Annotated in this window: 55 protein-coding genes and 1 tRNA gene (2 of these 56 running past the window's edge); 27 read left to right on the forward strand and 29 right to left on the reverse strand. The window is 61.8% G+C overall.

Annotation, left to right across the window (positions count from 1 at the left end; genetic code table 11):
• Together GRS80_RS06575 and GRS80_RS06580 are read left to right on the forward strand one after the other, a co-directional pair.
• Positions 1-314 carry the 3' portion of a hypothetical protein gene (locus GRS80_RS06575; RefSeq protein ID WP_160046852.1) on the forward strand. The gene continues 1,972 nt to the left of window position 1, outside the view, so the window shows 314 of its 2,286 coding nt (coding positions 1,973-2,286); the start codon falls outside the window, past its left edge; it ends in the stop codon at positions 312-314.
• Between the two features lie 61 nt (positions 315-375).
• Positions 376-972, forward strand: coding sequence for a helix-turn-helix domain-containing protein (locus tag GRS80_RS06580; protein WP_160046853.1), 597 nt, complete (start codon positions 376-378; stop codon positions 970-972).
• A gap of 150 nt (positions 973-1,122) precedes the next feature.
• Here GRS80_RS06580 and GRS80_RS06585 read toward each other — a convergent pair whose 3' ends face one another.
• Positions 1,123-2,232, reverse strand: coding sequence for a M24 family metallopeptidase (locus GRS80_RS06585; RefSeq protein WP_160046854.1), 1,110 nt, complete (start codon positions 2,230-2,232; stop codon positions 1,123-1,125).
• A gap of 156 nt (positions 2,233-2,388) precedes the next feature.
• Between GRS80_RS06585 and GRS80_RS06590 the strand changes: the two genes are divergently transcribed.
• From GRS80_RS06590 to GRS80_RS06600, 3 genes are all read left to right on the forward strand, one after another.
• A complete protein-coding gene (locus GRS80_RS06590) occupies positions 2,389-3,273 on the forward strand; it encodes a cytochrome oxidase assembly protein (protein WP_343161478.1) in 885 nt (294 codons plus the stop codon).
• A 54-nt stretch (positions 3,274-3,327) separates the two neighbouring features.
• Positions 3,328-3,720, forward strand: coding sequence for a ribbon-helix-helix protein, CopG family (locus GRS80_RS06595; RefSeq protein ID WP_160046855.1), 393 nt, complete (start codon positions 3,328-3,330; stop codon positions 3,718-3,720).
• Positions 3,721-3,995: 275 nt separating this feature from the next.
• Complete coding sequence (locus tag GRS80_RS06600; RefSeq protein ID WP_343161479.1) at positions 3,996-4,628, forward strand: uracil-DNA glycosylase family protein; 633 nt, start codon at positions 3,996-3,998, stop codon at positions 4,626-4,628.
• A gap of 95 nt (positions 4,629-4,723) precedes the next feature.
• Here the strand turns inward: GRS80_RS06600 and GRS80_RS06605 are convergent, their stop codons facing one another.
• Together GRS80_RS06605 and dinB are read right to left on the reverse strand one after the other, a co-directional pair.
• Complete coding sequence (locus tag GRS80_RS06605) at positions 4,724-6,193, reverse strand: DnaJ domain-containing protein (protein WP_160046857.1); 1,470 nt, start codon at positions 6,191-6,193, stop codon at positions 4,724-4,726.
• 110 nt (positions 6,194-6,303) lie between these two features.
• Complete coding sequence (gene dinB, locus GRS80_RS06610; protein WP_160046858.1) at positions 6,304-7,587, reverse strand: DNA polymerase IV; 1,284 nt, start codon at positions 7,585-7,587, stop codon at positions 6,304-6,306.
• Positions 7,588-7,839: 252 nt separating this feature from the next.
• Here dinB and GRS80_RS06615 point away from each other — a divergent pair, with 252 nt between their 5' ends.
• Positions 7,840-9,231 carry a hypothetical protein gene (locus tag GRS80_RS06615; protein ID WP_160046859.1) on the forward strand — a complete coding sequence of 464 codons (1,392 nt, stop codon included), beginning with the start codon at positions 7,840-7,842 and terminating at the stop codon, positions 9,229-9,231.
• Between the two features lie 222 nt (positions 9,232-9,453).
• Positions 9,454-9,660, forward strand: coding sequence for a cold shock domain-containing protein (locus tag GRS80_RS06620; RefSeq protein WP_011323528.1), 207 nt, complete (start codon positions 9,454-9,456; stop codon positions 9,658-9,660).
• Between the two features lie 99 nt (positions 9,661-9,759).
• Here GRS80_RS06620 and GRS80_RS06625 read toward each other — a convergent pair whose 3' ends face one another.
• From GRS80_RS06625 to GRS80_RS06645, 5 genes are all read right to left on the reverse strand, one after another.
• Positions 9,760-10,089 carry a transcription factor S gene (locus GRS80_RS06625; RefSeq protein ID WP_160046860.1) on the reverse strand — a complete coding sequence of 110 codons (330 nt, stop codon included), beginning with the start codon at positions 10,087-10,089 and terminating at the stop codon, positions 9,760-9,762.
• 49 nt (positions 10,090-10,138) lie between these two features.
• Positions 10,139-10,585 (reverse strand): hypothetical protein, encoded by a 447-nt coding sequence (locus tag GRS80_RS06630; protein ID WP_160046861.1) that lies wholly within the window; start codon positions 10,583-10,585, stop codon positions 10,139-10,141.
• The gene (locus tag GRS80_RS06635) at positions 10,582-11,256 is read right to left on the reverse strand and encodes a hypothetical protein (RefSeq protein ID WP_160046862.1); all 675 of its coding nucleotides are present in this window, start codon (positions 11,254-11,256) and stop codon (positions 10,582-10,584) included. The genes GRS80_RS06630 and GRS80_RS06635 overlap by 4 nt, the downstream gene beginning before the upstream one ends.
• Positions 11,257-11,330: 74 nt before the next feature.
• On the reverse strand, positions 11,331-12,167 hold the full coding sequence (locus tag GRS80_RS06640; protein ID WP_160046863.1) for an HTR-like protein: 837 nt from the start codon (positions 12,165-12,167) through the stop codon (positions 11,331-11,333).
• Positions 12,168-12,747: 580 nt separating this feature from the next.
• A complete protein-coding gene (locus GRS80_RS06645; protein WP_149080468.1) occupies positions 12,748-13,209 on the reverse strand; it encodes a chemotaxis protein CheW in 462 nt (153 codons plus the stop codon).
• 124 nt (positions 13,210-13,333) lie between these two features.
• Between GRS80_RS06645 and GRS80_RS06650 the strand changes: the two genes are divergently transcribed.
• The 9 genes from GRS80_RS06650 to GRS80_RS06690 all read left to right on the forward strand — a co-directional run bounded on the left by GRS80_RS06650 (position 13,334) and on the right by GRS80_RS06690 (position 23,842).
• Complete coding sequence (locus GRS80_RS06650) at positions 13,334-14,065, forward strand: chemotaxis protein CheW (protein ID WP_160046864.1); 732 nt, start codon at positions 13,334-13,336, stop codon at positions 14,063-14,065.
• Positions 14,066-14,270: 205 nt separating this feature from the next.
• Entirely contained in the window at positions 14,271-14,633 is a 363-nt protein-coding gene (gene cheY, locus GRS80_RS06655) for a chemotaxis protein CheY (RefSeq protein ID WP_124196601.1), read from the forward strand.
• Complete coding sequence (cheB, locus tag GRS80_RS06660; protein WP_160046865.1) at positions 14,630-15,808, forward strand: chemotaxis-specific protein-glutamate methyltransferase CheB; 1,179 nt, start codon at positions 14,630-14,632, stop codon at positions 15,806-15,808. Before cheY ends, cheB begins: the two co-directional genes overlap by 4 nt.
• The gene (locus GRS80_RS06665) at positions 15,801-19,253 is read left to right on the forward strand and encodes a chemotaxis protein CheA (RefSeq protein WP_160046866.1); all 3,453 of its coding nucleotides are present in this window, start codon (positions 15,801-15,803) and stop codon (positions 19,251-19,253) included. The genes cheB and GRS80_RS06665 overlap by 8 nt, the downstream gene beginning before the upstream one ends.
• A 28-nt stretch (positions 19,254-19,281) precedes the next feature.
• Entirely contained in the window at positions 19,282-19,887 is a 606-nt protein-coding gene (locus tag GRS80_RS06670) for a chemotaxis protein CheC (protein WP_149080464.1), read from the forward strand.
• Positions 19,884-21,143, forward strand: coding sequence for a chemotaxis protein CheC (locus GRS80_RS06675; RefSeq protein WP_160046867.1), 1,260 nt, complete (start codon positions 19,884-19,886; stop codon positions 21,141-21,143). Before GRS80_RS06670 ends, GRS80_RS06675 begins: the two co-directional genes overlap by 4 nt.
• Positions 21,140-21,658, forward strand: a complete 519-nt coding sequence (locus tag GRS80_RS06680) for a chemotaxis protein CheD (RefSeq protein WP_160046868.1) — start codon at positions 21,140-21,142, stop codon at positions 21,656-21,658. Before GRS80_RS06675 ends, GRS80_RS06680 begins: the two co-directional genes overlap by 4 nt.
• The gene (locus tag GRS80_RS06685) at positions 21,655-22,506 is read left to right on the forward strand and encodes a protein-glutamate O-methyltransferase CheR (RefSeq protein WP_343161480.1); all 852 of its coding nucleotides are present in this window, start codon (positions 21,655-21,657) and stop codon (positions 22,504-22,506) included. The genes GRS80_RS06680 and GRS80_RS06685 overlap by 4 nt, the downstream gene beginning before the upstream one ends.
• A 70-nt stretch (positions 22,507-22,576) precedes the next feature.
• Positions 22,577-23,842 carry a hypothetical protein gene (locus GRS80_RS06690; RefSeq protein ID WP_160046869.1) on the forward strand — a complete coding sequence of 422 codons (1,266 nt, stop codon included), beginning with the start codon at positions 22,577-22,579 and terminating at the stop codon, positions 23,840-23,842.
• On the opposite strand, the gene GRS80_RS06695 is transcribed toward GRS80_RS06690, so the two are convergent.
• The 9 genes from GRS80_RS06695 to GRS80_RS06735 form a co-directional block, all read right to left on the reverse strand.
• Positions 23,818-24,639 (reverse strand): hypothetical protein, encoded by an 822-nt coding sequence (locus tag GRS80_RS06695; protein WP_160046870.1) that lies wholly within the window; start codon positions 24,637-24,639, stop codon positions 23,818-23,820. The genes GRS80_RS06690 and GRS80_RS06695 overlap by 25 nt on opposite strands.
• Positions 24,636-25,109: a hypothetical protein gene (locus tag GRS80_RS06700; protein ID WP_160046871.1), complete on the reverse strand. Its 474-nt coding sequence runs from the start codon at positions 25,107-25,109 to the stop codon at positions 24,636-24,638. Before GRS80_RS06700 ends, GRS80_RS06695 begins: the two co-directional genes overlap by 4 nt.
• The gene (locus GRS80_RS06705) at positions 25,106-25,795 is read right to left on the reverse strand and encodes a hypothetical protein (protein WP_160046872.1); all 690 of its coding nucleotides are present in this window, start codon (positions 25,793-25,795) and stop codon (positions 25,106-25,108) included. The genes GRS80_RS06700 and GRS80_RS06705 overlap by 4 nt, the downstream gene beginning before the upstream one ends.
• Before the next feature lie 203 nt (positions 25,796-25,998).
• Positions 25,999-26,640: a hypothetical protein gene (locus GRS80_RS06710; RefSeq protein WP_160046873.1), complete on the reverse strand. Its 642-nt coding sequence runs from the start codon at positions 26,638-26,640 to the stop codon at positions 25,999-26,001.
• Position 26,641: 1 nt separating this feature from the next.
• Positions 26,642-27,178: a hypothetical protein gene (locus GRS80_RS06715; RefSeq protein WP_200840338.1), complete on the reverse strand. Its 537-nt coding sequence runs from the start codon at positions 27,176-27,178 to the stop codon at positions 26,642-26,644.
• 1 nt (position 27,179) lies between these two features.
• Entirely contained in the window at positions 27,180-29,252 is a 2,073-nt protein-coding gene (locus tag GRS80_RS06720) for a type II secretion system F family protein (RefSeq protein ID WP_160046874.1), read from the reverse strand.
• The gene (locus tag GRS80_RS06725) at positions 29,249-32,608 is read right to left on the reverse strand and encodes an ATPase, T2SS/T4P/T4SS family (protein ID WP_160046875.1); all 3,360 of its coding nucleotides are present in this window, start codon (positions 32,606-32,608) and stop codon (positions 29,249-29,251) included. Before GRS80_RS06725 ends, GRS80_RS06720 begins: the two co-directional genes overlap by 4 nt.
• 557 nt (positions 32,609-33,165) lie before the next feature.
• Positions 33,166-33,238 (reverse strand) — tRNA-Arg (locus GRS80_RS06730).
• Between the two features lie 15 nt (positions 33,239-33,253).
• Positions 33,254-33,556, reverse strand: coding sequence for a twin-arginine translocase TatA/TatE family subunit (locus tag GRS80_RS06735; protein WP_160046876.1), 303 nt, complete (start codon positions 33,554-33,556; stop codon positions 33,254-33,256).
• Between the two features lie 242 nt (positions 33,557-33,798).
• Between GRS80_RS06735 and GRS80_RS06740 the strand changes: the two genes are divergently transcribed.
• Complete coding sequence (locus GRS80_RS06740; RefSeq protein WP_149080452.1) at positions 33,799-34,278, forward strand: redoxin domain-containing protein; 480 nt, start codon at positions 33,799-33,801, stop codon at positions 34,276-34,278.
• A 126-nt stretch (positions 34,279-34,404) separates the two neighbouring features.
• The gene (locus GRS80_RS06745) at positions 34,405-35,220 is read left to right on the forward strand and encodes an HD domain-containing protein (protein WP_160046877.1); all 816 of its coding nucleotides are present in this window, start codon (positions 34,405-34,407) and stop codon (positions 35,218-35,220) included.
• Here GRS80_RS06745 and GRS80_RS06750 read toward each other — a convergent pair.
• Positions 35,217-35,444, reverse strand: coding sequence for a MarR family transcriptional regulator (locus GRS80_RS06750; protein WP_149080450.1), 228 nt, complete (start codon positions 35,442-35,444; stop codon positions 35,217-35,219). The genes GRS80_RS06745 and GRS80_RS06750 overlap by 4 nt on opposite strands.
• A gap of 198 nt (positions 35,445-35,642) precedes the next feature.
• Here GRS80_RS06750 and GRS80_RS06755 point away from each other — a divergent pair, with 198 nt between their 5' ends.
• Positions 35,643-35,837, forward strand: a complete 195-nt coding sequence (locus GRS80_RS06755; RefSeq protein ID WP_160046878.1) for a DUF1427 family protein — start codon at positions 35,643-35,645, stop codon at positions 35,835-35,837.
• A gap of 131 nt (positions 35,838-35,968) precedes the next feature.
• On the opposite strand, the gene GRS80_RS06760 is transcribed toward GRS80_RS06755, so the two are convergent.
• The 5 genes from GRS80_RS06760 to GRS80_RS06780 all read right to left on the reverse strand — a co-directional run bounded on the left by GRS80_RS06760 (position 35,969) and on the right by GRS80_RS06780 (position 40,956).
• A complete protein-coding gene (locus GRS80_RS06760; protein WP_160046879.1) occupies positions 35,969-37,804 on the reverse strand; it encodes an FAD-binding protein in 1,836 nt (611 codons plus the stop codon).
• Position 37,805: 1 nt separating this feature from the next.
• Complete coding sequence (locus tag GRS80_RS06765) at positions 37,806-38,696, reverse strand: succinate dehydrogenase/fumarate reductase iron-sulfur subunit (RefSeq protein ID WP_160046880.1); 891 nt, start codon at positions 38,694-38,696, stop codon at positions 37,806-37,808.
• A 1-nt stretch (position 38,697) separates the two neighbouring features.
• Positions 38,698-39,063 (reverse strand): succinate dehydrogenase, encoded by a 366-nt coding sequence (locus GRS80_RS06770; RefSeq protein ID WP_149080446.1) that lies wholly within the window; start codon positions 39,061-39,063, stop codon positions 38,698-38,700.
• Positions 39,064-39,528: a succinate dehydrogenase, cytochrome b556 subunit gene (gene sdhC / locus GRS80_RS06775; RefSeq protein ID WP_149080445.1), complete on the reverse strand. Its 465-nt coding sequence runs from the start codon at positions 39,526-39,528 to the stop codon at positions 39,064-39,066. It lies immediately after the preceding gene.
• A 351-nt stretch (positions 39,529-39,879) separates the two neighbouring features.
• The gene (locus GRS80_RS06780) at positions 39,880-40,956 is read right to left on the reverse strand and encodes a succinylglutamate desuccinylase/aspartoacylase family protein (protein ID WP_160046881.1); all 1,077 of its coding nucleotides are present in this window, start codon (positions 40,954-40,956) and stop codon (positions 39,880-39,882) included.
• A 240-nt stretch (positions 40,957-41,196) separates the two neighbouring features.
• On the opposite strand from GRS80_RS06780, the gene GRS80_RS06785 reads away from it, so the two are divergent.
• From GRS80_RS06785 to GRS80_RS06800, 4 genes are all read left to right on the forward strand, one after another.
• Positions 41,197-41,946 carry a GNAT family N-acetyltransferase gene (locus GRS80_RS06785; protein WP_160046882.1) on the forward strand — a complete coding sequence of 250 codons (750 nt, stop codon included), beginning with the start codon at positions 41,197-41,199 and terminating at the stop codon, positions 41,944-41,946.
• 450 nt (positions 41,947-42,396) lie between these two features.
• A complete protein-coding gene (locus GRS80_RS06790; protein ID WP_160046883.1) occupies positions 42,397-43,866 on the forward strand; it encodes a flippase in 1,470 nt (489 codons plus the stop codon).
• Between the two features lie 84 nt (positions 43,867-43,950).
• Positions 43,951-45,294, forward strand: coding sequence for a RimK family alpha-L-glutamate ligase (locus GRS80_RS06795; RefSeq protein ID WP_160046884.1), 1,344 nt, complete (start codon positions 43,951-43,953; stop codon positions 45,292-45,294).
• A gap of 94 nt (positions 45,295-45,388) precedes the next feature.
• A complete protein-coding gene (locus tag GRS80_RS06800) occupies positions 45,389-45,622 on the forward strand; it encodes a PRC-barrel domain-containing protein (protein ID WP_160046885.1) in 234 nt (77 codons plus the stop codon).
• A 230-nt stretch (positions 45,623-45,852) separates the two neighbouring features.
• On the opposite strand, the gene GRS80_RS06805 is transcribed toward GRS80_RS06800, so the two are convergent.
• The 3 genes from GRS80_RS06805 to proC are packed head-to-tail and all read right to left on the reverse strand — an operon-like array spanning position 45,853 to position 48,776.
• Positions 45,853-47,181, reverse strand: a complete 1,329-nt coding sequence (locus tag GRS80_RS06805) for a glutamate-5-semialdehyde dehydrogenase (RefSeq protein WP_160046886.1) — start codon at positions 47,179-47,181, stop codon at positions 45,853-45,855.
• A complete protein-coding gene (proB, locus tag GRS80_RS06810) occupies positions 47,174-48,007 on the reverse strand; it encodes a glutamate 5-kinase (protein ID WP_160046887.1) in 834 nt (277 codons plus the stop codon). The genes GRS80_RS06805 and proB overlap by 8 nt, the downstream gene beginning before the upstream one ends.
• Positions 48,000-48,776 (reverse strand): pyrroline-5-carboxylate reductase, encoded by a 777-nt coding sequence (proC, locus tag GRS80_RS06815; RefSeq protein WP_160046888.1) that lies wholly within the window; start codon positions 48,774-48,776, stop codon positions 48,000-48,002. The genes proB and proC overlap by 8 nt, the downstream gene beginning before the upstream one ends.
• A gap of 183 nt (positions 48,777-48,959) precedes the next feature.
• Here proC and katG point away from each other — a divergent pair, with 183 nt between their 5' ends.
• Both katG and GRS80_RS06825 read left to right on the forward strand, forming a co-directional pair.
• The gene (gene katG / locus GRS80_RS06820; RefSeq protein WP_160046889.1) at positions 48,960-51,143 is read left to right on the forward strand and encodes a catalase/peroxidase HPI; all 2,184 of its coding nucleotides are present in this window, start codon (positions 48,960-48,962) and stop codon (positions 51,141-51,143) included.
• Between the two features lie 73 nt (positions 51,144-51,216).
• Positions 51,217-51,825 (forward strand): DNA-3-methyladenine glycosylase 2 family protein, encoded by a 609-nt coding sequence (locus GRS80_RS06825; protein WP_160046890.1) that lies wholly within the window; start codon positions 51,217-51,219, stop codon positions 51,823-51,825.
• A gap of 112 nt (positions 51,826-51,937) precedes the next feature.
• Here GRS80_RS06825 and GRS80_RS06830 read toward each other — a convergent pair whose 3' ends face one another.
• Positions 51,938-52,417 (reverse strand): hypothetical protein, encoded by a 480-nt coding sequence (locus GRS80_RS06830; RefSeq protein ID WP_160046891.1) that lies wholly within the window; start codon positions 52,415-52,417, stop codon positions 51,938-51,940.
• Between the two features lie 224 nt (positions 52,418-52,641).
• On the opposite strand from GRS80_RS06830, the gene GRS80_RS06835 reads away from it, so the two are divergent.
• Complete coding sequence (locus GRS80_RS06835; RefSeq protein WP_160046892.1) at positions 52,642-53,175, forward strand: metal-dependent hydrolase; 534 nt, start codon at positions 52,642-52,644, stop codon at positions 53,173-53,175.
• 37 nt (positions 53,176-53,212) lie between these two features.
• Here the strand turns inward: GRS80_RS06835 and GRS80_RS06840 are convergent, their stop codons facing one another.
• Together GRS80_RS06840 and GRS80_RS06845 are read right to left on the reverse strand one after the other, a co-directional pair.
• Complete coding sequence (locus GRS80_RS06840) at positions 53,213-55,762, reverse strand: heavy metal translocating P-type ATPase (protein WP_160046893.1); 2,550 nt, start codon at positions 55,760-55,762, stop codon at positions 53,213-53,215.
• A gap of 80 nt (positions 55,763-55,842) precedes the next feature.
• Positions 55,843-56,601, reverse strand: coding sequence for a helix-turn-helix domain-containing protein (locus GRS80_RS06845; protein ID WP_160046894.1), 759 nt, complete (start codon positions 56,599-56,601; stop codon positions 55,843-55,845).
• A gap of 91 nt (positions 56,602-56,692) precedes the next feature.
• Here GRS80_RS06845 and GRS80_RS06850 point away from each other — a divergent pair, with 91 nt between their 5' ends.
• Positions 56,693-56,897: the 5' end (the start) of an MOSC domain-containing protein gene (locus GRS80_RS06850; RefSeq protein ID WP_160046895.1), read on the forward strand. Its footprint extends 266 nt past the window's final position; 205 of the gene's 471 nt are visible here — the first part of the coding sequence; the start codon lies at positions 56,693-56,695; its stop codon lies beyond the right edge, outside the window.

The following is a 56,897-nucleotide window of genomic DNA, read 5'->3' on the forward strand; positions in this document are numbered from 1 at the left end:
CCGAGGCAAACGGTGCAGACATCACGATTTCGGCGGGAAGTGATATCGACATCACCGATGGGGAAATTACGACTGAGGGCAACGGTGCAGACATCACGATTTCGGCGGAGGGCGACGTCGAGGCCACAGAGGCGGTGATTACGACTGGTGGAAACGGTGCAGACATCACGATTTCGGCGGCAGGTGATATCGACATCACCGAGGGGGAAATTACGACCGAGGCCAACGGTGCAGACATCACGATTTCGGCGGAGGGCGAGGTCCACGACGATGGCGCAGAACTCGACGCTGGCGGCTCGCTGGACGTGGACTGAGCCACTGGTGGCCGCTACAAAGCTTTAACCCCGCTCGAGACTTTGTCCCCTACGAGAGGTCATGGATCCGGACGATACCGACGACCACCGGGAGCGTGGAGACGACGGGGAGTACCGGGCACACGACGTAGAGGACATCTTCGAGGGCGACGAGCGAACCACGGCCGACGAGGTCGACCAGCGAATCGTCGATCTGCTCTCGTGGATTCTCGATACGGAGACACGAGCCAAGATCTACATTCACCTGCTGGCGAACCCCGGCAGCACCTCCGAGGAGGTCGCGAAGGGGACCGGTCTCTACCCGAGTACGGTTCGGGAGGCGCTCGCGGAACTCCACGAAGAAGACCGCGTCACGCGTGAGAAACGCGCCAGCGAAGGCGCAGGAAACAACCCCTACGAGTACACCGCGATCCAGCCGAGCGAACTCGTCGGCGGCGTCGCCGATCAGGTCCAACAGGAGCTCAACACGATCTTCACGCTCGATCGCGTCCTCGAGCGTCGGAGCGAACCCGACCCGGCGTTCGACGACGACGTCGAGCCGGTGACGATCACGGTCGACGACGTCTCTCCCCTCGAGGACGAGTCGTCCGACGCCGATACCGACGAACCGACGGACGACGAAGACGACACGAACGCCGACGGCGACGACCCCGTCTGAGAAGAGCCTCGGGCCACCGGGTCTGGGTTACGCGTCTCCAGTCTCGAGGAGACACCAGCCTCGAGACGATCGTTCCCGGTCGATCGCTACGGCTACCGTCCGGATATCGTTTTGACACCGACCAACTTTCGACGGAGACAGTCGACCCGATCAGTCCTCGTCTTCGAGCACCAGCGGTTTCGGCCGCTCGAGCGTCAGATCCCGATCGATAGCTGTGACGCTCGCCGTCGGCCAGTCATCCGATCGAGTCAACACCTCGAGTTCGCCGTCGACGACGAGGACGGTGTCCTCGCTTTTCGCGCCCTGTACCGTCGGGTTCCAGGCGTACGCCATCGGTTCGACGACTGGCTCGTCGCTGTCCGGGGTCGCGATCCATTCCCGCCCGGCGAAGCCGGCCGCGCCGCCCTGGTGGTGATGTTCCCACTCGCCGTCGTAGCCCACGTCGGCGTAGGCGTCCTGGATCGCCCCGAATACGTCAGCCGCAGCGCCACCGGCCTCCGCGACGTCACGGGTCGCCGCCAGCGCCGTCGTCTCGACGCGGGTGGCGGCCTTGTGGCGCTCCTCGAGCCACTCGGGTGGGTCGAACGCGACGGTCCGAGTACAACTCGCGTGGAGTCCCTCGCGCTGTGCCGTCACCGAGACGAGCGCGTAGTCGCCGAGTTCGTCCGCCGTTGGCGTGTAGTGGCGATACTGCTGTGCGCGCTCGGTGCCGCCGACGAGGACGACCGGTGCCTCGATATCGCGCGCCGAGAGCGAAACCAGCAGGGCCGAGGCGACCTCGTGTTCGGTGTCGGTGGAGCGAAGCTGTCCACAGACCGACTCGACTGCGACGGCGGTATCCTGCCCGAGTTCGCGATAGCGCTCGCGGTCGCGGTCGGTCAGCGGCTGGCGAATCGACGCCAGATCGACGTCCTCGAGGCCGGGAACGTCGATATCCGCCGCCACTCGTTCGTCGGCTCCGACGCGGGCTCCGATCGCTTCGGCGAGCGACGAGGTGTGCCACGGGAATTGCTCGAGCGTGACGTCGACCGACTCGAGGTCGGGGAGTTCTTCGGCGGCGATCCGATCGGCCTCGATGTTGTCGGTCAGGACCGTCACGGTCTCGCCGTCGTAACCAGCGGCGGCGACGCCGGCGTCACCTTCGCGGTCGACGACGTTGTTCCCGCCGGTGAACCAGGCGAACGAGTTCGGGCGCGCGAACCAGATCGCGTCGAGATCGTGGCGCTCGAGGAACGCCTCGAGGCGCTCGCGTTTGTCCATGCCGGGTGGTCGGGAGGCCGACTCTTGATACTGTCGGACACCAGTCAATGGCGGGCGGTTGCCGGACGAACGCGAGTTCGACGAGACGATTCCAGCGAACTGAGAACGACTCGAGACACCTAAATACGGCAGGTCCTAACCTCGGATCGAACGATCGTGTCGTCAGAACGTCCATCCGGCGGTTCGCGGTTCCGTCAGCTAATCGCTCGAGTCGGCTTCCCGCACCTGCTCGCGACGACGCTCGTGCTGGTCGCCGCGACGATCCTGCTCGGCGTCGCGGCGAAGGCGACCGGTTCTGGGCTGGCCTGCGAGGCCAACTGGCCCCAGTGTGACGCCGGCCCGTTCAACCTGTTTCCGGCGAACCTGCCGAGTTTCTACGAGTGGTTCCACCGGTTCGTCGCGATGTTCGCCGGCTTCGCGATCATCGGCTCCGCGCTGGCGGCCTGGCGGAGTCCGAGTATCGATACGCGCGTCGCCGCGCTCGTCGTCCTCGGCATGGTCCTGACGCCGATTCAGGTCGTCCTCGGGCGCGAGACGGTCCTCCAGTACGAGATGACGATCCTCTCGTTGCACTTCTGGACGGCGGTGCTCATCTTCGCGCTGTTCGTCGTCGCGACCGTTCTCGTCTGGGAGTCGTCGCTGACGAGACGTCACGTGCGAGGGGCGCTGGCGCTCGGTGCCGTGTCGTTGCCGCTTCACGTCGCGTTGAGTCCGATCGTCGTCACCGACATCACCGAGTACTCGCCGTCCGTCCAGATGGCCCAGTACGGCGTGACGCTCGCGTTGCTCGCCGCAGCAATCGTCGCGGTCATGATCGGTCGGCGACGGCTCTCGAATCGACGGCTACTCGGACTGTTGGCCGGCGTGGTGATGCTCACGTTCGTCGTCGTCTTCCTCGGTCGACGTGCCGTGATGACGCTCAACCCCGTACTCGACGACCTCTATCTCGTGTTCGCCGCGATCCTCATGGTCGCGTTTCTCGCCGGTATCTGGCTCGTCCCGTCCGCCTCGAGTCGGGAGGCGAACGCACTCTCGCGGTAACGACGTCCGCTTTCGATCGCCGAATCTTTCTCCACGTCGCCCGAAGGGGAGCGTATGCGAACGAGCCTGAACGTCCCCGAGGAGATGCTCGCGGAGTTCGACCGAACCTGGCAGGCGGAAGGACTGGACTCTCGCTCGCGGGCGCTGCGTGAGGCGATCCAGGAGTACGTCGAGTCCCATCACCGACTCGAGCGCACACGCGGACAGGTCGCGGCGACGGTCGTCTTCGACTACGTCCACGACGAGATTATCGAAGACCTCCACGAGATCCAACACGAGTTTCAAGCCGAGATCGACACCACCTGTCACGTCCACCACGGCGAGTGGTGTCTCGAGACCGTCTTCTGTCACGGCTCGGCCGACCAGATCCGATCGCTCGTCTACCGATTGAAGGACTTCGACGCCGTCGGGCGCGTCTCCGTAACGCTGTTACGAACCGATCCGTAGCCGATCTCTCACTCGCTGTGAATCTCGAGGGGTATATTACCGAGCGAATCGGCCATGTACCGCTGTACTCCAGATCCACTACAAACGCAGGCGAGGAACTGCGGTCGAATCGGACGGTCACGACCGACGAATACCATCGCGACAGTTGCCATTCTGGCTGCAGAGTGTCCGCTGGGATCGGTCACCGATCCGGAACTCGACGCGCCACTTTCGGTCTCTTCGCCAGTCCGACCACAACCGCGACCGTTATGACCGATGGGATCGTTCCCGGAGCCGTGAAGAACGTCACCGACAGGACGAGCAACCCGTTCGGCCTTCGTCCACCGTTCGATCGTACCGGTCCAGACGAACGCACGGCTGCGTTCGGCTACGGTGACGCCAACGCCGACTTTCACGTCATCGGTGATCATCCCGGCGTTCACGGCGGCAAACGAACCGGCGTCCCCTTTACAGAGACGGAGTCGGGGCTCGCGATCCAGGACGTCTTCCGCGAGACTGGTTTCGTCGACGGCTCAGAACGGGAGCCCGACCTCGAGAACCTGTACTGGAACTACGTTCACATGTGCTGTCTCCCGAACGGCCACGAACCGACCCAGGCGGAGTACGACGAACTGGAGCGGTTCTTCGACGCCGAACTCCGCGCGATCAACGCCCACATTCTCCTTCCGGTCGGCGAGCGGGCCACCGATCACGTTCTCCGCGAGTATACGACCCAGCGGGGCCGACTCGAACTCGATATGGCCGACCTGCACGCCCGAGAGATCCGCGGGCGTGGATTCATGGTCGTCCCCATCAACGACCCCTCCGCGTGGGGGGACGGGGATCGGGAGGCGCTTGTCGACCGTCTCGAGGCGATTCTCGATAGCGATTACCGCCAGACGAAAGGCGTCGCGACGTTGGTCGGGTAGCGTCCAGAGCCACGACTCGACGGGATCCTGTCACGAGTGGCCGGTACAGTCCCAGAGACGGGACAGTCGGGCCAGAACCGGAAATGAAGGTCGTCTCAGCGGTCGAAGTGCTTTCTGACGGTCGCCCGGAGCGGCAATCCGAGCGCGCCAACGACGGGCAAAACGACGAACGCGACCAGTTCGATCGGAAGCGTCGCGTAACCAGCCGCCGAGACGACGAAGCCGGCCGCTGGGGCGAGAACCGGGAGGACGTACAGATACGACGGCGTCCACCCCGGCCCGCGTCTCGTGTGATAGACGACGACGCCGAACAGGAACGGCATGAGAAGCGCACCTGCAAGCAGGGGTCCGCCGATCAGCCCCGTCGAAACGGCGAGCGCAGCGGAGACGAGTATCGTCTCGTCCATCGATATCGGTGCCCAGAGACGCTCCCGACGGATCGGACGCGTCAGAACGACTGCTGCGATGGCGGCCACGACCACGCCGGCGAGCACGAGATGCCACTGGGGAGACGCGAGCATCGGTGTGACGGGCTCGACCGTCGTGACGAACGAAAGCGGCGTCTCGAGCCCGTACCGACCGCTCGAGAGGACCGTCCACAGGCCGCCGGCACTCGCGCCAACGGCGGCGAGTTCGTCGCGGAGGCTCCCGACGGCCGATTCGTTCGCCAGAGCGTACTGTCCGACCCCGATCGCGTAGACGAGCACCGAGAGCCAGATCAGCGGGAGCGCGAAGTTCTGGCGGCGCCACCAGCGAACGACGGGGTTCCTGCCGGCCGCAGGCGAGGCATCGACGCTCGCACCGGCAGTGTCCCGGCTCGAGTGAGACGCCGCTCCTCGACTGGTCGCGTCCCCGCCCGGCCGGTGGCCCTTCGCCGTCCCTCCGTCCGTCGAACTGACGCTGCGTCCCGACGACGCCGTCCCACCGGTTTCTGCCGTCTTCGCCCCGCCAGCCCTGGCTGTACGTGTTCCGGTGTCGGTCGACGCGGTTCCGTCCGTGTTGGTTGTCCCCGACTCTCCGGGCCTGGTGGAACTCGTTCTACCTGTGTTGGTCGTACCCGTCCGTTCAGATCCGTCCGTCTGCGTCGTCGTACCGTCGTCGGCTCGGGACCCGCCGACCGATTCGGTCCCCCGCGAGTCGAACCGCGACCGGCTCGTTCGACTCGAGTCGGACGGTTCGTCGGCCTCCGTTTCTCGGTCGCCACCTCTTCTCTCGCTTCTGTTCTCTCCGCTCCCGTTGGACGTCCCTCGGTCATCGTCGGCCGCCTTGGGTTCGTCGTCGGTCGACGAGTCGGAATCCGCATCCGCCCAGACGTCGGGTGAGGGAATCCCGCTCGTTCGTTTCGCGACGTACGTCTCGTGTCCCAATCGGTCGTAGGCTCGCCGTTCGACCGGATCACCGAGAACGTCGTTTGCCTTCTTGACCGCGGTGAACTGCGACCGGGCCCGGTCGTCGTCGTTGACGTCCGGGTGATAGATCCTGACCTTCTCGCGATAGGCCTCTTTGATCTCCTCGGCGGAGGCGTCGGGAGGGATCTCGAGAAGGTCGTAAAAATCTGCTGTCATGACGGATCGGGAACCTTGGTCTGCTCCTGAATTATAAGCGGAGGGTTATAATTTCGATGTTCTGTCGGACGACGTCCACGAGGGAGTCGTCGTCGATCTCGTCAAACGAGTTACGAGAAGTCGTTCAACGACGTTTGTCCGTCGGTCGTGGCCGGCCGCGTCGGTTCTCCGTCATCGGGTTCAGCCGCCCCTGACCTCGGTTCGTCCGCCGTCGCCTCCGTCGACGCTGCCTCCCAGCCATCCAGACTCGCCTGATCGGTCGCGGCGAACTCTAAGTTGGAGACCCTGACACCGAGCTTTCGAACGGGGGCTGAGTCGAACTCCGCGAACAGCTGCCGGGCGATGCGATCGACGAGATCTGGATCGTCGACCGGTCCGGGGAGAGAGCGCTCGCGCGTATTGACGTCGTACGGCGGGAGAACCGCTTTGACGCCGACGGTCCGGTAGAGTGCACCCTCGCGGCGTGCGCGATCGACGACGGCCGAAGCGAGCGTTTCGATCTGTTCGTACTTGGGGTCTGGCTCCGCCACCGGGTCGGCGAACGCTGATTCTCGCGAGAAGCTCTTGGGCTCGCCTCTCGGCTCGACCCGGCGGTCGTCTTCGCCCCGGGCGCGGTCGTACAGTTCACGGCCGCGCTCGCCGAAGCGATCGATCAGCGGTTCGGGATCCGTCACTGCGACGTCGCCCGCCGTCTCGAGGCCCATCTCACGGAGTTCTCGCGCCGTTACCGGGCCGACGCCGTGGAGCAGGTCGACCTCGAGGGGAGCGAGGAACTCCCGAACCTCGCCGGGTCGGACGACGGTGAGCCCGTCGGGTTTATCGAAATCGCTGGCGATCTTGGCCGCGCTCATCGCCGGTGCGACGCCGACGCTCACGGTGACGCCGACCTCCCGCCGAATTCGGTCCGTGATGTGACGAGCGAAACCGTCCGCGACCTCCCAGGCCGTTCGCTCGGTCACATCCAAGTACGCCTCGTCGATGCTCACCTCGCGAACGACGTCGGCGCAGTCGTGGAGGATCTCCCGAACGTCCGCAGCAACCGACTCGTAGTAATCCATGTCCACCGGGCGATAGTAGCCAGTCTCCGACCGCTCGAGATCCGTACCGTCCGCCCCGTTCTCGAGCGGTTTCCGCCGGGGGAGTCGCTCGAGCGCCGTCGAGATCGCCTGTGCGCTCTCGACGCCGAACTCGCGGGCTTCGTAACTCGCGGTGGCGACCGCGCCGACCGTGTCGCCGGGTTCGTACCCCATGCCGACGACGACCGGTTCCCCGCGGAGGGCAGGTTCGCGCAGTCGCTCACAGGAGGCGTAAAAACAGTCGGCGTCGACGTGACAGACGATCCGGTCGTCGCTCTCGGATCGCTCGATCCCGGGCAACTGCGCCTCGTTTGCCATCCTCTGCAGTTGCTTGGACCGACGCGCTGTTGAACGTTCCGTCCGACTACGGCCACCGGCGGTCGACAGCCGCCTTCGACGGTATGCGTTTTTTACATCGTCCGAGCGGTTCGGTCTCGTGGACGGCTGACACGAGTCTCGACGGGACCACAGCCATCAGCGACAGCAGTGATACGTCGACACGGCAACCAGTTCGACGAGCCGTACGCCGGACGAACAACATTTATTACTGATTCGTTACTTCGAGAAGTTATGGGTGAGTTACTGGAGACGGACGGGCTACGCCGACGAGCGTTCTTGCTCGGGTCGAGTGGTGCCGTCGCTGGACTGGCTGGGTGTCTCAGCGACCGACTCGATCAGGGGAACGGTGGCGGGAACGGCGGCGGAAACGGCGGCGGAAACGGCGACGACGACGAAGCGGAAGACGACGCGGTGGAGACCGACGATACCGAACCGCCCGAACCCGACTTCGTCGTGGGCTCGAGTGCAGAGGCGGACTACGAGACGTTACAGGGCGCGTACGATTCTCTCGACTCCGGCGATGTCATCGGCATCGAGTCGGGAAAGTACACGGTCCAGCCGGACGTCGAGTACGCGGACATCGAGGGCGAGTTCCTGACCAAGACGTACACCTACGTCGGAGAGTCCGACGAGGACACCGTGATCGAAATCGTGATGCCCGAGGCCAGATCGTTCACCGTCCGGGGGACGCTTCACTTCCTGCTGGGCGATGGCCCGCCGGGGTTCTGGAACGCGACCCTCGAGATCCCCGACGAGATCGAGTACTCCCGTCTCGTCGCGTACGACGAGTACGACGAGGATGTCGAGGACGAGTACGAGGACGAAACGCGGGAGGCCTACGAGGAGTCAGAGATGGACGTGAACTACTGCACCGTCAACGGATCGCTCGGCGGCCCGACGAGCGCCCACGAGAGCGTCTTCAACGACGAACTGGTCCACGAACTGTCGGCGAGTGACTGTCGGTTCTACGACGTCGTTCGTGGGCCGTCTATCAACGCTCAGGACTGCCGGTTCTACAACGATCTTCGGAGCAACTCCGGCTGGGTCGTCGACAGTACGATCGAGGGGACAGTGGGCCTGAACAACGTGCTTTTGCGTGACTGTGAAGTGAGCCAGGGAATCAACGTCACCGGAAGCGGCGACGTCGAAAGCTGCGTCGTCGACTCGAAGCCCGACTCGAACCTGGCGATCGACATCAGAAGCGAGTACTCGGCGACCGTCACCGAGTGTGAGATCAACGGTTCGGTTCGGTCGAACGAGGACGGTGCCTTCATCGACCGGTTCGAACTGAACCGGTTCGAGTCGTCCTCGAGCTACATCATCGACGGCGCGCCCGCGACCGAGATCTTTCTGAACGTCTTCGAGGGAGGTGACGTTCGAATCACGACCGATACCGGCGATCTGAACTCGTTCCCCGCCGAAGAACTCACGTTGTACGATCCGGAGCGACAGTTAGGCAACTACTACGCGGAGTGGGGGGGCGTCGACGAGGCCGACGAAGGCGTTCTCGAGACGCGGACGCTTCCGGGCGAAGACGGAGCGATGGACCGGTTCCCGCTCGCGAACGACGACATCGAAGCCTACGCCGTGGATGCAGCCGAAGAGGAAGAAGACGACGACTGATCCGGTTTGGGATGACTGGTACGGACTGCTGTAACGATGGACCGGTCGGTCGCAGAACGTATTCCTCGTAGCTACCTGCGAATAGCCGCGTTTCCGGAACCGAACATACCGGCGAAATCCGACTCAGCTGTACCCGCAGCCATCCGTCCGATTTAAATCAGGTGTCGCGGTACCGCGACTCACGAAAGTGTTATCCGCGTTCTGGGCCTACGTCTATTCGCAATGGCAAACGGAAAGGTTGATTTCTTCAACGACACTGGCGGTTACGGTTTCATTTCGACTGACGACGGCGATCTCGACGACGACGAAGACGTGTTCTTCCACATGGAGGACGTCGGCGGGGAGGACCTGACGGAAGGGACTGAAGTCGAGTTCGACATTGAGTCCTCACCGAAGGGGCCTCGCGCCGCGAACGTCGTCCGACTGTAATACCGAGAGACACTCGTCGCTTACAGCGACAAACAACATCCTCGATTTTTCGGACGCTCACACCCTGCAGCCAAAGCTATCGCAATTTCAGAAATTTGCTCAGTTGTACTCACGCCACCGGTAGCCACACTCGGTGCACTTGAAAAAGCGCGTCGGCGGTTCGTCTGCCGACGCCGTTTGCTTGATCGTGTACCACGCTTCTTCGGTCCCACACTCGTCACAGACGACGTCAGTCGCTTTCGGCTTCCCCTCGAAGTTGGCTCCCTCGTCCGATTCGATCACGTCGTCGAGGATCTGTGACTCGGTCGTTACGAACTCGTCCTCGCGGTCGCGGTCTCGCTCGCTCGAGGCGTCACAGTCGTCGTTCGTACACACCATGCGCTCTCCGTGGGCTTTCATCATCGAGCCACAGTCGTCACAGAACTGCATACACGTGCATCTACGTCGTCGGAAACAAAAACGCTCCCGTCGGGAACGATCACCGATCCGAGCCGCTGCTCCGTCGCTCGAGGTCGTCGTTTTCGCGGACGACCGGGCAGTCGACGACCCGAAACGTCTCCAGGGTCGGCATTCCGAGGATATCCGTTCCGTCCCGACCACAGCCGACCTCCGGCGGCGGCGAGAAGTGATCGCACTTATGACAGTAAACGTGCTTGTCGACGGTCCGAACGTCTCGGCTATGGTCGGACGTATCGGCCGATCGATCCTCCTCGAGGCGTCGCCAGAGACGCTCACCGTCGATCTCCGTGACGTCTTCGCGTGTGAATAGGTCGTCGAACTCGGCGTCTGTGTCGGCGGCGTACTCGAGATGAGTGTCGGTATCAGCATCGAACTCGGCGTCTGCGTCGAACTCGCCGTCGTGCTCGCTCGAGTCCTCCGAAACGGTCGCAGCGAGATCGGAGAGCGGCTCGTCGCGGTCCGTCATCGTCGTTCGTCCGTCGTCGAGTCCTCCTGATCAGTCGGTTCTGGACGGCTGGGGTCCTCCCCGTCAGTCGGTTCTGGGGGAGCCGACTCGTCAGGGTCGCCGATGACGAGTCTGTCGGAGCCGAAGAGGGACGAGTCCCCGACGACGTCGGCGATCGGGCTCTCGCAGTGTGGACACTCGGGGACGTTCAACAGGGCGAGATCGACGCTCGAGTCACAGTTTTCACAGGTCGCGGCTCGAATCCCCTGTCGGTTCGCTCGGCGTTGGAGACGGTCGACCGCGTTCCGACCGCGTTCTCCGTCGGGTCGATCGCGTATCGCTGCGACCGTTTTCGCGAGAATCATCGATCGATCCTCGAGAACCTCGATCCGATCCAGTAACTGTTCTACGATCTCCTCGTAGTTGTCGAATCCTGTCTCGAGACGACGCTCGAGTTCGTCGAGGTCGTCCTGAAAGTCGGCGACATCCTCGCGCGGGGCGTACGATTCGTGTCCGTGATCGGCCGGCGCTTTGTCGTCGGTCTCGCGTTTGACCTGGACGACACGCGATCGGACGTCCTCGAGGAGATCCGTAAACTCCTCGCGTTGGGCCTCGATCCGATCCTCGAGGTCGTCGGTGTCGGCCGGTGCTGTGACCGAGACGCCGCCGCTTTCGTGGTTCTCGCCGGCCATGCGTTCCAATTACGGCTGATCGCCTGATAAGGATTGTTGCCGACTCGATCCGCGATGGGCCCGCTCTCGACCGGTTACCGAATCTTTCGAACGTTGCTGATATCGAAGCCGGCGTCGTGAATCTCGGTTTCGAACCGGGCGACGTTCTCGTCTTCGAGTCGCGAGAGTACGCTCCGGAACTGTTCGACGACGAGTGTCCGTGCGCGCTCGGACCCTCCGCTTTCCCACTCGAAACGGAGCGTTCCGTCGGCGGCCTCCTTCAGCCGGCCGAGCTGTGTCGGTGTGAGCGTGTCGGCGTTGACAAGCAACAGTACCACGCCGTTCCACTGGTGGGACGCTCGAGCGAGCCCTTTCAACGCGACCACGAGTTCCTCCCAGCTGAGCTGGTCGTCGACGGAGACGACGAGATCGGTGATCGAGTCGACGACGACGAGGTTTTCCGACGCGTGAGCGGTCAGGTAATCGGCGAACGCCTCGAAGACGTTGCTGTTACCGGTGTACTCCCCGAGGTCAGTGAGGTCGGCAGGCTGATCTGTGTACCACTCGGTCGGAACCGGCGTCAACTGAAAGTACTCTCGCGCCAGGTCGACGAACTCGACGTCGGTCATTCCTCCCTCGACGATCTCGTCGTCGATTACGACCGACATCTCGTCGACGACTGCCTCTCGTCCGTCGGTAAACGAGACGTAGTGGACTTCCTCCGGAACCGTCGTTCCCGGTTCGAGGTCCCCGTAGTGGAGGTCGAACAGCTCGGAGTCGGTCGCCGCGAGCCCGTTCATCACCGCGCTGGTGTAACAAAACTCCCGGGCACCCCCACCGGAGTCCCCGGCGAGCAAGACGACGCTTCCGGTCGGTGCACCGCCGCCGATCATGCGGTCGAGCCGAGAGATGCCAAGGGGGAGCCGTTCCATACCACTCTGTTCGGAGCGAACCGCTTACCTGTTCTGGCGGATCAGCTCCAGCGGGGCATCATCCGGTACCGACCTGCGGAGCCCGATACGCTCAGCTCCCCCCGGCCAGAACCACCCACATCACCCGATTCCGAGCCGCGTTCGTCGTTACAGTGGCCTCGAGCGACGGAAACCGGCTGCCGGGAACGACAGCCGTATCCCCGAATCGAGCGCCCACCTCGAGTTACACTACGCTCGAACAGTCACCGCGAGTCGCAATAGTCCTCTTTGATTGTCGGCGTCCAGAGATTTCTCGTCTGGGGATCGACACACGGTGTCGCCAGATACGCGGCGACACGTTCGACTGGCCACGACACCCCCTGCGAAGAATGGGCTCTACGGCGAGTGTTCGGGCTCATACGGCTTGTTCCGATACGAGTCACTGTCCCGATGGACCTGCGTACCCGCGACCCATGCGGCGGATACGTCGGAACGGACCCACAGCAGACCACACGATTGGCGGTCGATCGGAGAACGGTCGGCGATCGACCGGGACAGACTCATCGCAGTCGGTATCACTCACCGGTCGGCGTTTGGAACGCTACGGATGGATCTCGCGCTCGTCGAGCCAGACGAGTTCCCGGCCGTCGAACTCGAAACTCCCCTTGACGAACCGCGCACTCCTGCGAGCCGGCTCGAGGTCGATCGTCGACACAGTTCTGGTTACGTCGACGTCGTCGACCAGCCAACCGTACCGAGCGTCGGATTCGTCCATCTCCGAGAGGACGATCAGTTCGGACTCGTCGGCGCGATTCGGCGTCTGGTTCGTCGGCCCGAAGATACGCTGGAGGTCGACGACGCGGACCTGGTCGCCGTCGACCGTAATCGAGCCTGCATTCCACGGATCTTCTGCGGTGTCTACCGTGCTCGTGTCACCGACGCCGAGAACGGATATGACGGCGTCGACTCGAACGCAATACTGCCGATCGGCGAGTGAGAAGGCGAGGACCGCAACCTGGTCCGATTCGCTGTCGTTTCCACCGCTGTTTGAGAACGATGCCATCGTCATCTAACGCGATCCGACAGTGTAAATAAGTGTTTTGATCAGAGCGGGTCGAACACGCCATCGAGACGTTCAGCCGAGAGTCAACGTTTTATCGCTGGGATTAGATACACGAACAAGAACGATGGCCCCGGACCTACCCGAGAAGCTCCTCGGAATCGATATCGGTGCCGCGGAGAACCGAACGCAACGCGAATCGCCGGATCGGGCCGAAGAAGAGCAGGAACTCCTCCGGTTCGTGCTGTTTGGAATCGGCGAGCATAGACTGGCGGTGCCAGTCGATGACGTTAGAACGATTACCGACGTTCCGAACGATTTGACCCGTGTACCCCGGACGCCACGTGCCATCGAGGGAATGATGGATCTTCGTGGAGAAATAACGGCAGTGATCGACATCACGGACCACTTTCCCGTCACTGAGGAGCGTCCGGGTCGAGAACAGCTACTCGTCTTCGATACGTCCGGCGACGAACAGTCGGCGGCAGCAAGAATCGACGACGTTCTCAGCGTCGACGCTATCCCCGAACGGGCCGTCCTGTCCCCGGACGATGTCGAGCAACGGGGTTACTCGAGCGAGCCGCTCGAGCACCCACTGGTGGATGCACTCCTCGAACGCGAACACCGATCGACGCGACGAAGTCCGGGCGACGGATCGGCACAATCGACTGCGGAGGACGTCGCTCCCGTGGCGGAGTCGATCACGGCGACCGATCGCGACGGCGGGACGGGCGACGACTCGGAATCGGTCCGTACAACGGCACAGCTCGTCGTCGATGTGATCCCGCTGATCAACGTAGAGAACCTCCTCGCTGCGTCCGGCCACCTCGTGTCCGATCGGGCCACAGATCAGGGCTAATCGTGGTCCAACTGAACTGATGGGTGAAACCGATGGCCGTCGTCCGGTTTCACCCATCGGCTGACGGTTGGAACGGTATTAGTCGCGTTCCTTTCGTTTACTCACCACAGTACAGAGAGCGCCGAGTATGGTGTTATCACGATTGATAACCGGGAGACAGCATTTATAGTAGTTCTTTTTGTATTATCGGCCGGTGTACTACTAAATGTCGACAGGGGTTCTCATCGTAGACGACTCTCATTTTATGCGGAATCTACTGCGACAAATTTTAGAGCAGGATTACCGCATCATTGGAGAGGCAACCAACGGTGCCGAGGCCGTAAAGCTGTACAAAGAACACGATCCCGACATCGTCATGATGGACATCGTCATGCCGAAGTGCAACGGGATCAAGGCGACCGCTGCGATCAAAAAGATCGATCCAAACGCCCGCGTGATCATGTGTACGAGCGTCGGGCAACGCGAGAAGATGAAACTGGCGGTGAAAGCCGGTGCGGATGGCTACGTAACGAAACCGTTCGAAGAACCGAGCGTCAGAAAGGCTCTCACGGACGTCGCTGCGGCATGACGCGAGTACTCGTTGTCGACGACTCCCGGTTCATGCGGACGGTTATCGACAACGCACTCACTGGTGGTGGATACGATGTCGAAACGGCTGTGAACGGGACCGACGCGCTCGAGACGATGTCGGCGTTCGATCCGGACGTCGTGACGATGGACGTCGAAATGCCCGAGATGGACGGGATCGAAGCCGTCGAGCGAATCATGGCGACGAACCCGACACCGATCGTCATGCTCAGTGCGTATACGGAAGCCGGGGCGGAAGCGACCCTCGACGCGCTCGAACGCGGAGCGGTCGACTTTCTCTCGAAACCCGACGGATCCGGGTCGAGAAACGTCGCACACCTCGTGAACGAACTCGTCGACAAAGTCGACGCGCTCGACGATGCCGACGTCTCGTCGCTTGCGGTCGCTCGAACGACGTCGACCGCGCGAGCGGTTCGGTCGACCCAGTCCGGACAGGTGACCGCATCCGGAACCGTCACGTCGACCGGAAACGACGGCGTCGACTCGAAACCGAGTGCCAGTCCAACCGGAACGCAGTCGGCTCAGACGCCGACGGTTCACCCCGTCGACGTTCCCACGGAATCCGACGCCGAGCCAACGATCGTCGTCGGCGCATCGACTGGCGGTCCGAAGATCGTCGAACACGTGCTCGAACGACTCCCCCTGGAACTGGGGGCGAAACTGCTGATCGTCCAGCACATGCCGGCAGCGTTTACCGAGCGGTTCGCACAGCGACTCGAGACGGTCAGCGAGTACGACGTTCGAGAAGCGGCCGACGGCGACAGAATCGGCCCAGGAGAGGCGGCGGTTGCCCCAGGAGGAGCACACCTCCAGGTATCGAACAACGTCGGCGGGAACCTTCGGCTCCGTCTCGACGACGACGATCCCGTCCACGGCGTCAAGCCGTCGATCGACGTCACGATGCAAAGCGTCGCAGATCGGGTCAGCGACCCGATCTGTGGCGTCGTCCTAACCGGCATGGGACGGGACGGTGCGGCCGGAATCGAAGCGATCGACGCCGCCGGCGGATACACGATCGCACAGGACGAAGAAACGAGTCCAGTGTTCGGAATCCCCTGTCAGGCAATTCGGACCGGCTGCGTCGACGACATCGTTCCTGCAACGGAACTCGTCGAGAAGATCACCGCCACGTTCACGGGTGAGACACATGACTGAGTACTGGACGGAGTTCGTACAGGAGAGTCACGAACGAATCACGCAGTTGAACAACGCGCTGTTGACTCTCGAGCGGAACCCCGACGACGAGGATGCGATCGAGAATATCTTTCGGATCGCCCACACGCTCAAAGGCAACTGCGGCGCGGCCGGGCTCGAGTCGGCAAGTGACCTCGCACACGGCATAGAGGACCTCCTCGATGCGGTCCGTGCTGGCGATATCGACGTCACGGCCGAACTGATGGACGACGTCTTCGACGCCGTCGACCAACTCGAGACGATGGTCGACGAGGTCGACGCCGACGGCGAAATCGAGACGGACCCGTCAGCGACGATTCGAACGCTTCGCGACCACCTCGAGACGTCGGTGACGACGTCGGTCGACGCGCCGTCGGACGAGGAAGTCCCGTCGATTCTGTCGCGGTTCGATCCGCCGGCAGACGAGAACCACGATGCGTATCTCGCCCGGATCGCGATCGACGAAGCCGGCGTGGACGACGGACCGACGAACGGATCGTTAGTCGTCGACGCGTTGATCGACGCCTTCGACCTGATCGGAACGGTTCCGTCCGCCGACCGGATCGACGATGGAACGTACGGCGGCCAGTTCGACGCGGTCTTCGGCTGTGCCGTCGGTGGGCAGGCGATCGTCTCAGGCCTCGAGTCCGTCGAGGAGGTGACCGCCTTCGGGATCCGCGAGGTAACCGTCGAGTTCGAGACCGCGTCTCGAGAAGACGGTGATCTGGATCTTCCAACCGAAGCCGGAATGCTCGCCGAAGACGTCGACCGCGCGGATATCTCCTCGGATGAGGCTCGAGATCTCGGCGTCAACGAACTTCTCGATGAGTTCGATGAGTTCGACGACTTAGACGAGAAAATCAAGGAGGTCGAAGCCGACGAGGATCTCGACGTCTTCGACGAGATGGGCGAGGCCGGTTCGTTCGATGACCTGTTCGACCAGGCGAACGAACAGGCCGAAGACGAGTCAGGCGGGCCTAGCGACCCCACCACTCGAGACGAGACGTCCGCCGCCGACGCCACTTCGGCCGCCGACACCAGCCCAGATGAAGAGGTCGAGGACGCCGAGGCCGTCTTCGCGGAACTGAAAGAAGAGGTCGATACGGTCGGGTTCGACGAACTCCAGGACGAACTCGATGAACTCGAGTTCGACGAGTTCGACGACGAAGAGGAAGTCAGCATGGACGAACTCCTCGGCGACGAACTCGAGGAAGACGACGGCGCTCTCGACGAGACGTTCGAGGAAGATCTCGGCGACGAACTCGAGGAAGACGACGGCGCTCTCGACGAGACGCTCGAGGAAGATCTCGGCGACGATGGAGCGCTGGACGAGCCGGTCGATGTGGAAACTGCTGAATCGCCATCAGAACCGTCCACGAAAGCGGCTGACGAGTGGACAGTACGCGACGACTCGGTCTCCGCGGATTCGACGGTCCAGGATGATCCCCTCGAAGCCGATCCGGCCGACGACGGCCCGGTCGACGACGAATCGGCCGGAGAAACCCTGGTCGAGGCCGATATCGACTCGAGCGACCACGACGAAAGCGAGGAGTCCGAAGAGCCAGTGGATCTCGAGGAGTCGGATGAATCCGACACGTCAGTCGAAGACGAGTTCGCGGACGAGGAGTTCACGGACGTCCAAGACACCTACGACCCCGAACCCGTCGATACGACGGTGTCGTTCGACGCCGAAGAGGAGACGACACACTCGCCAATCGACTCACCCGATGACTCCGCCGGTTACATCGAGGACGATGCGTTCGAAGACGTCGGTAGTGGGTTCGGGGACGATGCCGAATTCGGTGACGAGTCCGTAAGCGACATCGAAGACGGCGGCTTCGGCGAACCCGCCGACGAGTTCTCGAGCGTCGACGACGACTTCGGCGAAATCGAAGACGACGGCTTCGGCGATAGTACCGTCTCTTCGGCATCAGTTGACGATGAGTTCGACGAATCGGCCACCGCGGATTCGGGCGGATCGACCGACTCGAGCGAACCGGCCAACGAGGCAGTCGATCCGCTCGATCTCGTCGACGACACCGAAGACTCCTTCGAAGAAACCTTCGGTGAAGACGCCTTCGACGAGGTCGACGATACGGAGTTCGGAGTCGGAATCGACGACGAGTTCCACCCCGCCGAGGACTCGAGTAAATCGACCGACGAGACGGACGAAAGCGAGGACGGAACTGACGAAGAAGTGCCCCGGATCGTCGACGAGCCGTCACTCGAGATCCCGGATATCACGGTTCCGGACACGTCCGAGGACCCCGATCGCGATCGTGACGACGACGCTATCCAGTCGGTCCGAATCGACGTCGATCAGATCGACGAACTGATGACGCTCGTCGAGGGGCTGGTTACGAGTCGGGTTCGACTCCGTCACGAGGTCGAATCCGACCGTGACTTCCAGGCGATCGAGGCCGAACTCGACGATCTGGAAGGGCTGACGACGGAGCTCCAGGAGACCGTTATGGACGTCCGGCTCATCCCACTCGAGACGGTCGTCAATCGGCTTCCGCGGATCGTCCGAGACATCGCACGTGAACAGGACAAGGAAGTCGCTTTCGAGATACGCGGCGAGGACGTCGAACTCGACCGGAGCATTCTCGATCGGATTCGCGATCCGTTGATTCACCTGGTCAGAAACGCGGTCGACCACGGTATCGAACCGCCGGACGAACGGGAAGCGGCCGCAAAGCCACGCGAAGGCAGCGTCGAACTCACGGCTAGTCGATCACGAAACCGGGTGACGATCACGGTCTCCGACGATGGAAGCGGTCTCGACCCCGATCGGCTTCGGTCGGAAGCGATCGAAGCCGGCGTCCTCTCGGCCGAGGAAGCCAATGAGCTCAAAGACGAAGAGACAGCACGTCTCATCTTCCAGTCAGGCCTCTCGACGGCGTCGGAAGTGACCGACGTCAGCGGCCGCGGCGTCGGGATGGACGTCGTGAAACGAACGATCGAGGATATGGATGGAACGGTCTCGATCGACAGCCAACCCGGAGACGGGACGACGGTTACGATGACGCTCCCCGTCTCGATCGCGATCGACGACGTCCTGTTTGTCCAGAGCGGCGACGAGGAGTTCGGCATCCCGACCGAGGCCGTTCACGACATCGAAACGGCGAACCAAATCGAAACGACCGGTGACGAGCGGGTGTTCCCCGTCGGTGACGAGATGTATCCGGTGATCGATCTCGAGGAGCGCCTCGAGACGCCGGGGAGCCACGCAAACGGCGACGGCGTCGCGGTTCGCATTCGAGACTCCGTCCGCCCGGTTGTCCTTCACTGTGACGACGTGTACGGACAACAGGAGGTCGTCGTCAAACCCTTCGAGGGATTCATGAGCGACGTTCCCGGCCTCAGCGGCGCGACCGTCCGAGGCAGAGGAAAAGTCGTCAATATCATAGACGTAACAACACTATGAACGAGTACGAACATTCACGGAGTATCCAATGACGTTGATGGTCGACATCCGAAAGTTGAGTTTCATTAACGAAATGGCGAAAGTCGGGACGAACGGCGTCGCCGACAACATGAGCAAGTTGACCGGCGAGAACGCCCAGATGGAGGTGACGAAGACGAACTTCGTCGACGTCGACGATATCGAGACACAGCTCGATCCCGGCAAACGCGTCGGCGTTCGAGTTCGTCTACTCGATCCTCCACACGGTCACATCCTTATCCTGTTTCCCGAGGCGAGCGCGAAGAAGATCACGGCGATCATGCTCAGCGACGTCGTCGACGACATGTCCGACGTCTCCGGCAAGATGGCCAGAAGCGCCGTCGAGGAGATGGGGAACATGATGGCAAGTGGCTTTATCGACGGCTGGGCCGACGTACTCGGACGGGTAATCGATATCGCCGCCCCACAGCTCGTCTACGCACCCGGCGGCGACATCGTTACTCGAACGGCCGGTCTCGGGGGCGACGACCTCGCCCTCTTTTTCGACTCGGATCTGACAGTCCCGAGTTACCAGATCGAGGCCGAAATTTACGCGTTCCCCGACCTCGAGGAGTTCGTCGAAATGGTCAACGGTATCGAAGTTCAAACTGCATGAGACTCGACGTCAACGCACTCGGAACGTTCTATCGAATGGCCCGGGAAGGGACGGGACTCGCTGCGGGTCGGTTGACCCACATGACTGGCGTCGAGACCCGGGTCGGAGTGACGAAATTGAACTTCATGCGCGGTCAGGAGATCCGCCGAGATTTTCGAACATCGAAAACGAAAGTGGGTGTCCGGGTCGAACTCACCGGTGCGATCGAGGGGTACTCGTTGATCGTCTTCGACCGCGAGAACGCGATTCGGGTCGTCGAAACACTCCTCGACGAAGCTGACTCGGATGCCGAACTCGACGTCGAAACTGACGAGTTCGATCGAATGAGTCGGAGCGCAACGACCGAGGTCGGCCACATCATGAACAGCGGCTTCATCGACGGCTGGGCCGACGTATTAGAGACAGTCATCGACGTCTCGACTCCCGAGTTCATCGAAGGAGAGTCCGCCGAGCCGTTCTTCGACGGGGTATCCGGTTCTCCTGGGGACGACGACCTCGCATTGCTCTTTCAGAGTCGGATCGAGGCGGTCGACACCGAAATCGGCTTCAACCACTACCTGTTTCCGAAACGCGAGTCGATGGGAGCGCTACTCGATCAGCTTCGAACGAGTGAGGGTATCGAGTACGACAAACTCGATGGGTTCGATCGAATGGCCGAACGTGGTGCCGAGGAAGTCGCCAAAACCGCGACGACGCTTACCGGTATCGAAACCAACGTCGAGATCCGCCGGCTAAACTTCGTCTCCCTCGAAACGATCCCGGAACAGGTTCCCGACGAGAAACTGGTGAGCGTCGCTTTCGAGTTCGAGGGCGTCCCAAGCGGATACCTCATCTTTCTGTTCGACGAGGAGTCCGCACACGAGATCGTCGACGCGATGGTTCCGTCGTCGGTCGACGAGGACGGGTTCGGAGAGATGGGAACAAGCGCGATCAAGGAACTGGGGAACATCATGGCCAGTGGCTTTCTCGACGGCTGGGCGAACGTCCTCGATACCGCGATCGATCACTCGACTCCCGAATTTGTCCACGATATGGGCGCTGCAGCCGTCGATCCCGTCATCGTCAAACTCGGTTCGAACCAGGAGTTCGCGTTCGTCTTCGACACCGTCGTCGTTGCCGACGGCCGGGAGTTCGACTGTGAAGTGTACGCGATCGCGGACGAATCGGACCTCGAACGCGCATTGAACGATCTCGACGTCGATCGAATCGAGGAGACGCCAACGACGGCGGAGTTTCAGGAAGTCGATAACGCATGAAGACGTACGGAAGCGAACCGGGCGCACCGTCTCCAGTCCAGGTCGGTATCTCCGAACTGGCCGTCAGTGACGGCGACGACACACTCAAGTCCTACGGCCTGGGATCGTGTCTCGCGATCGCGTTGTACGATCCCGAGGACGAGATCGGCGGGCTCGCACACGCGATGTTGCCTGACGGCGACGCAGCCGACAACAGCGACAGAAAACCCGGAAAGTACGCGGACACCGCAATCAGAGCGCTCCTCCGACGAATGGTCGAACGTGGTGCAAGCTACACCTCCGTCGAGGCGAAGATCGCCGGCGGAAGCGACATGTTCGAGTTCGATAGCTTCGGAGAGGGAGTCGGACAACGAAACGTCGACGCCGCTAGGGAGGAACTCGAGAAACTCGGCGTCCCGCTCGTTGCGGAGGACGTCGGCGGTGACCACGGGCGAACCGTCGAGTTCACCCCGGGGACGGGACGGCTTCTCGTCAAGACGTCCGACGAGGAGGAAAACGGAGTGACGGAGTTGTGAGCGAGGACACACTGGAGGATCTTCTCGCGTTCGTCGAGGACGAACTCGCGTTCGCGACGAGTCATTACAACGATAGCTACCTCGACCGGCGCGTCTCCTCTCGAATGCGTCGAACGCAGTGTGAGACATACGAGGAGTACTTCGAAGTCCTCCGGACGGACGCCGACGAACAGACGGCGCTTCTCGAGGCGATGAGCATCAACGTTACGGGATTTTTCAGAAATCCGGATGTCTGGGCAGGGATTCGAACCATCCTCAGGAACGTCGCCGGATCCGACGACGAGATCACGGTCTGGAGCGCCGCGTGTGCCGACGGTCGGGAACCCTACTCGCTGTCGATGTTAGCACACGACGATCCAGCAATCGACGCGTCGACGGTTCGGATTCTCGGGACGGACATCAGCGAACCGGCACTCGAGACGGCTCGTCGTGGCGTCTACACCGAATCACGGACCGTTGACATCCAGGAACAACTCGAGTTTCTCGACGAGTACGACCAGTACGTCGAGGTCGGAGACGACAGCACCTACCGGATCAGCGACGACACGAAGCGAAACGTCTCGTTCGAGCGCCACGACCTGATCAACGACGATCCGAAATCGGGATTCGACCTGGTCGTCTGTCGCAACCTGTTTATCTACATCGACAACGAGTACAAACAGCCCATGCTCGAGACCATCGCCCAGTCGCTCCGGTCGAACGGATATCTCGTGATCGGCAAGGCCGAAACGATTCCTCCGACCCTGAACTCCCAGTTCGCCGTCCGCGATGCACGGCTTCGGATCTATCAACGGGAACCAACACCCGAATCGTCGGCCGATCGCGCCGAACCGGATGCGAGTCGCTGAGTATAGCTCGCTCTCTCCCCGTGAATGACGACCGACCATTACATGATCGTCGACCAACTATCGGTGGACGATGACCGGCCTGGACCTCCTTTCGTTCGTCGCTCGCTCGCGGACGGTGATCGACTCCTCGCCGCCGACGACCGAACGCGAAACGCGAACCTGGATCGTCGAACCCTTCCTCGAGACGCTCGGCTGGGACGTCCGTGCGGATTCGACGACGGACGTCAGTATCGAGGACGTTCGGATCGAATACGTCCTCTCGGCGGACTCGATTCCGGCCGTATTCGTCGCCATCGAACCCTACGGAGAGCCCCTCGAAGAACCCCGAGCACGGAACCTTCTCGAGGCGATGTCGTGGACCGGCGTCGACAGGACCGTCTACACGAACGGACGCGAGTTCTTCTTGCTTGCGGGGACGATCGACGTCGACCGACTCGCCTGTCGTCTCCCGTCGTTGGCCGACCACGAATCGTCGCTTGCACACTTCTCGCGGGATGCTGCGAGACGGCGTCTCGAGCGTCACTCCCGCGAAGACGTCGCCCGGCAACTCGCACTCGAGCGCGACGCGCTCGTCGAATCGATCGTCGATCAGGTAACGTCGACGCTCCGGAACGGTGAGGCCTACGACGGGGAGATCCAGTCCGCGACCAATCGGTTTCTCGACCGGCTGGTCGTCTCGTTTTCCGGCGACGAGAACGATCGGTTCGATCCCGAACCCGAGGCTGTCTCGTTGCGATTTACCGAACCGACGGACTCGGACGACGGGCACCTGCCGCCAGAAACGGGAACCGGCCAAGACGGACCGTCTCCCGAGGACTCGACGCCACCGACGATCGATCGGTCGGACGACGGCGAAACGCAGTACGCCGAGTCTGAGTCCGCCGACCAGGCGAACGACCGAACCGACGTCGGAACGCACGAGCAAAGCGACAGTGCCGACGGGAATGCGTCTGAAGACGACGAGGAAACGTCCGTGGAGGGCGACGGCGAGTACGTCGCGCGCTTTTTCAGCGAGCGCGGTTCGATCGGGGCGATCGGCCACTCGCGATCCGATCGGGCGCTCGTCCACGCGGCGGAGTACCTCTTCGAACGCGGACTCTCCGGAATCAGGCTTCCCTGGGGACCCGAAGACGGTGACACCGTCGTCAACGACGAGCCACGGCGAGCCGACAGCACGCCGATGGACGCCGACCGACAGCTCTCGAACGGACTCTATCTCGAGACCGGCGGCGACGTCGACGATCACTCGGCTCGTGTCGAAGCGCTCACCGCTCGAGCGGGCCTGCGCGTGCTGTTGACCGGTGACTGGAATCAGTCGTCGTCCGGCGATTCGTAGTCGATGTCGATCTCGACGACGTCGATGGAGACGCGGTCGAGATCATTAGATGGATCACCACATCGCCACTGGTTCGAACCCATCGACTCCCAACTATCGTCGTTCTCGAAGTACATTTCCCAGCCGTCTGCATACGGCCCGTCGTTGACCTCGATTTCGACGGAATCGATATCCTCGTCGAAGAACTCTCTCGTGCTGTCTCGGTGTTCCATCTCGAACTCGGTCGCTTCGGCGCTCTGGATCGATCGGCTATCGTCGTCGATTTTCACGAGCGATATCATCGCCGTGTCCGTCTCCTCGCGGCAGGTGAACATCGGTTCCGAGACGACTGCACTCGAGCCGTCGCTCTCGCGGAAGACGCCGCCACCGACGTACGCGATCGTTTCGGAGGCGTCACCGCTATCGTAGACGAACGCACCGAGGTCGTCGGAGCCGTATTCGTCGTTCCACGCCCACAGCTCGTTGCCGGAGTTGTCCGAAACCGTGATTTCGAGATTTGTCCCTTCCTCACCCGGTGAGATCGTCCCGCCTCTGACCCTGACGTCACCCGACCGGTGTGTCACAGCGTCACTTCGCACGAATTCGTTGCCGTTGGTGGCAAAGGTATCGACGGCGCGCTCTGCGTTCGCAAGCCGTTCGCTTTCGTGATAGTCCTCGACGGCCTGAAACCCGACGAGTCCGACGAGAACGACTGACGTGAGGACGATCGCGAAGATCAGGATGAAGCTGAGCAGTTCGGTAACCCCTCGCTCCTCGTGGCTCCCTTCGTTGCTTCTCGGTGGCGAATTTCGGATCATTGCAGGCGGATTTCATCCTCGCTCTGGTCGTACCCGATTTCGATGGTTCCGGACGATGCCGAACTATCGTAATCGATCTCGAGATCTTCCGGGAGTGGAACGAGTACTTGCGTCCCCCCGCCGCCCGTCGTCAGGTTGAGACACTGTACGTCGTCTCTCAGCAACGGATCACTCCCACAGTCCCCCGATGGGTGGACGCGATACGTCGATCCCGCGATCGTTCGGGGGTGTTCCGTGGTGATGTTCACTGCATCACCGTCATCGGCCAACCGGTCGACGTGGGCGATCTCCCCTGCCAATCGCTCGCCGATCGTCTCGAGTGACTGCTCGGTACTCATTTCGGTCTGGGTCTCGAGCATCGCTCCCGAACTCAGGAACAGTCCGGCGATGAGGATCGTCGTCATCGCCATCGTGAGAACATGCGTGATGGCACTCGAGAGGGCACGGTCGTCGGCTTTGAACGGGATCATAAGGTATCACCGTAGAGGTCGACCGTCGTCGTTCGTTCCGTGACGATATCGTTCGATTCGTAGGTGTAGGTGAGTTCGATACGTGCCGGAACTTCCTGATCGGCTTCCTCGACGTCTCCGATAGCGACGAGGTCGTAGTCCAGTTGATTACTGGCAGTTGTCGTGTCAAATCGGATCGACTCGTAGTCTTGTGAACGGTCGATGATTGACATGTCATCGCAGGCTGCTGGATCGAGTGGGTTAGTTGATTCTCCAGTTACTAAATTGACACTCTCCGCTTCACACGACTTCCCTTCAGCGGGCACCGAGACGTCAATGTATGGGCTGTTATCTCCATCGACGCGGATTTCTGTAACGTCCCCGTCTGCATCCTGTATTTCGAACTCCCGATCGACGTTCGGCGTATTTCCACGAGTCAGTTCGAAGTTCAAGATCACATCGCCTTCGAGTAGTACCTCATCATCGCTAGGTTGATTATCTGTCCCGAAGACTGCCTGTAGGCTGGTATCAGTGATCCCCGGTTCGACTTCGACGTCTGTGATATCCGCGTGCTCCTTCGTAGAGTGACTCTGTTGTAGCTCGTTCTGACTTTCTATAATGTCAATCCAGTCCGATTCGTCGTTGAGAATGTCCTCTATATCCTCCTCACCACTCGCGATGTCATCCCATCCACCTGCATTCGCCACACTCGCCGTCGCGACACTTTTGATTCCCTGTTCGAATTCGTACTCAGCTATTTCTGCCTGTGTTACACTCTCTGTCGTCGAACTCGAGGACAGCTCTTCCGTATGAACGAGGCCGTTAAACGCGACGATCGTCGCGAGGATGACGAACGCGATGACGATCCCGCCGATAAGGATCATCTGCGCCCGATCCCGGGAGTCAGTCCTCACCATGACGTCACCCGCACCTCCACGACGTTGTGGATCGGTTCCGTATCCGTATCCGGATCGGCTTCCAGCAGGATCTCACTCTCCGTAACGTTATCTTCGTGATCGACGACGCGCCCATCCTTTATTTTGGTCATATTTTGGTCCTCGTGTATCGTCACCATGTAACTCGCAGTCACGGCACCTGGGTCGTCAGACGTGTACGTGTCTTCTTTGACGTACGTTTGGTTCCTCACACTCTCGTTCTGGTAAACGAACTCGATCGTGTAATCATCGCCAATTCCGGACCCCGAGAACTCCTCCTCGAGGACTTCGGCCAGAGCGAACGGATACTCGCCGCTCTCGTTTTCGTCCTCGAAGTGTTCGTTCTCGAGGTATCCGTTCTGTGCCCAGTACAGAACCATCGCCGAGAGGTTTCCTTCCTCGGCGTGTGCCGAGACGACGAGCCCGTCTTGCAGTTGCTGTTGCTGTTGTGCCTGGGCCGTCCGGTCGACCGCACCACCCGTTCCCGGCGCGATCACCACCGACTGCATCGCGAACAGCAGTGCGAACAGTACGATCGCGGCCGCGGCGAACCCCTCGAGGGTGTACATCTGTCCGCGGTCAGCGTCATCGTCTCGTGGTCGTCGTTTCCTACTCATGTTACCACATCCGAACCTCAAGTCTCACCGGTTTTCCGTCGTAATCCTCCTCGATGTCCCGAACCGTGACAATTCGGTTCACCTGTACGGCAGATTGGTTGTTGTACTCGTCCCCGAATGCAAGTTGCTCGCCATCCATAGCACCCGGAAGATCCGCCTCTAGGGGGCCATCGTCCGTCGTCGCGTTCAGCGCCCTGACCGTCACGTTCACTCTATCGAACCGATCATTGTCGCTGGTTTCCCGCAATCCGAGATCCTCGTGCAAGTCACCGCTGTCGTATTCGAGGATGTCCCTCCCGTCGAGTTCGTTCGGCGTCTCCGTTTCGGTGTCGTCGACGATCGTCGCCGCAACTCGGTCGCCTTGAGCGAGATCCCCTCCGTCGATCGATCCCGTCGGGGTTGCAATGAAGTTCGGGACCGTCATGAAGACGAACGCGACGGCGAGGACGAACAGTCCCAGTCCGACGACGAAATCCTGGGTCGTCTGTCCGCGTTCGTCGAGCCCGACCGAAACGGTTCGTGATCGTTCTCGGCTCATCTCAAGCCACCATCGACCAGCCAAACAGCGCAACCGTCGACAGGATTACCACGTATTTCAACCCGCTCGTGAGATCCGCGTTCCGGATATACCCACAAATAAATCCGGAGATGATTCCCTGGAGCGTAATCGCGTGGAAGAACAACACCGACAGCATCCGAACGTCGACGTTCTCGCTCAGGTCCGCGTCCGCGAGTTCACCGTCGCCACCGGACGCACCGCCGTTTCCGGTCTCGAGGCCGGCCATCGTATCGATGAACTGCGTCTTGAGGATCGCGATCACGGCGAGAACCGTAATAAACGTCATGATAATGATAACGACCTGCATCCGGGTTCGGGAGCGTCGTTCCCGCTCTAGGTCGTCGTGGTTCTCACTGGCCTGTGCGGCCGTCCGAAGCACGTCGGAGATCTGATTAGACGCCTCCTGTGCTTCGGTGATGAGTCGAGTCGTCCGGGCGAGTCTCGGAATGTGATACTTGTTGTTGAACTCGATGAGCGACTCCTTTAAGCTCATCCCGTAGTTGACCTTCGCGTGCATCGTCTCGAACTCCTGGGCCAGTTTTCCGCTGGTCGTATCCGAGACCGTCTTGAGGGACTCGAGTAAGGTCAGTCCGGTGTCGTTCGAACTCGAGAGCTTTCGAAGGTCCTCGGACAGCTGACTGACGACCGCGTTCCGGTGTCTGAGGTTCCACTCGCTGAAGATGGCGAGTGGGATTGCCATGACGTAAAGGGGGATATAGACGTAGATGACCGTTCCCCAGATGGGATGGTCTAGCAGTCCATCCGTTCCACTCCATGTCGTGGGCGCGGATCCGATGACGACCGCGACAGCGATGATCGCAATCGAGATCGGTGCAGTCAACGCGAGCGTGTAGAGTGGATTGTCACGGAAGAAAATATGTGGCCGTCGCAAGACGTTCACCGTCTCGTGTGCGCCTTCCCGGTTTTTGATCCGGTCGAAGACGCTTCGCTCGCCGGCAAACTGGTTGATCAGACCGAGGTTGAGCACGCCTTGATCGCGGGGATCCTGTACGCGTCGACCGGTGCCACTCATCGTCAGGTAGCCGTCGCCGGGCTCGTCGTGTTTGACCGTTGAAACGAGAACGATGAACGCGACACCGATCAACGGAATCAACGCGTAGACGGTCATAAAGAGCAGACTATCCGCCACATCGGCCTGGGGAATCATCTGCATGACGACCATGATGATGATCAAAAGCAGCGGGAACAGCGACAGCGTCATATACATCTCACCGAACAGTTCGAGCGTCTCGAGTGTGATCTCCTGTTCCTGTTTGGCGGTTCGCATGTGCTTTTCCTTCTTGTCCTCGAGGAAACTCTGCATGTCACCGCCGCTGTTGACGATCGAGAGCATGTCCGTCAAAAACTGCGACAGTTCGTCGCTCGGCGTCTCGATGGCCTGTTTCCGAATGGCAGTCCGGTAGTCGACGCCGAAGTAGTCGGTCTCCTTGACGATGCTTTGGAACTCCTTTGATACCTCACCGTAGGTGTCGTCAGCTTCAGCCATCGCCTCGATGATCTCGAGTTGGTTGAGTCCGCCGACCGACAGCGCGTACATAAACGAGACCGAATCGGTGAGCAACATGTTGATCTCGCGTTTGCGATTCGAGACGCGCGAGTAGGGGATAGCAACGAGCGAGCCAAACCCGAGGACGAACCCAATCGTCCCGAATAGGAGTCCAACGATGATCACGAGCGCGGGTGCACGGAGCAGGTCGATGAGTGCAAGTGCAGTTTCGTTTCCGACCGGAATGCCGATGAGGTAGTCGACCTGGACTAGACCTGTTCCGAAGACAGCCCAGCCGAGGACCAGCCCGATCAGCCAGAGGGCAAATCCAGAAATGACGCCGATACCGAGCGCCCGTGAGAGATAGAGCTCGACTGTATCGGTCATTCGGGCCTGAGAGAGTTTTGTCTCGACGTCGGCGACGAACTCGCTGTTCTCGTCGAACAGGCGACGATACAGCGGGAAGAACGCGTCGCCGAGTGCATCCGTCCCGCCGGAGAGACCGTCGCTCTCACCGATCCCTGCATCGTCGGTTTGAAGGCTCATGTGTCGGTCTCCTCGTCGTCAGTCGTACCGTTCCCACGGCCGAACAGCGATTCGTCGTCGACCGAATCATCTCCGAACAGAGAGCCTTCGTCGCCAGCACCGTCGTCTACGTCGTCGCTGAACGGTGAACTCGGATGCGTCCCGAAGATTGATTCGGGATCCGATCCCTCGACAGCCTCCGATTGATCCGTCTCCGCTCGTCCAGTATTTCCAGCGGGCGTATCGTCGAGTTCGCTGCTGAAGTCGGCGGATGTCTCTTCGCCGTCTTGCTCTGGGTCGAAGACCGCGTCGAGTTCCCCGTCGGGGAACATCGGATCGCTCTCACCCGTGTTCGGATCGTCGTCGGGACGACCACGGCTTCGGTCCCCCATCGACTCTAGCGTCTCGTCCATGTCGTCGAACAGGCCACCCAGCGTTTCGTCGTCAGGAACGTCCGCTTTGCCGGTCGTCTCCCCGGACGTCGGTTTCGTGTCGTCGGATGCCCAACTCGGTGAATCAGCGCGTGCTGTGTCGCCGGATTCGGATACATCGGCGGGATCCGTTTCGGTCGACGCCGCCGCTGGTTCCCCGGTCGAGCGATCAGCCGATCCATCGACCGGCTCGAGTGCCTCGGTGTCGGCCGGCGATCCGACCCCATCGTCCTCGCCGAACCACTCCGGTTCGCCCTCGTCGTCAATGCCTGCGTTCGAGTCGGCTTCGGAACTCTCGTCTTCGAACGCCCACTCCGCCTCGTCGAGTCCGCTCGTGAAGTCGAACTCGTCGTCCGACTCGACCTCGACTGTTTCCTCGGCTTCGACGTCGCCGAGTGCACTCGCGAGCCCGCTCGGAACCTTTCCGCGGTACTCGTCGAACAACGACTCCTCGGCTCGCTCCAGGATATCCATCGAGAGATTGTACGTCTCGCTCGTCGCCGATGGGCGGGGAACCAGTTCCTCTTTCTCCTGGTCGACGTCGATCAACACGCTTTCCATCTCCCGGAGGTCGTTCAGGCTGTCCTCGAGTTGGCCGTTGGCGATGAGTGTGAGGATCGTGTCGGGGTCGTTGATAAACGCCTGAACGGTCGCCGCGACCTCGGCGTAGGTGTTGAGTTCGTTTTTGATGAGGTACGCGAGGATCACTTCGCGCTTGAACAGTTCTTCCTGCAGTTTCTCCGTACTCCATCCACGATCGAACTGGACCTCCTCTAAGGTGTTCGAGTCCCCCATCTTGAGGAACTCGTCGGTTTCGGCCTGCCACTGGTAGACGTCCTGAACGTTGATCTCGTCGTGTTCGGCCTCGTAGTGGTTGATCTCGGTAAGTGACTTGTTTCGACGGACCTTCGTCCCCTGGACTCGCGTCTGCGTCTGAATCGAGACCAGATCCAACGCGGTGAACATCGTCTTCGAGACGTTGATCGGATCCGTCGTGAACCGTTTGAGGACCTCGTCGACGGAGTCAGCGTGGAACGTCGTGTACGTAGTGTGACCCGTCGACATGACCTGGAACAGCGTTCGACCCTCCTCACCACGGATCTCACCCATCACGATGTAGTCGGGGCGTTGACGAAGCGCGGCCTCGAGGAGGTCGAACTCGTCGACGTCACCCTGTGCATCGTCGTTGAACGACGGGCGTGTGACGCTCGCGATCCAGTTTCGCTGTGGGAGTTCGACCTCGCGGGTATCCTCGATGGAGACGATCTTCGCGTTACTCGGGATGAACAGCGAGACGGCGTTCAGCGAGGTTGTTTTCCCGGATGCAGTACCGCCAGCGAAGATCAGGCTCTTGTGGTTCTCGATCGCCAACCAGAGAAACGCCATCTCGTCTAAGCTGAACGTGTTCCAGTTGATGAGGTCGATCGGGGTAAACGGAACGTCCTTGAACTGACGGATGGTGTAGTTGGTTCCGTGGTCGGAAACCTCCTTGCCGAGTGTCAGTTGTGCACGAGAGCCGTCCGGGAGCGTCGCGTCGACCTGTGGCAGTCGTTTACTGATCCCTTTCCCGGATCGCTGGGCGAGTTTGACGACGAAGTCATCGAGTTCGTCCTCACCGTGGTAGATGTTCGAGATGATCTGCTCGTACTCGGAGTGGTAGACGAACACCGGCGAGTTGTAGCCGTCACAGGAGATGTCCTCGACGTTGATGTCGTGTTTGATCCCGTCGATTCGCTCGTAGCCGATGAAGTCTCGCTTGAGCAGGTACAGCAGCTTCTCGACCTGGTACTCGTTTAACGTGTCTGGGTCCTCATCGAGGATGAGCGGCTCAGGGCGAACCTCGATCCCTTGGAGTTCATCAGCTTCGCCGTCGATGTCGCCGTCACTCGAGAGCGCCGACCGCAGCGAGGCGAGGAACCCGGCTTTCGTGTTCCCCCCCATCGCTTCGAAGAGGTCGTACCGCTTCAGGAGCTTTCTCGTTTCGTCTTCGATGACGGTTCGACGGCCGTCCTCGCTCGTCTTTTCTTTGACACCCTCCTCGGAGTACTTGATCGCTCGTCGGAGTTTTCCAGTGAGAAACTCCTTGAGTTCCAGTTCGATCTCGTTTAAGTACGGTTCGATAACGTAGTACTTCTTCTCGTTTTCCCGTTCGGAGTGGAAGATGATAACACAAGCGTAGGGTTTGTTCACCCAGTAGCGCTCGACTTCCCTGAAGTGGCTCTTTTTCTCGAGTGGAACTGCCTTCTCGAGGTCGTACCGATTGGTGACGGTCGTGTTACCGGCGTCGGTCGAGAAGAACTCGTCTTCGTCGATCTCCTCCTGGATGGAAACCGTCCGTTCCTCGATGACCTCGTCTAAGGCCATCGCGATATCGTCGCCGAGCGAGAGCTGTTCCTCGACGTGGTCGGGGTCGAATCCGAGCGCTTCTTCCCCGTCGAACGGGACGATCTCACCGCTACTGTCGCGTGGTCGGTTGCCGTTTTCGTCGTAGTACGTTTCCCACTTGTAGTGTTCCCACGACCAGACATCCTTGACGACCGGTGTCGTCTCGGGATCGCAATGCTCGAGAAAGTGGTCCTGAAGGCGTTCGGATTTGGTTCCACAGATCGGGAGAACCTGTTCAGGAAGCTCGTCCGGTTGAAACCCGAGATATGCCTCGGGATCGAACGTCACGCGGTCCCAGTCGTCGGCGCGTGGAACCGCGCCACTGCCTTCGTCGGTATCCAACCCGAGTTGGTCGCTGGGATCTCTGGAACCGGCTCCAGAATACAGGGTCGAAACCTCGTCACCGTGCCCGTACTCCTCCATGAAATCGGCCCACGTATACTCGCCAACCCGGACGTGTGAGCCCACACCAGAATCCGATCGTTCCTCCGACGCGGGATCGGATGCCTCGCCCTCGGAAAATTCCCCGGCATCCGACTGGTCGGCCTCATCAATAGCCATTGGTACCACCCAAACTCCCACCCTTCAAAAAATTCATGCGCCTATTATCACCCATGATAATTGGACTAAAACCTCATTTTGACGAGATATAGTTACAGAGTGGGGCCACTATCCTACAATTACCTGAACAAATATTGTTCCAGTAACCGACACATTATATAATTTCCTATTTGCAAGTCGAAAATACATATTTGACGGTGGTAAATTCACATGTGAGATTTTGTTGTTTAATTGTAATGTTTGCCGGACGAACGTGACTCTAATATCTGTGAGACGGCATCTGGCTGTCGGTCTCGAGACGACTCGCCCGCGATTACGGAAAACCGAAGTCGTCCATCGGCTCGAGGAAGTTCCGTCGACACGGTACCTGGAACCGCCGTTTCTCCTTCATCGTAGTCAACTCTCAGTCGGGGGGCAACCTGGGACAGAGTCGGCAATAACCGGTAGAACGAGACAACAGTCCGTACGACTGGACTCGAATCACGGTCGTTGCGCTTCCCCTCTCCCTGATTCGAATCCGCCGTGCCGGTTCGCTCGCCATTACGTGGCTCGCTGCACGGGCGTGGCGGGATTCGAACCCACGATCAGAAGGTTAGGAACCTCCTGCCCTCTCCGCTAGGCCACACGCCCTTCCGAGAAAACACGTCAGTTCGGTTCGGTTTCGGTTTCGGTTTCGGTTTCAGCGTCCGTCTCCTCGGTCGTCACCGGCTCCGTGTCGACGAAGTCAGCCTCTTCGTCCTCCTCGAAATCTCCATCACGCATCTCCTCCAGTTCCGTTTCGACCTTTTCACGCCCTTTTTGGAACTCCCCCATTGCCTCACCCGTCGATCGAGCCAGCTTGGGGATTTTGTTTGCCCCGAACAGCAAGATGGCGATGAAAAGGATGATCAGTAATTCCGGACCCCCGGGTGCACCAGGGATGAACAACGGTGCAATTTCGGCTACCATCTCTATGCGTGGCTTACCGGCTGGCAATTATAACCTTTTTGCCTCGGACAGCTATCGAAGAACGTCCGAAAAAGTTGTTCGAACCCGAACACGCCGAAATCGACACCCGAGTTACCGAGTGGGAAATCGGTATCCACGGTCGAGAGCGGCTCGTGTTTGCGCTTAGCGTGGCCGGTCCGTTCCGGGACCGAACCGTTCTGGGAACGAAACAATCTTTCCGACGTATACGTAAGGGACAGACGATGTCTGAAACTGGCGACAGCGCACCCGATTTTACCGCACCGCTCGCAAACGGCGACGTCGATTCTTTTACGCTCTCCGAACGCCTCGAGGAGGAGGCACCGATCGTCCTCGCGTTCTTCCCTGCCGCGTTCACGGGCGTCTGTACGGACGAGATGTGTACGTTTCAATCGCGCCTCGCGGAGTTCGAAAACGTAAACGCGTCGGTCTACGGCGTCAGCCGGGACTCCCCGTTCACGCTCAACGAGTTCCGCGACCAGAACGACCTCGAGTTCGGGCTGATAAGCGACTTCAACGCCGAGATCATCACCGACTACGGTATCGAGATGGACTTCGAGGACCTCGGCGTCTACGGCGTCGCCAAGCGCTCGGTGTTCGTCGTCGACGACAGCGGTGAGATCGTTTACTCGTGGGTGAGCGACGACCCAGGCGTCGAACCGGAGTACGTCGAAGTCGAAGCTGCGGCCGAGGACGCGGCCTGATACGGATCGTTGTCGTTCGGTACCGGTAATCGATGATCCCGAACGAACGGCCGACGGAACCGACGCCACCCTGGCAAGCGATTGCCTCGCCGCATCGTTTTTTACGTTACCGACTGACGACTACGTATGAACGAACCCGACCCTGGGACTGATTCCAAGCGCGTCTACGATCCTGCTGAAGAACACGAGTTCCCCGACGAGAAACTGAACGCCATCCTCGAGTTCGTCGACGAGGACGAGGAGATAACGACCTACCTCGAGGCACAGAACATCAATGCGGTCGATCGGATGCAGTACAACGATCACGGGACCAAACACATCGAGATCGTCCGAAATCGGGCGCTCTGTCTGTACGATCTCCTCAAAGCCGGTGACGTCGATTTCAACGGTGCACGCCAGCAAGGGCTCGACGAGGAAGACGAGTCGGTGATTATCGCGCTCGCGGCGACACTCCACGACGTCGGCCACGTCGTCCACCGCGACGAACACGTCTACTACTCGATCCCGCTGGCCGCCGACATCCTCGATCGAGTCTTAGCGGAGTTCTACGACCTCCCCGACGTCGTGCGAATGAAAGGCGAGGTACTCCACGCAATTCTCTGTCACCACACGGCCGAGACGCCGCTGACGACGGAAGCCGGTATCATCCGCGTCGCCGACGCACTCGACATGGAAAGTGGCCGTTCACGGATTCCCTACGAACACGGCGGCCGCGGGATCAACACCCTCTCGAGCCAGGCGATCAAACGGGTCTCGCTGTACGAGGGCGAGACCAGTCCAGTGATGGTCGAAATAGCAATGACGAACGCGGCAGGCGTCTACCAGGTGGACAACCTCTTGAAGGCGAAACTCCGTGGCTCCGGACTCGAGGATGATATCCGTATTGTGGCCGTCAACACGAACGAAAACCACGAACAACTCGTCGAACGGATCGAGCTTTAGTCGGCGAGTTCGTACCGTCCATCAACCCGTTTGACGTGGCCGCGCTCCCGTAACGTTCCAACGATCGAGAGAACGTTCCCCTTGCTGATGGCGAGATCCGACCGGAGGTTGTCAGCCGTCGCGCCGTCTTTCGTCGCGAGATAGTAGTAGACCAATTTCGCTCGCGGCGTAGTAACATCAGTTGGCACCGACACGTCGGTTCCCTGCTCCACTGTCGAGGTCATATTCGATCTCTGAAGTTCGACGATAATAAATCTGTGTTTCAACGATCGTCGATAATAAGGCCCCCGTCACCGTGTTTCGACAACCCGAACAGCGACGACCGATCCGAAACGACACCGATTCGGAGTGACACGACCGATTTCGTCGCGTTGTACCGATCGTCGTATCGTTTTTGTACGTCCCCTGGGACAGGAGACACGATGTCGACCCAGATTACCATCCTCGCACTCTTGACCGGGCTGATGACCGGTGCCCTGTTTCGGTTTCTGAATATCCCGATCCCCGCACCACCGGAGCTCCCCGGCGTGATGGGTATCATCGGGATCTACGTGGGATACAAGATCATCGACCACTTCGGAGTCGGTGTCGATTTCCTCGAGTTACTCGGTGCCTGACCGCCTCCGAGACACCCTATAACCGCTGTACACGCTGATCGCGTCGTATTCCGGCGATGGGACCGGTTCCTCGGGCGGAACCTCCGGAGACCGATCGGGAACGGCCGCGAAAACGAGTCGACGGAGCGTCGTCAGTAGCTCCGAACTTTCGGCTCGTAGGTCTTCTCCTCGCCCTCGAGGATGACTGGGCGGTAGAAGATATTCGGTTCGCCGCCGTCCCAGGAGATGAGCGTGTGCTTGAGCCAGTTCTCGTCGTCGCGAACCTGGTTCTCCTGACGCCAGTGAGCGCCACGGAACTCGTTGCGCACGAGCGCACCGAGTGCGATCGTCTCGGCGACGTCGATCAGGTTGCGCGTCTCGTAGGTCTGCTGGAGATCGGTGTTGAACGTCCGCGAGGGGTCATCGACGTAGACGTCCTGGTACTGCTCTCGGCAGTCGCGAATGATCCGGAGTGCCTTCTTGATGCCCTCTTCGGTCCGGAAGACGTTGACGTAGTCAGTCATTGCGTTCTGGAGCCTCGAGCGGATCTCGGCGTGCTGGATGCCGCTGTCTTTCTCCATCAGCCGCTCGACGCGCTCGCGTTCGCGTTCGACGGCGCGCTCGAGCGAGTCAACGCTGGCCGTGACGCCACCGTCTGCGGCGACGTCGCCGCTCGTCTCGAGACCGGTTGCGCCGGGCTGGACGGGGAGGTCGGCGTCGGTCTCGTCCTCGACATCGTCGCCGTATCCCGTCTCGATCTCGGGTTCACCGAGGGTCTCGCCGGCCGCGTGACGACCCGCGCGTTTTCCGAAGACGATGAGCTCAGGAAGGGCATTGCCACCCAGTCGGTTCCCACCGTGGACCGAGACGCAAGCGCACTCGCCGGCTGCGTAGAGGCCGTTGATGCAGGTCTGTCCGTTCTCGTCGACGTCGATGCCGCCCATCGCGTAGTGTTGACCGGGTTTGACCGGCATCGGCTCGACGAGACCGTCGACGCCCTCGAAGTCCTCTGCGAGGTGAAGGATGTTCTCTAAGCGGTCGAGGATGCGTTCCTCGCCCAGGTGGCGCATGTCGAGGTGGACGTACTCGTCGTCGACGCCGCGTCCTTCGTTCACTTCCGTGAGTTCGGCCCGCGCAACGACGTCACGAGAGGCGAGTTCGCCGTCGTTGTTCGCGTAGCCGTACTCGAACATGAACCGCTCGCCGTCGTTGTTGTAGAGGATGCCACCCTCGCCGCGGACACCCTCGGAGATGAGGACACCCGTCGACGGCAGCGAAGTCGGGTGGAACTGGATGAACTCCATGTCCTCGAGTGGTGCGCCGGCGCGATAGGCCATCGCGTGACCGTCGCCCGTACAGGAGACGGCGTTGGTGGTGTGATCGAACGCTTGACCGGGGCCGCCGGTCGCGAGAACGACACCGTTGTTTGCCTTGAACCCTTCAATGTTTCCGGACTGGACGTCGTAGGCGACGACTCCGTGGCACTCGCGGTCGTTCGGGTCGGCCTCGTCGCTCGTCGCCAGGTTCATCACGTACCACTCGTCGTAGACCTGGATGCCGCGTTTGACGACCTGTTCGTACATCACGTGAAGGAGGTGGTGGCCGGTCTCGGCACCGGCGTACGTCGTCCGCGGGAACGAGAGACCGCCGAACGGCCGCTGGGAGACTCGCCCGTCGTCCTCGCGGGAGAACGGCATTCCCCAGTGTTCCAGCTGGATCGTCTCGTCGGGGGCGTCCTGTGCGAGGGTTTCGACCGCCGGAGCGTCACCCAGGTAGTCTGACCCCTTCATCGTGTCGTAGGCGTGAAGTTCCCAGTCGTCGCCCTCCCGAAGCGCGGCGTTGATCCCGCCTTCGGCCGCGCCAGTGTGACTGCGAACTGGATGGAGTTTCGAAACGATGGCCGTATCGGCCCCCGCCTCGTTCGCTGCGATTGCCGCCCGGAGGCCGGCGCCGCCAGCGCCGACCACGATGACGTCGTGTTCGTACATATTACCAGAATTTTAGGTTCTTCTTGACTGCTTCGCGCTTGAGCTCCTGGATGTGCTCGGTGAGCGGAATGTCCTTCGGACACACTTCGGTACAGGAGAACTGGGTCTGACACCGCCAGACGCCGTGTTCCTGCTCTAAGATCCGGAGCCGGTGTTCTTTGATCTCCTCGTCTTCGCGTTCGTCCATCGCAAAGCGGTAGGCCTTGTTGATCGCCGCCGGTCCGAGATACTGGTTGTCTCCCGCCGCGACGTTACAACTAGACATACACGCACCACACCAGATACACCGCGTCGACATCTTGACCTTCTCGCGGTTCTCCCGGCTCTGGCGCTGTTCCTCGAGTTCTCCCTCGGGAAGATCTTCTTGCTGGAAGTACGGCTCGACGGCGTGCATCTGGTCGTAGAAGTGATCCATGTCGACGACCAGATCCTTGACGACCTCCTGGTGGGGAAGCGGTTCGATCCGAACCGGCTGCTCGAGTTCCGAAATCTGGGTCTTGCAGCCGAGTTGCTGTCTGCCGTTGACGAAGAAGGCATCGGAGCCACAGACGGCCTGGCGACAGGAGTGTCGGAACGTCAGCGAGGAGTCGAACTCGTCGCGGGCGTACATCACCGCGTCGAGGACGGTCATCCCCTTCGTGAAGGGGACGTGGAAGTCGTCGAATCGCGGTTCCTGTTTCGCCTCGACTTCGGGGTCGTAGCGGAAGACCTTGATGTGGACAGTCTCCCCCTCGGCTTCGGCCTCCGCTTCCGATCGCTCGTCGACCATTCCCTCCTGTTTTTCGTCGAGTCGCCGCTGCTGTGGCGACTCCGACCCTTTCATCTCGGGGTCTTCCGGTGCTTCCTGCGTCTCCGGTTCTTGGGTTTCCGGCTCCTGTTGTTGCGTGCTCATGTTAGATCATCCCCGCCATCGCGAGTGCAACCCAGATTCCCTGGACGATCAGTGCCACACTTGCAATCGTCAGGACCGCGAGCACTACCTTCTTGGGGGTGCCGCTGAGACCCTGATTGACGAGTGCGTTGTAAACGCCGTTGACGCCGTGGAACGTTCCGGCGATGAGAAACAGCACCATCGTCAGGAAGTAGCCGACGTTCTCCATCCGGGCTCGCGTACCCATGAACGTAACCTCGGCCGCGTGGTTGACGAAGTGAAGCTGAAAGAAGTGGAAAGCGAGAACGACGACGAGAAACGCTGCCGTGATGCGCTGGAGCAGCCAAGCGGTTCCGCCCGGCGCGAACGAGGAGTATCGTTCAGCCATTTAAAAGCCCACCCCTTTCAGGAAGGTCGGAACGCTCGCAACGGTGATGATCCCCGTCAGGATCAACGAGGCGTAGAAGCTCTTGTCCTGGGCCTCGAGTCCGATTCCGAGGTCGATCATCAACAGACGGAGCCCGTTCAGGATGTGGAAGACTGCCACCGCGAGCAGGCCGACCTCGAGGAGCCGAACGATGAACAGGCCCTCGAGCCCGCCAAGCGTCGCCGTGTAGATGTCGACCTCGGTGAGGCCGGTCCCCTCGACGTTCGGCAGATCCTCCGCGAACACTTCGACCGTCTCGCCCTGTGCTGCCCCGATTGCCGTACTCAACACGGCGATGTGAGTGAACAGATAGCCGATCAACATCCACCCGGTGAACTTGTGGAAGATCCACGCCCACATGCCGGCCGAGAACTCTTTCCAGCGGCCGTAGTCCTCGATAAGGCCGCGATTGTAAGACTGACTCATGCGCTCGTGTGGACGGTTAGACCGTGGAGGTATAGAAGTTACTTTTGTCACTCCTGGTAGAGAGTAGCGAGAATATTCATTCGGAAAGGAATGAATCGGTATCACTAACAAAACACCAATTTGTCTGATCGCCACAGCCGTGTGGCTCTATAGTGACAACTGATACGGATTGCTGTAACTATTTACCGGGACAACCGCAAGGTGAGGCGCGGTTGCCCCGGTAAGGACTTACAGCAGTCAGTATGAATCCATTTACATACCGATCTCCGACTCCCTGGCGATCGGATGTGCAATGACGTTCAGTGGCTACTACCAACGATCGAATACTCGTGGTGTCATTAGCTACCACGGTCACAGTTCGGATTGGGACCGCTCCATCGTTCGTTCGCGCTCGAGTGCCGTCAGCGTATCCGAGGAGAGACCGACGAGGTGACACAATGGGTTTCCGGGGTAGACCACGGGATTCTCGAGGACACCGACGATGAGCCCGGTAAACGGAGCGTCGACGGTGACGATGTCGTCTTCTTCTTTGAACGGGTTGGTGATCGTACAGATCACCTCATCCTCCTCGACGAGCGCGCCACGCCCGCGCTTCATATCGACGATCCCGCCCGCGTCAGCGCGAAGCCAGGTTTTCTCGTCTTCGTCGCGAATGATCGTCCGCCAGCCGGGCCAGTGGACCGACGACTCCGGATGACAGCCGAACTCCGCGAGCACGCTGGCGACGCCGGTCAGCGCACGGTCGATCAACGGGCGCTGGAAGCGGTGTGCCTCACCCATCTCTACGGTGATCGTCGGAACGCCCGCCTCTGTTGCCTCCCGTCGAAGGGTTCCGGACGGACCCTCACCACCGATGATGACGTTCGAACTGAACGCCTTAGCGAGACGACCGACTGTCGGATCGTCGACTGACGCGCGGACGTGGAGCATGTTCGTTCGTCCGCGCGTCGACGTGTGGAAGTCGATCCCGAGGTCACAGGGCTCGATGAAGTTCGTGAAGATCCGATTGGCCATTCGTCGAGCGCTCGTCGATCCCTCGCGTCCGGGAAACGATCGATTCAGATCCCGGTCGTAGATCGGGAGGTACCGTTCCTGGGCCAGAAAGCCGGGAACGTTCATCACGGGCAGACAGACGAGCGTCCCGTGGAGTTCGGAGTGATCCCAGTCGTGGGCGACTTCGCGGACGACTTCGATCCCGTTGAGTTCGTCGCCGTGTGCCGCCGCCGACAGAAAGACCGTCGGTCCCGGCTTCGAGCCGTTGATGACTGTCACAGGGATCTTGACGGGATCGCCGAGATACGTTTCACTGATGCTGTACCGGATGTTTGCCGACTCGCCTGGGTCGACCCGTCCACCGTTGTACGTAAACGCCTCGTCGTCGACGTCTGTACGTTCGTCGGGCGGTTCGTCGCTCGAGTCGTCGTTCATACACCACTCTCGGAGAGCAACGACGAGAACCTTGTCGTTACGGATCGCCTCGACCGACGACTGCTGGCGCGGGTTGGTGATGGGGTCTACTGCACCGACGCCCTGGTGCAACCGCGATCCGTCTTTCGTTCTCTGCCTCTCACTCCCCATGGCGAAGGTGACTCCGTGACGACGCTGATCCGTAACTGGACAATCAAACCGTGGGCATACGTTTTGTACTTTGCCATGTTACAGCTACGCATGGACATCCGTGAGGCCACCGAGTCGGACGTCGATGCAATCCGCTCGATCGCCAGTCAGTCGCTCCGATCGACCTACACCGACTTTCTCGACGAGGATACCGTCGACGATGCGATCGAGCAGTGGTACGGCGAATCGTTCGCCGAGGAACTGGTCGACGATCACTCACTCGTTCTGGTCGTCGAACGCGACGGAGAGATCGTCGCGTTCTCCCAGAGCGATCTGATCGGCCAGCAACATCGCACGGGTCGGATCCTCTGGTTGCACGTCGACCCCGACCAGCGGGGAAGCGGAACCGGGGTTCGTCTGCTCGTACGCACCCGCGAGAAACTGCTTCAGGAGGGTGCCGAACGGATCCACTGTTTCGTCCTCGAAGACAACGAGGGCGGAAACGAGTTCTACCGCGAGCACGGCTTCGAGCAAGCCGGACAGCGCGAGGTCGACATCGGCGAGGAGACGTTCGTCGAGAACGTCTACGCCGAGAGTGAGATCGACGGCGAAGGCTGGGGCGCGACCGACGAACTCGAGGTCGACGGCCAGCGACTGTACGTCAGCTACGGTGAGGCGGCTCGCGGCTCGAAGTCACCGTTTTACACGGTCTACGAGACAGCCGACCGGGACGAACGCTACGCGTGGCTCTGTGGCCACTGCGATTCGATCGACAACGCGATGGATGCGATGGGCCGGATCGAGTGTAACACCTGTGGCAACCGCCGGAAAGCGACCCGATGGGACGCCTCGTATCTCTAGTTCAGCTTCCCGAGTCGCGTTCCGAGCCAGCCCGTCTGGAACGATATTCACGATCGGACGGGACACAGTCGTACCGTGACCGTCCCAATCAGGGTCGTCGCTCGAGGTACAGCACTCTGTAGGTGATCGTTACCTCCCGAGTCGACACAGGGTCGGTGGACGTCACCGGGTTCGACGGTCGACGCGTTCGGGACGGATTCATACGGATTGCTGTAACTATTTACCGGCGAACCCGCAGACGGGTCGCGGATTCGGCGGTACCGATGACAGTAAATCGTCTCACTGTAATCGTCGACTATCGTTCGCTGTCGAGCCCCACTCGACTGTTGTATCCACATTACAATTGGCCGATTGCGCTTTCTCCCCTACTGGTCGGACCGTCCGAATCCGCCTTAGTTAGGTCACATCCCCACTCCGACCGCCGTCGAGTACACGAGACTGGCACCCACCATGAGTACACGAGAACACATCGTCCGCGGATTCAAAGCGACGCTCGTCGCTCGAGCGGTTTATATGATCTCGAGCGCGCTACTAATGTTCGTTCTCGCACGCTACCTGCTCGACCCGGACGGCTACGGCGCGCTGTACTGGGCGATCGGTATCCTGGCTGTCGTCCAACTGTTTGCCGACGTCGGTCTCGGGAAGTCGGCCGCACGATACATCTCGGAGTATCGCGGGACCGATCCCGGCCAGATCCCACACCTGCTTCGGTCGACGGTCGCGTTCAAACTCGTCGTGCTCGCCGTCGTCGCCTCTGCCCTGTTGGTGTTTCACGAACGGATCGCAGTCCTCCTCGGCGACCCGAGCGCCGCCCCGTTTCTCGCGGCCGGCGTCCTCTACATCACGGTCAACTCCTTTAACGTGTTCAGTCAGATCGCCTTCCAGGGATTCAACCGCCTCGAGTACAGCGCGGCGGTCCAGGCTATCGGCGGCGCAGCCCGTCTCGTCTTCGCGGTTCTGTTCGTACTCGCGGGGCTCGGGGCGCTCGGTGCCCTGTTCGGCTACATCGTCGGCTACGCGATCGCCGCCGTCTTCGGGATGGCCGTCCTCTACTACCGGTTCTATCGTCCCATCGATCCTGCGCCGACGTACGAGGAGGGACTCTCGAGACGCCTCGCCGAGTACAGCGTGCCGCTTACCGCGACCAGAAGCGCCAACGTGGTCGACAAGCAGATCGACACCGTTCTCGTCGGGGTGTTTCTCACGCCCGCGGCCGTCGCCTTCTACACCCTGGGCAAACAGATTACCGACTTCGTTCTCGCGCCGGCCGAATCGCTCGGCTTCACGATCTCGCCGAACTTCGGCGAACAGAAAGCCGCCGGGAAACTCGAGGAGGCCCGTCGGATCTACGAGACGTCGCTGACCCACACGATGTTGGTGTACGTGCCGGCTGCGGCCGGTCTGGCGATCGTCGCCGAACCGTTCATCACGCTCGTCTTCGGAGGGGACTACGCGGGAGCCGTTCCGGTGCTCCAGATCCTCGCGGCGTTCGTCGTCCTCCAGGCGATTACGAACCTGACGAGTGACAGTCTCGACTACCTGGGTCGGGCGCGGGCTCGCGCCGTCGCGAAAGGCGTGACCGCGGCGGCTAATCTCGGGTTGAACCTGCTGTTGATCCCGACGATCGGCGTCGTCGGTGCTGCCCTCGCCACGGTCGCAACGCATTCGGTGTACGTGGCGGTGAATCTCTACATCGTCCACACGGAGCTCTCGCTCCGACTCGCTCGTCTCGGGCGCTCGATGGCGATCATCTGTTCGATCACCGGTGCGATGGCCGTCGCCGTCTTGCTCGTGACGCCGATGGTTTCGACCGTCCTCATGCTGTTCGTCACCATCGGCCTCGGTGGGCTCGTCTGGGCCGTGCTCGTCCTGGCCAGTGGATTCGTCGATCTGCGCGACGTCAGATCGGTCGTCAGCTGATCGAGACGGTGTGTCGCCCGCCACTGGCTCGCTTCCGTCGGATTAACTACGAATACTTATCCGCCAGCTTTGTGTTGGATACGTATGAGCGATGCTGACGCCGTCACGGTCGGGGTATTGAGTTTACACACGAGCAAGGAAACGAAGGCGATTCTCAACGCTGTCGAGTCGTTAGGTCACGACACCGAGTGGCTTCGAACCGAGAACACCGCGATCAGTGTCACCGACGGGAGCGTCGTCCTCGAGCCGACGGTCGACGTGATCGCAAACCGGATGTTGCTCTCGAACACCGAACAGCCGGCCGAAGAGCTCGGGCTCGCAAACACGTTCGCCCAGCTCGTGCCGACACTCAACGAACCGAAGTCCGTCCTCACAGCGATTCACAAGCTCTCGACGGCCACGACGCTCGCGGCCAACGACGTTCGGACCCCCGACGTCACCCTCGCGCTCAACAGTGAAGGGCTAAACGCCGCTCGAGAACGATACGGCGAGGAAGCGGTGTACAAGACCGCGATCGGTACACACGGCGGCGGCACCTGGAAGGTCGGTCGGGACGAGCCGGTCAACGCCAAGGTCGGGAACCGGTACGCGTTCTTACAGGAACTCGTCGACCACGACGACCTCAGACACCGGGACGTCAGAGTCTACGTCGTCGACGGCGAAGTCATCAGCGCGATGTACCGGTACGCGCCGGACAACGACTGGCGGACGAACGTCGCTCTCGGCGGCACCGTCGAGAACGCGACCGACGACCTCCCCGACGATGTTCGAGAGATGGCCCAGCGAGCGGCCGACGCGGTCGGGCTCGACTACGCTGGCGTCGACCTCGTCGAGAGTGAAGAGGGCTGGTTCGTCCTCGAGGTCAACCCAACCGCCGGTTTCAAGGGGCTCTACGAGGCGACCCACATCAGTCCCGCACCGTACATCGCGAAACTCGCGATCGAGCGTGCTGGCGGTGAGGTCGACGACCAACGGGTCGAGGAGCTGTCCGCGGTGCTCGACGACTCACAGCCCACGGCACAGCCGGTACAGACCACGCAGCCGAGCGAGGAACCGGCCGTGATCGGCTACACCGAGGAGGTTATCCTCTCGGGGACGAGCGGGTCGAAGTCGATCATCGCGAAGTCCGACACCGGCGCGACGCGGACGAGCATCGACACGGCGCTGGCGGCCGACATCGGTGCCGGCCCGATCAAGTCGATCACGCGGATCCGATCCGGCAGTTCGAAGACCGCGAAGAGTCGACCCGTCGTCGACGTCGTCGTCGGCGTCGGCGGCAACCAACACACCGTCACCGCGAGCGTCGAGGACCGAAGCCACATGGATTACCCCGTCCTTCTCGGCCGGGACATCCTCGAGAACTACCAGGTCGACGTCAGCCGACGAATCGACGGTAACCCCGCCGACACGCCCGAAGAGGAGGAGTAACGGACCGTATTTCGTTGGAACAGTCCCGCGTTACCGACGGGTGACTGCCCGCCACCGATTATTTTATTGTCCAGTTGTGCTAACACGTAGGCGCATGACGACGGTCCTCGCATCCACGCTCTCCAATAAACCGGTGATGGGATCGGACGGCAAGGAACTCGGAACGGTGCACAACGTCACGATGAACGTCGAGACCGGTGCACTCGAGTACGTCCTCGTGACGCCGAAAGCGGACGACGTTCATCGCTTCGAGACGGACGACGACGGGACGTTGCTCGTTCCCGCGGACAAGGTCCAGAACGTCGACGACTATCTGATGGTCGAGTAGCCGACGACACGTAGAGTGACCGACGACTCGTGGCCGGTCCCGGTGGGACTCGAGTGAGGCGATCACCGTTTTCCCCGGAGTAGCGATGGCGGTCGATCACGACCGCAGTCACGACGGGGTATCCGCCGACGAACCGAATTCGCGTCACCAGGTGCCGACGAGCAGATCACACTCGAGTGATTGCACGGCCGAAACGTGGAGTAGTGCAACGAAACACCGTCGGGTAATCGTCACTCGGAGAGCGATCCCGGCGTCCACGAGCCATCGAAGTCTTCGTGGCGGTACTTCTTCCCGTCGGCGCCCGCGTAGGTGCCGACGCAGTGGCCGTCGCCCTCGAGGTAGTACTGGTAGGTGGTCAGCCCCTCGAGTCCGACCGGGCCGCGGGCGTGGATCTTGCCGGTGCTGATGCCGACCTCGGCGCCGAGGCCGAACCGGTAGCCGTCGCTGAACCGGGTCGAGGCGTTGTGAAAGACCGACGCGGAGTCGAGACTCCGCATGAACGTCCCCGCGCGGTCGGCGTCGTCGGTGACGATCGACTCGGTGTGTTTCGAGCCGTACGCGGTGATGTGCTCGAGTGCAGCCTCGAGAGAGTCGACGACGCGAACGGAGAGGATCAGGTCGCCGTACTCGGTCGACCAGTCCGCGTCGGTGGCGGCTCCGACGTCGACGATCGATCGCGAGGTCTCGTCGCCACGGACCTCGACGTCCGCCTCCTCGTAGCGCTCGACGATCGCGGGGAGGAACGTCTCGGCGACGTCTTCGTGGACCAGCAGGGTCTCGACGGCGTTACAGACGGCCGGATACTGCACCTTCGCGTCGTAGGCGATCTCCTCGGCCATCTCGAGGTCGGCCTCGCTGTCGACGTAGACGTGACAGACCCCTTCAGTGTGACCGAGGACGGGGATACTCGTGTTATCCTGGATGTAGGAGACGAACTCGGAGCTCCCGCGGGGCATAACGAGGTCGATGGCGTCGTCCATCTCGAGGATCGTATCGACGTCCGCCCGAGCTTCGATGAGCTGGGCCCAGCCGTCGGGTGCGTCTGCCGTCGCCTCGCGGATGATCTCGTACAGCACTCGGTTCGACTCGCTTGCCTCGCTGCCGCCTTTCAGGATGACCGCGTTTCCGGACTTCAGACTGAGCGCGGCGATCTGGACGAGCGCGTCGGGCCGGGACTCGAAGATCGTCCCGACGACGCCGATCGGGACGGTCTGTTCGTACAGCTCGAGCCCGTCGTCGAGTTTCCGCGCGGTCCGCGTCCGCCCCAGGGGATCGTCCTGCCCGGCGACGCTCCGGACCATGTCCGTGATGCTCTCGAGTTTCTCCGGCGAGAGCTTCAGCCGGTCGACCAGCGCCTGGCTGTACTCGCCGGCCTCGAGCAGCTTCTCGCCCTCGCGGACGTCGACTTCGTTGGCCTCGAGGATCTCGTCGTGGTTCTCGTCGATCGCGTCGGCGATCGCGTGTAACGCCTCCGAACGCCGGTCGTCGGAGTACTTCGCGAGCTCCAGGGCCGCGGCCTGTGCCTCCTCGACTTTCGTCTCCGTCGATTTCTCAGTCATCGATGACACCGTTCGTTGGAACGAATATGGTCCCGACCGCCTTCCCACCAGCGATTTTTTCGAGGACGTCTTCTTCGGTCGACTTCGCGATGACAGCGGGGATGCCGTGTTCGCTGACCGAGCGCGCGCCGGCCACTTTCGTCTGGATGCCACCGAAGGTTGCGCTCGCACTGTCGTCGACGATCTCTTGAACGTCTGCGTAGTTGCGGCCGACGGCTTCGATACGTTCTGCGTCCGGGTCCTCTTTCGGGTTGCCCGTGTAGACTCCGCCGACGTCGGTGAGCGTGACGAGCAACTCGCTGTCGACGCCGACGGCGACCGACGAGGAGAGCATGTCGTTGTCGCCGATCCGGATCTCCTCGGTCGCGACGGCGTCGTTCTCGTTGATGATCGGGACGATGTCCCACTCGAGGAGCGTCTCGATCGTGTTCTTGAAGTTCGTAAACCGGTCGGGGTTGTCGATGTCGTTCTGGGTCAACAGAATCTGGGCGACCTTCCGATCGTAGCGCTCGAAGCTCTCCGTGTACCGGCGCATGAGGTGAGACTGGCCGACCGTCGACAGCGCCTGGGACTCCTCGATGGTGTCGTCGGTGTAGCCGACCCGTCCCTTTCCAGCGCCGACCGCCCCGGAGGAAACGAGGACGACTTCCTTCTCGTGTTCGAGCAGATCGACGACGTCGTCGACCAGTTTGTCGAGTTTCTCGTCGTCCAAATTCGACTCGTCGTCGGTCAGCGAGTTCGTTCCGGCCTTGACGACGACGCGGTCGGCGTCGGCCGCGAGCTGTCTGGTTTCCTCGACGACGCTCAGTTCGACGGCGTCAGTCATCGTCGAACTCTCGTGCTAACTCCGCGGATCGTTCTTCGGCCGCCGACACCGCTTCGGCGACCGCCTCGTCGGCCGTACTCTCCCAGAGGACTTCCATCCCCTCGATGGTCGTCCCCTTCGGGGAGCAGACCGCATCGATCAACTCCTCGATGTCCCGCTCCGAGCGCAGGACCGTCTCCGCCGCACCCTTGAACGTCTGGGCGGCGAGCACTTCCGCATCGTCGGGCTCGAGCCCGGCGTCGACGCCGGCGTCGCGCATCGCGCCGATCAGATAGAAGACGAACGCCGGGCCGCTCCCGTTGACGGCGGTCGCGATGTCCATCTGGGTCTCCTCGACCTCGACGAACTCGCCGACGTCGTCGAGAAGCGTCCTGACCTCGTCGGGGATCTCCGCTCCCGTCGCCGCGGCCGCCATATTCCCCGTCTCCGCGGCGAGGTTCGGCATGATTCGGACGACCGTCGCGTCGGTGTACTCCGCGAGGGTCGACGTCGGGACGCCGGCGGCGATCGAGACGAGCGTCTGCTCCGGCGAGAGGTCGAGATCGCTCACGACGTCGACGACGAGCCCCGGTTTGACGGCGACGACGACGACGTCGGCGTCGGTGGCGACCGCGGGATCGGTCGTGGTCTCCGCACAGTCGTCCGACACCGCCTCGAGCGCCGCCGGATCGACATCGCACGCGATAACCGTGTGCTCTCCAGTTCTCGAGAGCCCCCGTATCAGGGCGCTCCCCATGTTGCCACACCCAATGACGCTGGCACGTACCATTCTATATACACCACACGGATCGAGGGGGACATAGCAACTTTGATTTCGCCCCGAACCGCGGCCTGCCCGCTCGACCCGATCGACGACGAGGGTTCGCTGATGTGAAAGAAAGTTTTCTTTAAGCCGAAGAGTTCGTTACCGAGTTAGACAATCTTAATAGGGAAACCCAGCAATTGGTAGCTGATGACTGGATCAAACCAGGACTGGTGGCCGAATCGATTGAGCGTTTCCATGCTCGATCAGAACGTTCGCCCGTCCGACCCGATGGACGAGGAGTTCGACTACGCCGAGGAGTTCGAAACACTCGACTTCGAGGAGGTGAAAGCGGACATCGAGGACGTGATGACGACGTCCCAAGATTGGTGGCCTGCCGACTACGGCCACTACGGCCCGCTTTTCATCCGGATGGCCTGGCACAGCGCCGGCACCTACCGCACCAGCGACGGTCGCGGCGGTGCTTCCGGCGGCCGACAGCGCTTCGCGCCGCTCAACAGCTGGCCCGACAACGCGAACCTCGACAAGGCGCGGCGGCTGCTCTGGCCGGTCAAGCAGAAGTACGGCCGTAAGCTTTCGTGGGCCGACCTGATCGTGCTGGCCGGCAACGTCGCCCTCGAATCGATGGGATTCGAGACGTTCGGCTTCGCCGGCGGACGTGAAGACGACTACCAGCCCGACGACGCCGTCGACTGGGGTCCCGAAGACGAGATGGAAGCGTCCGACCGCTTCACCGAGGAGGGTGAACTCGAGGGGATGCTCGCCGCGACCGTCATGGGCCTGATCTACGTGAATCCGGAGGGGCCGGACGGTGAGCCGGATCCGGAGAAGTCCGCGGAACGAATTCGAGAGTCGTTCAGCCTGATGGCGATGAAAGACGAGGAGACGGCCGCGCTCATCGCCGGCGGACACACCTTCGGGAAGGTCCACGGCGCTTCCGATCCCGACGAGCACGTCGGTCCAGAGCCGGAGGCTGCCCCGATCGACAAGCAGGGGCTGGGCTGGGAGAGCAGCCACGGCTCCGGGAAGGGAGCCGACACGATCACCAGCGGGATCGAAGGACCGTGGACCACCGCGCCGACCCGGTGGGACACCGGCTTCATCGACAACCTGCTGAACTACAAGTGGTGGCCCGAGAAGGGGCCCGGTGGCGCGTGGCAGTGGACCACACAGGACGGCGAACTCGACGAGGCCGCACCGGGTACGGAAGATCCGTCGGAGAACGAGGACGTGATGATGCTAACGACGGACGTTGCGCTCAAGCGAGATCCCGACTACCGGGAGATCCTCGAACGGTTCCAGGAGAACCCCAAGGAGTTCCAGGACGCGTTCGCGAGGGCCTGGTACAAGCTGATCCACCGCGACATGGGTCCGAAAGAACGGTTCCTCGGCCCGGAAGTGCCAGACGAGGAGATGCTCTGGCAGGATCCCATCCCGGACGCCGACTACGATCTGATCGGCGAGGCGGAGATCGCCGAACTCAAAGAGGAAATTCTCGCCTCGGAGCTCTCGATCTCTCAGCTCGTCAAGACCGCCTGGGCGTCGGCGTCGACCTACCGCGACAGCGACAAGCGCGGCGGCGCAAACGGCGCGCGCATCCGCCTCGAGCCCCAGCGGAGCTGGGAAGTCAACGAGCCCGAGCAACTCGAGACGGTACTCGAGACCTACGAGGAGATCCAGGCGGAGTTCAACGACTCCCGATCCGACGACGTGCGCGTCTCGCTTGCCGACCTGATCGTGCTGGGCGGCAACGCGGCCGTCGAGCAGGCAGCGGCCGACGCCGGCTACGACGTCGACGTTCCGTTCGAGCCGGGCCGGACCGACGCGACGCAAGAACAGACCGACCCCGAGTCCTTCGAGGCGCTCAAACCTCCGGCTGACGGCTTCCGCAACTACTACAGCGACGAGGCCGACCGTTCCCAGGAAGAGCTGTTGGTCGACAAGGCGGATCTCCTGAACCTGACGGTCCCCGAGATGACGGTGCTGGTCGGCGGGATGCGTGCACTGAACGCGACCTACCAGGACTCCGAACTCGGCGTCCTCACGGACCGCCCGGAGACGTTGACCAACGACTTCTTCGTGAACCTGCTCGATATGGACTACGAGTGGGAGGCGGCCGAGGACTCCCAGGACATCATGGGATGGGAAGCGCCGACGGACACCAGAGATGGCGAGGTCTTCGAACTGCGTAACCGCGAGACGGGCGAACTCGAGTGGACGGCGACCCGTGCCGATCTCATCTTCGGTTCGAACTCCCGCCTTCGCGCCTCCGCGGACGTCTACGCCGCCGACGACGCCGAGGAGAAGTTCGTTCGCGACTTCGTCGACACCTGGAGCAAAGTGATGCAACACGACCGGTTCGACCTCGAGTAACGCTCGAGACGCTCGCTGCGTCCCTTGGTCGACGCGTTTTTGTTCACTCGAGTCCACCTCCCGTCGAACGCGAATGACGGTCGATTCCGCCGCCGACACCGATCCCGAATCCGTCCTTCGAGCCGATCCCGTGATGGCGCGGGTCGTCGAACGCCGCGACCCACACCAGATCGATCCGAACGTCGACGAGTTCGAGCGCCTGTGTGTCTCGATCGTCAACCAGCAGCTCTCGACGGCGAGCGCGACGGCCGTTCGCGAACGGATGTTCGAGGTGCTCGAGGGGACTGTCACTCCCGATACTGTCCTCGCAGCCGACCGCGACGACCTCCTCGAGGCCGGCCTCTCCCGGTCGAAAGTCGACTACGTCAGGAACGTCGCTCGCGCGTTCCTGGAACGCGATCTGACTCGCGACGGTCTGGCCGACCGGACGAACGACGAGGTGATCGACGAACTCACCAGGATCAAAGGCGTCGGCGAGTGGACCGCGAACATGTACCTCGTGTTCGTCCTCCAGCGTCCGGACGTCCTCCCGCTGGGTGACCTCGCGGTCCGCCGCGGAATCGAACAGCTCTACAACGACGGCGAGGAGCTGACTCGAGCGGAGATGCGCGAGACCGCCGAACCGTGGCGACCTTACCGCAGTCTCGCGACGCGGTACATCTGGGCGGAGTACGAGGCCTGATACGGGTGCTGTAACGATTGACGGTGTGGCCCCAGAACGGTCGCGGTCACACCGGAATAACGTCCAGCAGACCGTATGGTACGGTGAGTGCTGTGGCGGATCCGTTCCGACTCTACTCGCCGACTGCCGCCGACTGCCGACGTCCGTCGGTCCCGTCTGTCGACGCACGGATGGCGTACGTCCCGAGACCAGCGATTCCGGCGACTGTCACCGCTAGACTGGCCGAGACACCCGTCTCGAGAAACGCCAGCCCGGCCTGGGCGAGCGAGCCGTACTCCCCGCCGAGTGTCGTCGCGAGGGCGAACTGCGCCAGTACGGTTCCGAGGGCCGCCCCGACGAAGAGAGCGAACGCGAGCGCGGCGTACAATCGCGCCACGTCGACGGAATCGGCGATCAGGTAGCCGGCTGCGAAGACCCCGACCGGCGTGACGAGTACCGATCCGAGGCTCGCACCGAGGGTGAACAGACCGAGCGTCTCGACGCCAAACTCGAAGTACGTGTGTCCGATTACCGTCGCCTGGCGGGAGAGGACCTCAACTACGCCGGCGATCACCGCAACGCCGAACGCGCCGATGGAACCGTTCGAGGGCATACTGAACGACGAGGAGACAGTCACAAAAACGTATCTGTCGTTCGAACAAATCTGTCGTTTAAACGCAACTATCGCTCAAGCGCACCTGTCGCCCAACCGTATCTGTCGCTCAACCGTACCTTTTGTCAGAACCACCCGTCGTCTCGACTCGATCCGGCTCGAGCCGAGTCCCTTCGAGCGGCGCGGACGAGGATTTTCCCGTCGGGGCGACGTAAGACGACCGAATGCAACCGGTCGTTCACCTCGCCGTCGGCTACCTCTGTTATGCGAGCTACGTCCGGTGGAGAGGGGGCACGTCGCCGGGCGAAGGCCCTGCACTGGCCGCGGTTTTCGGGGCGGCGCTACCCGATCTGATCGACAAACCGATCTGGTTCGTGGGTGTCGTCGACGTCGGTCGAACGATCGGGCACTCGCTTTTGTTTGTGGTTCCGCTCGTCGTCCTCGCGTGGGCGGTCGCGCGATCGCGCGATCGGGAACTGCTCGGCGTCGCGTTCGCCATCGGCTACCTCTCACACGTCGCGACGGACGTTCCCTGGCACGTACTCTCCGGCGACTACCACGAACTCGGCTTTCTCCTGTGGCCGATCACGCCGATGCCGGAGTACACCGGCACGAAGCCGCTCGGAACCGTGCCAGGGCTCGAGGTGACGGTGACGACGCTCTGGCTCGAGGCGGTCATCCTCGTCGCCGGCGTCGGGTTCTGGTGGCGACACGGCCGACCGGGACTCGAGCCGATTCAGCGTGCAGTTGGACGATAGCGGAGGAGAAAATACAGCGAACGCGCCGCCTGACACCCTACTCCTGGAGCGAATCCATCTCCGGCGTCTCGGGTTCGACGTTCGCCAATCGCATCGCGTTCCCGGTCACGCCGAGGCTCATCCCCATGTCGCCGATGACGACGGCGTGAATCACCGTGACGAATCCGGGCGGCGCACCCGCGGCGAGGACGGCCTTGACGGCCAGGCTCGTCCAGATGTTCTGGCGAATGACGCCGTTTGCCTTCCCCGAGAGATCGTAGAGGTAGGGAAGGCGAGTCAGGTCGTCGCCCATCAGCGCCACGTCGGCCGTCTCGAGGGCCGTGTCGGTCCCCGCAGCACCCATCGCGATGCCGACGGTCGCGGTCGCGAGCGCGGGCGAGTCGTTGATCCCGTCGCCGACCATGGCGACGTGAGCGTCGTCTCCCTCGTCGCCGTGTGTCTCTTCTAACCGCTGAATCCACTCGAGTTTCTCGTCGGGCAGGAGTTCGGCGTGATACTCGTCGATGCCGACCTCGTCGGCGATCGCACGGGCCGTGCCCTCGTTGTCGCCGGTGAGCATCACAACGCGGACACCCTGCTCGTGCAGCTGCGAAACGGCCCACGTCGCCGCCGCCCGAACGCGGTCCGCGACGGCGACCACGCCGAGGGGGCGGTCTTCCGTCCCGACGATCACGACCGTCTTCCCCTCGGCCTCGAGATCCGGCACGACGTCCTCGAGGACGTCCAGACAGCCGCCGCGTTCGCACTGGGGCTGGGGCGTCGTTTCGTACCCCATCTCTGCGAGGCTGACTCCCCCGTCCGTCGTTGCGTGGACGTGCTCGAGATCGGCGAGGCCGTCGAACAGATCAGGCTTGCCGACGTAGTGTGTGTCGCCGTCGATCTCGGCGCGAACGCCCTTCCCTGTCAGGGCCTCGAACTCGGACACGTCGGCTTCGTCTTCGGGTCTCACGACACCCTGTTCCTCGGCGTAGCCGACGATCGCCTCCCCGATGGGGTGCTCGCTGCGCCGCTCTGCGGCGGCCGCGCGGCGAAGAACGTCTTCCTCGTCGGCCCCCTCGAGTCCGATCACGTCGGTCACCGAGAGGTCGCCCGTGGTCAGCGTCCCGGTCTTGTCGACCGCGAGGACCTCGCTGTCGCCGACCGCCTCGAGGTGTTTGCCGCCCTTGATCAGGACACCGTTTCGGGCGGCGTTCGTGATCCCGGAGACGACGCTGACGGGTGTCGAGATGACCAGCGCGCAGGGACAGGAGATCACCAGCAACGTCAGGCCGACGATAAACCAGTAGCTCCAGGACGCGCCGACGAGCAGGGGCGGGACGACGGCGGCCGCGACAGCGAGGACGACCACGATCGGCGTGTAGACGCTCGCGAAGCGGTCGATGAACTGCTCGCGGTCGGTCTTCTCGCGTTCTGCGTCCTCGACCATGCGGATAATGCGGGCCAGCGTCGAGTCCTCCGCCGCGCTCTCGACGTCGATCTCGAGATAGCCCGACTCGGCGATCGTCCCCGCGTAGACCTCGTCGCCTTCGATCTTGTCCTCGGGGACGCTCTCGCCCGTGATCGGCGACTGGTCCACCGCGCTTTCGCCCTCGAGGACGGTGCCGTCTGCCGGGATCTTCTCTCCCGGGCGGACGACGACGGTGTCGCCAACAGCGAGTTCGTCGGCCGGTCTCGTCTCCTCGGTGCCGTCCTCGCGGCGGACGGTTGCGGTGTCGGGCGAGAGATCCATCAACTCCCGCAAGGAGTCCCGAGCCCGGTCCATCGAGAACCGCTCGAGCAACTCGGCGACCGAGAACAACACGGCGAGCATCGCCCCCTCGAAGGGATGGTGGGCGGCGACGCTCGCGACGATCCCGACGCTCATCAGGAAATCGATGTCGAGACTCCGGTTGCGCACGGAGTAGTAGCCGTTCCACAGAATCGGCGTGCCAGCAACGACTACCGCTGTGACGAACAGGAGGTGTGAGAGTTCGTACGTTCGGTTGACGGGCCCGGCGGCGATCGAAACCAACGTCGGATCGGCAGCCGAGAAGACGAACTCGAGGGCCATCCCGGCCGCGACGAGCACGGCTCCGATTGCGGTGCCGGCGGCGCGGCGGCTCTTCCAGACGGCCCGCTGGTCGGCGAGCTGAGTGTCGTCGCCGGTCGCGGTGGCCTCGTAGCCGGCAGCTTCGATTGCGGTCGTGACGTTCCCGGCGTCGGCCTCCGTCGTCGTTACCGTTACGCGCCCCGACGCCGGCCGGGTCTCGATTTCCTCGACGCCATCGGTTTCCTCGAGGGCGTTCTCGATCTTGTTCGCACACGAGGCACAGTCCATTTCGGGCACAGATAGCGTCAGTTCCGACGCGTTGCTCTCGATCGTGTACCCCGCAGCCTTGACGCGCTCTCGGATCGCGCCTTCAGTCGTGACCGTCGGCTCGTACTCGACGATCAGCCGGCCGCTAGTCACTCGCGGTTCGATCCGGTCGATCCCGTCGAGACGGTCGACGCTGTTTCGTACTTTTCCGGCACAGGTCGGACAGTCCATCTCGGGTACGCGCAGTTCCAGCGTGCGACTCGAGTCCCTGGTGGGGGGCGACTCGCTCATCACCCGTCACTAGACGACGGATCGTGATACGGGTTATTTGGCGTGCGCCAACCCGGGCGTCGTCGCGGTCCGATTCGGACCTAGAGACCCGCCACCAACTGTTCGATCGCGTCGTCTGCGTCGACGAACGTCCTCGCGAGGGCGGCTTCAGCACGCCGGAGCCGGTAAGAGAGCGTCGACCGAGGGACCTGGAGCTGATCGGCGAGCTCCGAGAGGTCGATCTCACGGGGCGTCTCGTAGTAGCCGTATTCGACCGCCGCCTGCAACGCCTCCCGCTGCTCGACGGGCAACGATTCGTCGTGGTCGGAGTCGGGCTCGATACCGTTGCGCGCCGGATCGAGTTCGGTCAGTCGGAGCATCTCGATCCCCATACACTCGCCGACCTCGTCGCCGAGCGCGTCGAAAAAGTCGTGGATCGGCGCGTCGTTGCCGAGGACGATCCGCCAGCGATACCGGCGACCCTCGCGGTAGGTTTCGAACAGCAGCCCCTCGCCGAGGTGTTCGAGGGCGACGTGAGGGACGGACGTACAGACGTCAGTTCGCTCCCAGTAGGTGTAGACCACGAGCGTGTCGTTCGACCGGTCGAGTACCTGCACCTCGCAGTCCGCGCCGCAGTCGTCTTTGACCAGACAGTCGGCGAAGTAGTCGGCCGTCTCGTAGGCCCGCTCGAGCGCCTCGAGTGCCTCGGCGGACCCGCTGGCGTGATCGACCCGCCAGAGGCTATCCGCGCTGACGTGACACGACAGCGACCGAATCGACGTTCCCGAATAGTCGGCGAGTACGTCGGCGACCGGATTCGTCCCCGGCTCGTACTCGAGGGCGAACACGAACTCTCTCATACGTGGACGGAGGGACTCGTCAGCCAAATGGTTTCCTCGTAACGAGCGGACGCGTCAAAACAGCTTTGTCGATGAAACCTAACCAGCGCGTATGGCCGACGGAACTGTCGAGGGAATCTATACGGCACCGGATTCCGGCGAACCAATGGACCACGTCGAAACCGTCGAGGCCGTCGCCGGACGCGGTCTCCGCGGTGACCGATACTTCCGCGAGCAGGGACTGTACGATCGCCGCGAGGACCTCCCGGAGGCCACCGACGTGACGCTCGTCGAAGCCGAAGCGCTCGAGGCCGCGA

Origin of the sequence: Natrialba sp. INN-245 (assembly GCF_009807105.1) — an archaeon.
GTDB lineage: Archaea > Halobacteriota > Halobacteria > Halobacteriales > Natrialbaceae > Natrarchaeobius > Natrarchaeobius swarupiae.

Coding starts and splice junctions, on each gene's coding strand:
- GRS80_RS06580 (WP_160046853.1), top strand. CDS start 376: ATGGATCCGGACGATACCGACGACCACCGGGAGCGTGGAGACGACGGG.
- GRS80_RS06585 (WP_160046854.1), bottom strand. CDS start 2,232: ATGGACAAACGCGAGCGCCTCGAGGCGTTCCTCGAGCGCCACGATCTC.
- GRS80_RS06595 (WP_160046855.1), top strand. CDS start 3,328: ATGCGAACGAGCCTGAACGTCCCCGAGGAGATGCTCGCGGAGTTCGAC.
- GRS80_RS06605 (WP_160046857.1), bottom strand. CDS start 6,193: ATGACAGCAGATTTTTACGACCTTCTCGAGATCCCTCCCGACGCCTCC.
- dinB (WP_160046858.1), bottom strand. CDS start 7,587: ATGGCAAACGAGGCGCAGTTGCCCGGGATCGAGCGATCCGAGAGCGAC.
- GRS80_RS06615 (WP_160046859.1), top strand. CDS start 7,840: ATGGGTGAGTTACTGGAGACGGACGGGCTACGCCGACGAGCGTTCTTG.
- GRS80_RS06620 (WP_011323528.1), top strand. CDS start 9,454: ATGGCAAACGGAAAGGTTGATTTCTTCAACGACACTGGCGGTTACGGT.
- GRS80_RS06625 (WP_160046860.1), bottom strand. CDS start 10,089: ATGCAGTTCTGTGACGACTGTGGCTCGATGATGAAAGCCCACGGAGAG.
- GRS80_RS06630 (WP_160046861.1), bottom strand. CDS start 10,585: ATGACGGACCGCGACGAGCCGCTCTCCGATCTCGCTGCGACCGTTTCG.
- GRS80_RS06635 (WP_160046862.1), bottom strand. CDS start 11,256: ATGGCCGGCGAGAACCACGAAAGCGGCGGCGTCTCGGTCACAGCACCG.
- GRS80_RS06640 (WP_160046863.1), bottom strand. CDS start 12,167: ATGGAACGGCTCCCCCTTGGCATCTCTCGGCTCGACCGCATGATCGGC.
- GRS80_RS06645 (WP_149080468.1), bottom strand. CDS start 13,209: ATGGCATCGTTCTCAAACAGCGGTGGAAACGACAGCGAATCGGACCAG.
- GRS80_RS06650 (WP_160046864.1), top strand. CDS start 13,334: ATGGCCCCGGACCTACCCGAGAAGCTCCTCGGAATCGATATCGGTGCC.
- cheY (WP_124196601.1), top strand. CDS start 14,271: ATGTCGACAGGGGTTCTCATCGTAGACGACTCTCATTTTATGCGGAAT.
- cheB (WP_160046865.1), top strand. CDS start 14,630: ATGACGCGAGTACTCGTTGTCGACGACTCCCGGTTCATGCGGACGGTT.
- GRS80_RS06665 (WP_160046866.1), top strand. CDS start 15,801: ATGACTGAGTACTGGACGGAGTTCGTACAGGAGAGTCACGAACGAATC.
- GRS80_RS06670 (WP_149080464.1), top strand. CDS start 19,282: ATGACGTTGATGGTCGACATCCGAAAGTTGAGTTTCATTAACGAAATG.
- GRS80_RS06675 (WP_160046867.1), top strand. CDS start 19,884: ATGAGACTCGACGTCAACGCACTCGGAACGTTCTATCGAATGGCCCGG.
- GRS80_RS06680 (WP_160046868.1), top strand. CDS start 21,140: ATGAAGACGTACGGAAGCGAACCGGGCGCACCGTCTCCAGTCCAGGTC.
- GRS80_RS06690 (WP_160046869.1), top strand. CDS start 22,577: ATGACCGGCCTGGACCTCCTTTCGTTCGTCGCTCGCTCGCGGACGGTG.
- GRS80_RS06695 (WP_160046870.1), bottom strand. CDS start 24,639: ATGATCCGAAATTCGCCACCGAGAAGCAACGAAGGGAGCCACGAGGAG.
- GRS80_RS06700 (WP_160046871.1), bottom strand. CDS start 25,109: ATGATCCCGTTCAAAGCCGACGACCGTGCCCTCTCGAGTGCCATCACG.
- GRS80_RS06710 (WP_160046873.1), bottom strand. CDS start 26,640: ATGAGTAGGAAACGACGACCACGAGACGATGACGCTGACCGCGGACAG.
- GRS80_RS06715 (WP_200840338.1), bottom strand. CDS start 27,178: ATGAGCCGAGAACGATCACGAACCGTTTCGGTCGGGCTCGACGAACGC.
- GRS80_RS06720 (WP_160046874.1), bottom strand. CDS start 29,252: ATGAGCCTTCAAACCGACGATGCAGGGATCGGTGAGAGCGACGGTCTC.
- GRS80_RS06725 (WP_160046875.1), bottom strand. CDS start 32,608: ATGGCTATTGATGAGGCCGACCAGTCGGATGCCGGGGAATTTTCCGAG.
- GRS80_RS06735 (WP_160046876.1), bottom strand. CDS start 33,556: ATGGTAGCCGAAATTGCACCGTTGTTCATCCCTGGTGCACCCGGGGGT.
- GRS80_RS06740 (WP_149080452.1), top strand. CDS start 33,799: ATGTCTGAAACTGGCGACAGCGCACCCGATTTTACCGCACCGCTCGCA.
- GRS80_RS06745 (WP_160046877.1), top strand. CDS start 34,405: ATGAACGAACCCGACCCTGGGACTGATTCCAAGCGCGTCTACGATCCT.
- GRS80_RS06750 (WP_149080450.1), bottom strand. CDS start 35,444: ATGACCTCGACAGTGGAGCAGGGAACCGACGTGTCGGTGCCAACTGAT.
- GRS80_RS06755 (WP_160046878.1), top strand. CDS start 35,643: ATGTCGACCCAGATTACCATCCTCGCACTCTTGACCGGGCTGATGACC.
- GRS80_RS06760 (WP_160046879.1), bottom strand. CDS start 37,804: ATGTACGAACACGACGTCATCGTGGTCGGCGCTGGCGGCGCCGGCCTC.
- GRS80_RS06765 (WP_160046880.1), bottom strand. CDS start 38,696: ATGAGCACGCAACAACAGGAGCCGGAAACCCAAGAACCGGAGACGCAG.
- GRS80_RS06770 (WP_149080446.1), bottom strand. CDS start 39,063: ATGGCTGAACGATACTCCTCGTTCGCGCCGGGCGGAACCGCTTGGCTG.
- sdhC (WP_149080445.1), bottom strand. CDS start 39,528: ATGAGTCAGTCTTACAATCGCGGCCTTATCGAGGACTACGGCCGCTGG.
- GRS80_RS06780 (WP_160046881.1), bottom strand. CDS start 40,956: ATGAACGACGACTCGAGCGACGAACCGCCCGACGAACGTACAGACGTC.
- GRS80_RS06785 (WP_160046882.1), top strand. CDS start 41,197: ATGGACATCCGTGAGGCCACCGAGTCGGACGTCGATGCAATCCGCTCG.
- GRS80_RS06790 (WP_160046883.1), top strand. CDS start 42,397: ATGAGTACACGAGAACACATCGTCCGCGGATTCAAAGCGACGCTCGTC.
- GRS80_RS06795 (WP_160046884.1), top strand. CDS start 43,951: ATGAGCGATGCTGACGCCGTCACGGTCGGGGTATTGAGTTTACACACG.
- GRS80_RS06800 (WP_160046885.1), top strand. CDS start 45,389: ATGACGACGGTCCTCGCATCCACGCTCTCCAATAAACCGGTGATGGGA.
- GRS80_RS06805 (WP_160046886.1), bottom strand. CDS start 47,181: ATGACTGAGAAATCGACGGAGACGAAAGTCGAGGAGGCACAGGCCGCG.
- proB (WP_160046887.1), bottom strand. CDS start 48,007: ATGACTGACGCCGTCGAACTGAGCGTCGTCGAGGAAACCAGACAGCTC.
- proC (WP_160046888.1), bottom strand. CDS start 48,776: ATGGTACGTGCCAGCGTCATTGGGTGTGGCAACATGGGGAGCGCCCTG.
- katG (WP_160046889.1), top strand. CDS start 48,960: ATGACTGGATCAAACCAGGACTGGTGGCCGAATCGATTGAGCGTTTCC.
- GRS80_RS06825 (WP_160046890.1), top strand. CDS start 51,217: ATGACGGTCGATTCCGCCGCCGACACCGATCCCGAATCCGTCCTTCGA.
- GRS80_RS06830 (WP_160046891.1), bottom strand. CDS start 52,417: ATGCCCTCGAACGGTTCCATCGGCGCGTTCGGCGTTGCGGTGATCGCC.
- GRS80_RS06835 (WP_160046892.1), top strand. CDS start 52,642: ATGCAACCGGTCGTTCACCTCGCCGTCGGCTACCTCTGTTATGCGAGC.
- GRS80_RS06840 (WP_160046893.1), bottom strand. CDS start 55,762: ATGAGCGAGTCGCCCCCCACCAGGGACTCGAGTCGCACGCTGGAACTG.
- GRS80_RS06845 (WP_160046894.1), bottom strand. CDS start 56,601: ATGAGAGAGTTCGTGTTCGCCCTCGAGTACGAGCCGGGGACGAATCCG.